This window comes from Flintibacter sp. (assembly GCF_046973065.1).
Map to the genome: position 1 here is coordinate 1 of NZ_JBKVXZ010000020.1, position 48,066 is coordinate 48,066.

The 48,066-nt window shown below is 56.0% G+C and carries 39 protein-coding genes, 1 tRNA gene, 1 pseudogene and 2 riboswitches; of the genes and pseudogenes, 29 read left to right on the top strand and 12 right to left on the bottom strand.

Going from position 1 to position 48,066, the window contains the following annotated elements; all coding sequences use genetic code 11:
• Positions 1–410, bottom strand: a 410-nt coding sequence (locus tag ACLTXB_RS08845) for a helix-turn-helix domain-containing protein (protein WP_428226704.1), incomplete at its 3' end; no start/stop codon positions are given.
• 243 nt (positions 411–653) lie between these two features.
• On the opposite strand from ACLTXB_RS08845, the gene ACLTXB_RS08850 reads away from it, so the two are divergent.
• Genes ACLTXB_RS08850 through ACLTXB_RS08860 form a run of 3 tightly spaced genes read left to right on the top strand, consistent with a single transcriptional unit; the run spans position 654 to position 4,977 of the window.
• Positions 654–1,175: a hypothetical protein gene (locus tag ACLTXB_RS08850; protein ID WP_428226705.1), complete on the top strand. Its 522-nt coding sequence runs from the start codon at positions 654–656 to the stop codon at positions 1,173–1,175.
• A gap of 2 nt (positions 1,176–1,177) precedes the next feature.
• Positions 1,178–4,270 (top strand): type I restriction endonuclease subunit R, encoded by a 3,093-nt coding sequence (locus ACLTXB_RS08855; RefSeq protein WP_428226706.1) that lies wholly within the window; start codon positions 1,178–1,180, stop codon positions 4,268–4,270.
• Positions 4,270–4,977 carry a M48 family metallopeptidase gene (locus tag ACLTXB_RS08860; RefSeq protein ID WP_054338597.1) on the top strand — a complete coding sequence of 236 codons (708 nt, stop codon included), beginning with the start codon at positions 4,270–4,272 and terminating at the stop codon, positions 4,975–4,977. Before ACLTXB_RS08855 ends, ACLTXB_RS08860 begins: the two co-directional genes overlap by 1 nt.
• A gap of 420 nt (positions 4,978–5,397) precedes the next feature.
• Here the strand turns inward: ACLTXB_RS08860 and ACLTXB_RS08865 are convergent, their stop codons facing one another.
• Positions 5,398–6,228, bottom strand: coding sequence for a pyridoxamine kinase (locus tag ACLTXB_RS08865; protein ID WP_428226707.1), 831 nt, complete (start codon positions 6,226–6,228; stop codon positions 5,398–5,400).
• Between the two features lie 206 nt (positions 6,229–6,434).
• On the opposite strand from ACLTXB_RS08865, the gene ACLTXB_RS08870 reads away from it, so the two are divergent.
• From ACLTXB_RS08870 to ACLTXB_RS08880, 3 genes are all read left to right on the top strand, one after another.
• Positions 6,435–7,619, top strand: a complete 1,185-nt coding sequence (locus ACLTXB_RS08870) for a helix-turn-helix domain-containing protein (RefSeq protein WP_428226708.1) — start codon at positions 6,435–6,437, stop codon at positions 7,617–7,619.
• A gap of 97 nt (positions 7,620–7,716) precedes the next feature.
• Positions 7,717–7,968: an IreB family regulatory phosphoprotein gene (locus ACLTXB_RS08875; protein ID WP_008981805.1), complete on the top strand. Its 252-nt coding sequence runs from the start codon at positions 7,717–7,719 to the stop codon at positions 7,966–7,968.
• Positions 7,969–8,014: 46 nt separating this feature from the next.
• Positions 8,015–8,449 (top strand): DUF523 domain-containing protein, encoded by a 435-nt coding sequence (locus ACLTXB_RS08880; protein ID WP_302668702.1) that lies wholly within the window; start codon positions 8,015–8,017, stop codon positions 8,447–8,449.
• 63 nt (positions 8,450–8,512) lie between these two features.
• Here ACLTXB_RS08880 and ACLTXB_RS08885 read toward each other — a convergent pair whose 3' ends face one another.
• Positions 8,513–8,953: an Hsp20/alpha crystallin family protein gene (locus ACLTXB_RS08885; protein WP_008981807.1), complete on the bottom strand. Its 441-nt coding sequence runs from the start codon at positions 8,951–8,953 to the stop codon at positions 8,513–8,515.
• 323 nt (positions 8,954–9,276) lie between these two features.
• Between ACLTXB_RS08885 and ACLTXB_RS08890 the strand changes: the two genes are divergently transcribed.
• The 4 genes from ACLTXB_RS08890 to ACLTXB_RS08905 all read left to right on the top strand — a co-directional run bounded on the left by ACLTXB_RS08890 (position 9,277) and on the right by ACLTXB_RS08905 (position 15,398).
• Positions 9,277–10,692 carry a sigma-54 interaction domain-containing protein gene (locus tag ACLTXB_RS08890; protein WP_428226709.1) on the top strand — a complete coding sequence of 472 codons (1,416 nt, stop codon included), beginning with the start codon at positions 9,277–9,279 and terminating at the stop codon, positions 10,690–10,692.
• A gap of 296 nt (positions 10,693–10,988) precedes the next feature.
• Positions 10,989–12,599, top strand: coding sequence for an amidohydrolase (locus ACLTXB_RS08895; protein WP_428226710.1), 1,611 nt, complete (start codon positions 10,989–10,991; stop codon positions 12,597–12,599).
• Positions 12,600–12,693: 94 nt separating this feature from the next.
• Entirely contained in the window at positions 12,694–13,914 is a 1,221-nt protein-coding gene (locus ACLTXB_RS08900; RefSeq protein WP_428226711.1) for a M20 metallopeptidase family protein, read from the top strand.
• A gap of 92 nt (positions 13,915–14,006) precedes the next feature.
• Positions 14,007–15,398, top strand: a complete 1,392-nt coding sequence (locus tag ACLTXB_RS08905) for a YfcC family protein (protein ID WP_110440091.1) — start codon at positions 14,007–14,009, stop codon at positions 15,396–15,398.
• A gap of 105 nt (positions 15,399–15,503) precedes the next feature.
• Here ACLTXB_RS08905 and ACLTXB_RS08910 read toward each other — a convergent pair whose 3' ends face one another.
• A complete protein-coding gene (locus ACLTXB_RS08910) occupies positions 15,504–16,700 on the bottom strand; it encodes an acetate/propionate family kinase (RefSeq protein WP_428226712.1) in 1,197 nt (398 codons plus the stop codon).
• Between the two features lie 174 nt (positions 16,701–16,874).
• On the opposite strand from ACLTXB_RS08910, the gene ACLTXB_RS08915 reads away from it, so the two are divergent.
• Together ACLTXB_RS08915 and ACLTXB_RS08920 are read left to right on the top strand one after the other, a co-directional pair.
• Positions 16,875–18,083, top strand: coding sequence for a tRNA(Met) cytidine acetate ligase (locus tag ACLTXB_RS08915; protein ID WP_428226713.1), 1,209 nt, complete (start codon positions 16,875–16,877; stop codon positions 18,081–18,083).
• A gap of 11 nt (positions 18,084–18,094) precedes the next feature.
• Positions 18,095–19,180 (top strand): DUF3810 domain-containing protein, encoded by a 1,086-nt coding sequence (locus ACLTXB_RS08920; protein WP_428226714.1) that lies wholly within the window; start codon positions 18,095–18,097, stop codon positions 19,178–19,180.
• Positions 19,181–19,273: 93 nt separating this feature from the next.
• On the opposite strand, the gene ACLTXB_RS08925 is transcribed toward ACLTXB_RS08920, so the two are convergent.
• Entirely contained in the window at positions 19,274–20,134 is an 861-nt protein-coding gene (locus ACLTXB_RS08925; RefSeq protein ID WP_302668695.1) for a rhomboid family intramembrane serine protease, read from the bottom strand.
• Between the two features lie 231 nt (positions 20,135–20,365).
• Between ACLTXB_RS08925 and ACLTXB_RS08930 the strand changes: the two genes are divergently transcribed.
• The 3 genes from ACLTXB_RS08930 to deoC all read left to right on the top strand — a co-directional run bounded on the left by ACLTXB_RS08930 (position 20,366) and on the right by deoC (position 23,885).
• The gene (locus tag ACLTXB_RS08930; protein WP_428226715.1) at positions 20,366–21,610 is read left to right on the top strand and encodes an adenosylhomocysteinase; all 1,245 of its coding nucleotides are present in this window, start codon (positions 20,366–20,368) and stop codon (positions 21,608–21,610) included.
• 51 nt (positions 21,611–21,661) lie between these two features.
• Positions 21,662–21,761: riboswitch (SAM riboswitch) on the top strand.
• A gap of 73 nt (positions 21,762–21,834) precedes the next feature.
• Positions 21,835–23,022: a methionine adenosyltransferase gene (metK, locus tag ACLTXB_RS08935; protein ID WP_008981817.1), complete on the top strand. Its 1,188-nt coding sequence runs from the start codon at positions 21,835–21,837 to the stop codon at positions 23,020–23,022.
• A 209-nt stretch (positions 23,023–23,231) separates the two neighbouring features.
• Positions 23,232–23,885 carry a deoxyribose-phosphate aldolase gene (gene deoC / locus ACLTXB_RS08940; RefSeq protein WP_428226716.1) on the top strand — a complete coding sequence of 218 codons (654 nt, stop codon included), beginning with the start codon at positions 23,232–23,234 and terminating at the stop codon, positions 23,883–23,885.
• 71 nt (positions 23,886–23,956) lie between these two features.
• Here the strand turns inward: deoC and ACLTXB_RS08945 are convergent, their stop codons facing one another.
• A complete protein-coding gene (locus tag ACLTXB_RS08945; RefSeq protein WP_428226717.1) occupies positions 23,957–25,273 on the bottom strand; it encodes a sodium-dependent transporter in 1,317 nt (438 codons plus the stop codon).
• Between the two features lie 135 nt (positions 25,274–25,408).
• Complete coding sequence (locus ACLTXB_RS08950) at positions 25,409–25,942, bottom strand: hypothetical protein (protein ID WP_428226718.1); 534 nt, start codon at positions 25,940–25,942, stop codon at positions 25,409–25,411.
• A gap of 236 nt (positions 25,943–26,178) precedes the next feature.
• On the opposite strand from ACLTXB_RS08950, the gene leuS reads away from it, so the two are divergent.
• The 3 genes from leuS to ACLTXB_RS08965 all read left to right on the top strand — a co-directional run bounded on the left by leuS (position 26,179) and on the right by ACLTXB_RS08965 (position 29,241).
• Positions 26,179–28,602 (top strand): leucine--tRNA ligase, encoded by a 2,424-nt coding sequence (gene leuS, locus ACLTXB_RS08955; RefSeq protein ID WP_428226719.1) that lies wholly within the window; start codon positions 26,179–26,181, stop codon positions 28,600–28,602.
• Between the two features lie 223 nt (positions 28,603–28,825).
• Complete coding sequence (rpsU, locus tag ACLTXB_RS08960; protein WP_008981822.1) at positions 28,826–29,008, top strand: 30S ribosomal protein S21; 183 nt, start codon at positions 28,826–28,828, stop codon at positions 29,006–29,008.
• A gap of 157 nt (positions 29,009–29,165) precedes the next feature.
• Positions 29,166–29,241, top strand: a tRNA-Ala gene (locus tag ACLTXB_RS08965).
• 108 nt (positions 29,242–29,349) lie between these two features.
• On the opposite strand, the gene ACLTXB_RS08970 is transcribed toward ACLTXB_RS08965, so the two are convergent.
• Positions 29,350–30,162 (bottom strand): M15 family metallopeptidase, encoded by an 813-nt coding sequence (locus ACLTXB_RS08970; protein WP_428226720.1) that lies wholly within the window; start codon positions 30,160–30,162, stop codon positions 29,350–29,352.
• A 188-nt stretch (positions 30,163–30,350) separates the two neighbouring features.
• Positions 30,351–30,428: riboswitch (NiCo riboswitch) on the top strand.
• Between the two features lie 89 nt (positions 30,429–30,517).
• Between ACLTXB_RS08970 and ACLTXB_RS08975 the strand changes: the two genes are divergently transcribed.
• From ACLTXB_RS08975 to ACLTXB_RS08990, 4 genes are all read left to right on the top strand, one after another.
• Positions 30,518–31,417 carry a cation diffusion facilitator family transporter gene (locus tag ACLTXB_RS08975; RefSeq protein WP_110440098.1) on the top strand — a complete coding sequence of 300 codons (900 nt, stop codon included), beginning with the start codon at positions 30,518–30,520 and terminating at the stop codon, positions 31,415–31,417.
• 125 nt (positions 31,418–31,542) lie between these two features.
• A complete protein-coding gene (locus tag ACLTXB_RS08980; protein ID WP_428226721.1) occupies positions 31,543–32,214 on the top strand; it encodes a polyphosphate polymerase domain-containing protein in 672 nt (223 codons plus the stop codon).
• A 30-nt stretch (positions 32,215–32,244) separates the two neighbouring features.
• Positions 32,245–32,916, top strand: coding sequence for a DUF4956 domain-containing protein (locus tag ACLTXB_RS08985; protein WP_428226722.1), 672 nt, complete (start codon positions 32,245–32,247; stop codon positions 32,914–32,916).
• A gap of 15 nt (positions 32,917–32,931) precedes the next feature.
• Positions 32,932–34,911, top strand: coding sequence for a CotH kinase family protein (locus ACLTXB_RS08990; RefSeq protein ID WP_428226723.1), 1,980 nt, complete (start codon positions 32,932–32,934; stop codon positions 34,909–34,911).
• A gap of 92 nt (positions 34,912–35,003) precedes the next feature.
• On the opposite strand, the gene ACLTXB_RS08995 is transcribed toward ACLTXB_RS08990, so the two are convergent.
• The 3 genes from ACLTXB_RS08995 to ACLTXB_RS09005 are packed head-to-tail and all read right to left on the bottom strand — an operon-like array spanning position 35,004 to position 38,287.
• Entirely contained in the window at positions 35,004–36,542 is a 1,539-nt protein-coding gene (locus tag ACLTXB_RS08995) for a glycine betaine ABC transporter substrate-binding protein (protein ID WP_428226724.1), read from the bottom strand.
• A complete protein-coding gene (locus tag ACLTXB_RS09000; protein WP_110440101.1) occupies positions 36,539–37,168 on the bottom strand; it encodes an ABC transporter permease in 630 nt (209 codons plus the stop codon). Before ACLTXB_RS09000 ends, ACLTXB_RS08995 begins: the two co-directional genes overlap by 4 nt.
• A gap of 6 nt (positions 37,169–37,174) precedes the next feature.
• Positions 37,175–38,287: a betaine/proline/choline family ABC transporter ATP-binding protein gene (locus ACLTXB_RS09005; RefSeq protein WP_428226725.1), complete on the bottom strand. Its 1,113-nt coding sequence runs from the start codon at positions 38,285–38,287 to the stop codon at positions 37,175–37,177.
• A 304-nt stretch (positions 38,288–38,591) separates the two neighbouring features.
• Between ACLTXB_RS09005 and ACLTXB_RS09010 the strand changes: the two genes are divergently transcribed.
• Positions 38,592–39,851: a glycosyltransferase family 2 protein gene (locus ACLTXB_RS09010; RefSeq protein ID WP_235397652.1), complete on the top strand. Its 1,260-nt coding sequence runs from the start codon at positions 38,592–38,594 to the stop codon at positions 39,849–39,851.
• Between the two features lie 58 nt (positions 39,852–39,909).
• Here ACLTXB_RS09010 and ACLTXB_RS09015 read toward each other — a convergent pair whose 3' ends face one another.
• Positions 39,910–41,262: an MBL fold metallo-hydrolase gene (locus tag ACLTXB_RS09015; RefSeq protein ID WP_428226726.1), complete on the bottom strand. Its 1,353-nt coding sequence runs from the start codon at positions 41,260–41,262 to the stop codon at positions 39,910–39,912.
• Positions 41,263–41,415: 153 nt separating this feature from the next.
• Here ACLTXB_RS09015 and ACLTXB_RS09020 point away from each other — a divergent pair, with 153 nt between their 5' ends.
• The 6 genes and pseudogenes from ACLTXB_RS09020 to ACLTXB_RS09045 all read left to right on the top strand — a co-directional run.
• Positions 41,416–41,553 (top strand): hypothetical protein, encoded by a 138-nt coding sequence (locus tag ACLTXB_RS09020; RefSeq protein ID WP_428226727.1) that lies wholly within the window; start codon positions 41,416–41,418, stop codon positions 41,551–41,553.
• 120 nt (positions 41,554–41,673) lie between these two features.
• Positions 41,674–42,879 carry an AGE family epimerase/isomerase gene (locus ACLTXB_RS09025; RefSeq protein WP_008981833.1) on the top strand — a complete coding sequence of 402 codons (1,206 nt, stop codon included), beginning with the start codon at positions 41,674–41,676 and terminating at the stop codon, positions 42,877–42,879.
• Positions 42,880–42,968: 89 nt separating this feature from the next.
• Positions 42,969–43,895, top strand: a complete 927-nt coding sequence (locus ACLTXB_RS09030) for a dihydrodipicolinate synthase family protein (RefSeq protein WP_428226728.1) — start codon at positions 42,969–42,971, stop codon at positions 43,893–43,895.
• 124 nt (positions 43,896–44,019) lie between these two features.
• Entirely contained in the window at positions 44,020–45,531 is a 1,512-nt protein-coding gene (locus tag ACLTXB_RS09035; RefSeq protein ID WP_428226731.1) for a sodium:solute symporter, read from the top strand.
• Between the two features lie 71 nt (positions 45,532–45,602).
• Positions 45,603–46,055: a YhcH/YjgK/YiaL family protein gene (locus ACLTXB_RS09040; protein WP_008981836.1), complete on the top strand. Its 453-nt coding sequence runs from the start codon at positions 45,603–45,605 to the stop codon at positions 46,053–46,055.
• 397 nt (positions 46,056–46,452) lie between these two features.
• Positions 46,453–48,066: pseudogene (locus ACLTXB_RS09045) on the top strand (DNA-directed RNA polymerase subunit beta); the annotation flags it as partial.

Below are 48,066 nucleotides of genomic sequence, written 5' to 3' on the forward strand. Positions count from 1 at the left end.
TAGTCCTCCTGGGAGATCTCACCGACCTCCAGTTTGGCTGCCTGTTCCCGCCAGGCCCAGAGCATCTCGTGCAGCCGGGCAGCATCCTTGTTTTTGCGGAAATCCACCTGCAAAGCAAGCTCACCGTCCTGCTCCGTAACTTTCAGCCCGTAGTTATCCTCCAGGGTAAACAGGGTGTGCATGAGCCCCACATAGGAGTCTATGTCCGGGACGGAAAGGGCGTGAGGAGAGACATCCAGTACCTGGGCCAGGGCGGCGGTAAGGTCTGCCTTGGGGGTTCTTGATCCTGTTTCGTACTGTGCCAGGCGCACATCGGCAGACTTCTCCGGGAAGCCCAGCGCCATACCAAGATATTTCTGTGTCATCCCCCGCAGGAGACGGAAAAAGTGAATTCGTTCGCCAATCGCCATACATCCAGCTCCCATCTATGCTTGTTCTTATCTGAACATAGCATATTTGTTTAGCCTTGTCAAGATAATCTAAGCAAATTTATTTAACATTATTTCTTCAAAAAGGCTTAAACTAAGCTTATATGTATAGTATTATATGGGTACTAAGCTAATAAGCTTAGATAATATAGCACATCAAATGGCCCGTCAGATTTTTGGTTGCGAAACCGAGAAAAAGTGGCGGACATCAGCAGGGAGGCATTTATGAAACACAACATCCGCAGGCCGCAGTCACCAACAACGAGGAAAGGAAGGTATTTACGATGGCAAACCAGATTTTTATGCGCGTCAATGAAGTGGCCGAGGAGCTGGGGGTGTCCGTGCCCTAAGAATTCTAAACAGCTAGCTAAATACTTGTTGGCTGTACTGATTCCCATTGCTTATCTCCTAGATTTAATAAAGCTGCTCGTGATAGCACTATTTTATGAACTACGTTCGGCTATTGGTTATATCGTGACTTTTTTTCGCGCCGTAAAAAGAGCGATTGTAGCACTAGTCTCGTGGGGATTAAAGCTGTCAGATAAACATATTGTTGCAGTATCTTTTAGATTGGCCCTTATTTTTGCACTTGTCAGCATAGTAGTTTTGAACCGTTATCAGCCTGTTTTTAAAGAATACGAGGAAAGTACGGCTGTTTTTGAATTTCTTGCAAGTTCAATTATTATTCCAATAGTGTTTGAATGGATTTACTCTATCAGAAATACAAGTGGTACTCAGGAGGGATAAATATGGGCATCGGCCAACGGGAAAAAGCCACGCAGAAGCGTGTCATAAAGCTATTTGCCCAGGAACTGGGTTATACCTATCTGGGTGATTTCACCGAACGGAAAAACTCCAATATTGAAACCGAACTGCTGACGAAGTTTCTGATCCGCAAAGGCTATTCGCCGGTACTTATCAGCCGCGCCTTGAAGGAGCTGCAGGATGCTGCCGGAGATCAGTCGGTGAACCTTTACGACCTGAATGAGCAGACCTATAAAAAGCTGCGCTATGGGGTCAAGGTCAGCGAATCTGTCGGCCAACATAAAATCACTGTCCAGTTTGTGGACTGGGAGCATCCTCTGGAAAATGACTTTTACATCGCCGAAGAAGTAACCATCAAGCACAAGCGCCCTGATTTGGTTCTGTACATCAACGGCATTGCTTTTGCTGTCATCGAGCTGAAACGCAGCACAGTTTCCATGTCGGAGGGCATTCGCCAGAACCTGACAAACCAGCGCCCGGATATGATCATGCAGTTCTTTGCCACCATTGGGCTTGTCCTGGCGGGTAATGATTCGGAGGGCGCGCGTTACGGTACTACTGGTACACCAGAAAAGTATTATCTTTCCTGGAAAGAAGATCCCAATGCCAAAGATGAGGTTTCCGTAGCGGTACGCGCTCAAATCGAAAAATACCCCCTGCGTCTGGACAAAAACCTAATTTCTCTGTGCCGGAAAGAGCGGTTTGTAGAGCTGCTGCACAATTTTATCGTATTTGACAGCGGAGTAAAAAAGACCTGTCGGCCTAATCAGTTCTTTGGCAATATGGCAGCGCGGGATTTTGTGCGGCGTCATGATGGCGGGATTATCTGGCACACCCAAGGTTCCGGAAAATCCTTGACCATGGTGTGGCTCAGCAAGTGGATCAAAGAGAATATTTCTGACAGTCGTATCCTGATTATCACAGACCGGGACGAGTTGGATGTGCAGATCGAGCAGGTGTTTGCCGGGGTCAATGAGAGCATTGTACGCATTCGCCGGGGAAGCGAATTGATTCGGAAGATCAACGACACCTCGCCTGTCATGATGTGCTCTCTGATTCACAAGTTTGGCAAGAAAAACAGAGGCAAAAGCGGCGAGTCTGATTATGCCGGATTTATTGAGGAACTGAAACGCTCGCCGCCGGAAAACTTCTCTCCCAAAGGCGATTTCTATGTCTTTGTGGATGAATGTCACCGTACCCAATCCGGCAAGCTCCACAAAGCGATGGAAACCATTTTGCCGAATGCTACCTTTATCGGTTTCACCGGTACTCCATTGATGAAAAAGGATAAGGAGACCAGTCTGGAGGTATTTGGCCCTTACATCCATCGCTATAAGTTTGATGAAGCAGTGCGGGATAAAGTGGTTTTGGATTTGCGCTATGAGGCTCGTGAAGTGGAGCAGAATGTTGTCCAGCAGGATCGGATCGACGCCTGGTTTGAGGCAAAAACGCGCGGTCTAACTGGTGTTGCAAAGGCTAAGCTGAAACAGCGCTGGGGCAATCTGCAAAAGATGTTCAGCTCCAAGGCCCGGTTGGGACAGATTGTAGCGGATATTGTTTTTGATATGGAGACAAAACCGCGCTTGCACGATGGGCGGGGTAATGCCATGCTGGTAGCTGGCAGTATCTATCAGGCGTGCAAATTCTATGAGTTGTTCCAGGAGACCGAGCTGAAGGGAAAGTGTGCCATCGTGACTTCCTATGAACCGTCGGTGGGCGATATTCGCACTGAAACTGTGGGTGATGATGGCGAGACCGAGGCTGTGGAGCAATACGAGATTTACATGAAAATGCTGGGTGGAAAAGACCCGAAGGCATTTGAAAAAGAGGCCAAGGAAAAGTTTATCAAGCAGCCGGAACAGATGAAACTACTGATCGTGGTGGACAAGCTGCTGACAGGCTTTGATGCTCCGCCTGCCACTTATCTGTATATTGATAAGTCTATGCGAGACCATGGCTTGTTCCAAGCAATCTGCCGCGTCAATCGTCTGGATGGTGAAGATAAGGAATTTGGGTATATTATTGACTACAAAGACCTGTTTCGCTCCTTGGAAAATGCGGTTGCAGACTATACCTCCGAAGCATTTGACTGCTACGATAAGGAAGATGTCTCCGGCCTGCTGACAGACCGTTTGGACAAGGCTAAGGAACAGCTGGAGGATTCGCTGGAAGCTCTGCGTGCACTGTGCGAGCCTGTGGCTCCACCCAAAGATATGGTGGACTACTACCATTATTTCTGCGGTGCCAACACCGAAGCCTTTGACTTGGATGAATTGGAAGAGAACATGCCCAAGCGGGAACAGCTTTACAATCTGTCAGCGACAGCTCTTCGCGCTTTTGGTGAAGTATCAGGCGAATTACAGGAAAAGTACCACTATACTGTGGAACAGATTAAGGCGTTGGAGAGAGAAGTTACCTACTACATCAAGGTGCGTGATGATGTGCGTTTGGCCAGCGGTGACTATGTGGATTTGAAGAAATATGATCCGGACATGCGCCATTTAATCGATACCTATTTGTCGGCCGATCCCAGTCGTGTGTTGACTTCCTTTGGAGGAGCAACATTGGTCGAGCTGTTGGTAGACAACGGAATTTCCGCGCTGAAGGATATGCCTTCCTCTACACCCAAAGAGCAGGAAGCAGTTGCAGAGACTATCGAAAACAATATTGGCAAGGAAATTGTTGAGAGAACCCAAAGCAACCCCAAATACTACGAGAAGATGTCTGCACTTCTTCGTGAGTTGATTGAAAAACGCAAAAATGACGTGATCAACTATGAGGAGTATTTGCGTCAGATTGTGGAGCTGGCAAGGAAGGTACATAAACCAGAAAGCGGCACAGAATATCCTCCGGAAATCCGGGAGAGTGCCGCCAAGCGAGCCTTTTATGACCATCTCAACGGGGATACGGTTGTGGCCAATCAGATATATGACGCTGTCATGTCTAGCAAACAGGACAATTTCCGGGGAAGCAAAATCAAAGAGCGTAAAATCTGGCGGGCTATTCGTGCTGTCGTAAAAGATGACCAGGAAGCCGATCAGTTGCTTGCATTGGTAAAGGAGCAGAGTGAATTTTAGTGGATGAACTGCAAATCGGCAACATGAGTATTGCCGTTACAAAAAAGAACATCAAGAATATGTACATCCGCGTTCTGCCGCCCGATGGGAAAGTCCAAATTACTGCACCGCACTCTGCTGGGGATGACGCAATCCGAATGTTTGCGGTATCCAGAATTTCCTGGATTAAAAAGCAGCGTGCAAACTTCGCAGCACAGGCACGACAAACGAAGCGACAGTATGTGACCGGAGAGAGCTACTATGTCTGGGGGCGTCGTTATCGTCTGGATGTGCAATACTCAAATGTTAGGAATGAGGTGTCCCTTACAGGCGGGCATCTGATTTTGCAAGTGAGGCCTGAAAGCACCCCGGAGCAGCGCGAGCGTGTTTTGAATGATTGGTATCGGGAGCAGCTAAAAAGCAAGCTGCCGGAAGTGATTCAAAAATGTGAACAGGTTGTAGGTGTCCATGCATCTGAGTGGAAGGTCAAAAACATGCGTACCAAATGGGGAACCTGCAATATAGACCGAAAAAGGATTTGGATTAACCTCCAGCTTGCAAAGAAAACTCCAGAGTGTCTCGCTTATGTCGTGACCCATGAATTGGTGCACTTGCTGGAGCGAAATCACAATGAGCTATTCCAGAAGTATATGGACGCCTTTTTCCCGGAGTGGCGAGTAGTAAAGGAAACACTGAATCAGCAAATGCTGGATTATATGAGCGAGTAATGTCTGATTAGGCAAAATGAAATTTCTATAGAAAATTCGATAAAACCATGCTATAATACTCCTAAGCCACCCAATCATCCATCTCAAGCAAAACCCCTGATAGGATGGCTCGGATAGATTTTTGATAGCAAAAGTCCGAATAGACCTTAGGATAAGGATAATCTGCATCAAAGAAAACCACGACGAATTAAATCCTCTATACAAAAAAGTTTAGAAATGGATTTAACTCGGCGAGTGGGAATAATTTCAGAGGCCCGAAAAGTCTGTCATGACGGGGGTTCTAAGGTTTAATATCCCTTGTGGCAACGGTTTGGCAACACCTTTTCATTCTTTATAAAAAAGAGCGAACTGATTTTGATTTCATCAGTTCGCTCTTTTTCTTTGCCAAAAAGATGAATTGTAAAGGAGAATAAAATGGGATTACCCCAGGCGGCGGACCAGGTAGGGGATGACCTCCTCAAAGTTAACGCCGTACCAGCTGGGCTTGGGATCAGCCAGAGTGGCGCGGATGCACTCCACAGTGTAGTCGGCAGCCAGAGCCAGAGCGTCGCCCAGGGACTTGCCCCGCATCAGAGCACCCACGCAGGTGGAAGCAAACACATCACCAGTGCCGTGGATGGCTACGGGCAGGCGCTCATTAAAGTAGCTGCCGTACTGGCCGGTCTGCTGGTCGTAGTACATAGCGCCCAGCTTTTCAGGCTCAAAGCTGACACCCGTCAGGGCCACATACCGGGGACCCAGCTTTGCCAGTGCCTGGAGCATCTGGCGGATATATGCTTCGTCGTACTCCGTGCGATAGGGCAGGCCGGTAAGCAGGCTGGCTTCGGTGAGGTTGGGGACGATCACGTCTGCCTTGGCGCATACCTTGGCCATCTCAGCGGGGAAGTCGGGACCAAAGGCGGGGTAGAGCTTACCGTTGTCCGCCATGGCAGGGTCGACCAGAATCAGGTTGTCCGGGGTTTTGAAGGTGTCAAAGAAGGCGCACACATCGCCCACCTGCTCTTTGGAGGCCAGGTAGCCGGTGTAGATGGCGTCGAACTGGAACCCCTCCTGCTGCCAGTGGTGGGCAATGGGGTTGATCTGGTCGGTGAGATCCTTACAAGTGAAATTTTTAAACATGGTGTGGGTAGAGAGTACCGCGGTGGGGAGGATGGAACATTCCACTCCCATGGCGGAGATAATGGGCAGAGCCACTGTCAGAGAGCACTTACCCAGGCAGGAGATGTCCTGTACGCTGACGATCCGTTTCATGGTGTGCACTTCCTTTGTTTGATTTTGAGTGCATTGTATCAGAACAACTGACCTGGAGAAAGGACCAAATATTGATTTTCTAACCATACCAGATGGAGGGGGAGAAGAAAATCCCATCTGGCGAGATAGAATTCCCAGGCTGTGAGGTAGTCAAGAGAGTGAATTTCCGGTAAGATAAAGGCGAAAAGAAGAGGGGAGGGAACCCTATGAACGAACAGGAATTTGCCCAGCGTTTGCGGCAATACCGGAAAAACAAAGGGATGACCCAGCAGGAATTGGCGGATCAATTGGGAGTGTCCAATAAGACGGTGTCCCGGTGGGAGAGCGGTAGCTACCCTGACGTGACTACCCTGGTGGCTTTGGCACGTGTTCTGGGCGTGACAGTGGATGAACTGCTGGACCCTAAGGCTCCGGTGCGGACCCTGGAGAAGAGCGACTGGCAGAACCTGCTGTCCTTTGCCTTTGCCATTGGAGGAGGATTGCTGTTTTACCTGCTGGCCCAGTTTGTGCCGCTTCCCCTGTGCTGGGCATTGTATCTGGGCTGCCTGGCCTACGGAATCTATCTCCAGGCTCACTACACCTACCATACTCATTGGTTTCAACTGGGGGTGTGGGTGATGGTGTTTTTTGTAAGCTGGTCGGTGGTGGGTCAGCTGCTGATCGGGTCAGCGGCTTTGTTTAGCCTTTCTTCCAGCGGAATGTTTCTGACCGATCAAATCAGTAGGTTGCTTCAAGGAAATGTGAATGGACGTTTGGTGGCGGCACTGCTGATGTGGGGGCTGATCTGGCTTATTTTAACCGCGGTGCTGAGTTGGGTGACCATGGCTTTGGCCAGATGGCTGGCCAGAGAGCCTGGCGTGGACAATTCAGCTCTGATCTTCTCGTGGAAAGACTTGTTTCGCCTGCGCCTGAGTCTGAGCCGAGCTTCTTTCCGTTGGACAAAGGCGATCCCTGTTCTTGCACCGCTGGTTCTTATGGGGTATTGGTGCCTGTTCTGGCGGGACGATTTGCCTGGTTGGCTCTATGTCTCACAGAAAGAGCTCTACCTTCCGGTTTGGGCGGGGATTAGTCTGCTGACTATGCTGCCGCTACTGAAAAAAGGACGGCGGGGGATGCTCCTTCCCGCTTTGGCGCTGGCCTTGGTGGATCTAACATTTCCAAGACTCTTAGTATATGAAAGAGGCTATCGCACCATCAAAGAGACGGTGATCGTGATGGGAAACTGGACATCTCCCAATGTACATTCCTTTGGCCAGGCCAATGAGGAGATGATCGTGACCGCCATTGTGTTAGCGCTGCTCTATCTGATCTGCTGCTTTATTGCCATAAAACGTGTGCCGAAGGAGGAGAAAAAAGAGGAGACAGAGCCGGAGGAGAGTGGCACTTTCTAAAAAATTATTAAATTTTTACCTGCTGCCCTTTACACAACGGGGTTTTTGGAGTAAACTAAGCACATCTTTTCCATGCTTAGTTTAGGAGGTGTTTTCGATGGACGAGATGGATTTCACCCGAAAATTCCGTCTGGGCGACCAGCGCGATCTGGAGATCAAGGCGATCCTGGCTACGGTGTATCAGGCGCTGCAGGAAAAGGGATATAACCCGGTAAACCAGATTGTGGGCTACATTCTCTCCGAGGACCCCACCTACATCACAAACCATAACAATGCCCGGGCACTGATCCGGAAGATAGACCGGGATGAGCTCCTCCAGACCCTGGTCAAGTATTATCTCACTCACTAAGCCTTGAAAGCCCGCTGAAAAGCGGGCTTTTTTGTAAGGAGACGCCATGAAAATTTTAGTCAGTGCCTGTCTGTTGGGGTGTCCCTGCCGATATGACGGGCAAGGGAAAAAGCATCCGGAGGTGGAGGCACTGCGGACGCGGGGACATGAATTGATCCCCGTATGCCCGGAGGTGCAGGGTGGCCTGCCAACCCCGCGTCCTCCCGCCGAACGGCAACGTGACGGCCGGGTCGTAAACCGGGAGGGCACGGATGTGACCGAATCATACCAGGCAGGAGCAAAGCTGGCTTTAAAGACGGCTCTGGAACAGGGGTGTGAGCTGGCGGTTCTCAAAGAGCGCTCCCCCTCCTGCGGCAGCGGAGAGATCTACGACGGGACCTTTTCCCGGCGTTTGATACCGGGAGATGGAGTGACAGCCCAGCAGCTGCGTCAGGCGGGAATCAAGGTCCTGGGAGAATCTCAGGCAGAAACAATTCAATAAAAAAGCCCCAGATCTTCGGTCCGGGGCTTGCGGCGCGTCGGAAAACCGGCGCGCTGTTTTGTTTTACTGAATGGCGATGCGGTTCTGATGCTCAATTGCCTTTTGATCGGCCTTGGGCAGTGTCAGCTTCAGAATGCCGTCCTCATACTTGGCGTGGATATCCTCAGGCTGGATGTCGCCCACATAGAAGCTGCGGCTGCAGGAACCGCTGTAACGCTCCTGGCGGATATAGTGGCCCTCGTCGTCCTTCTGGTCCTTATCCAGGCCCTTGGCGGCGCTGATGGTCAGGTAGCCGTTCTCCAGTTCCACATTGACCTCATCCTTCTGGAAACCGGGCAGGTCAACAGCCACTTCATAGTGGTCGTTTACGTCCTTTACATCGGTTTTCATCAGGTTCTTAGCATGCTTACCATACAGGGGATTATGGGTTCCGAAGAACTCCTTTTCCAGAGAATCATCAAAGAAACGATCAAACAAACTTTCACCAAACAGGCTGGGCAACATAAGTCATTCCTCCATTCTTGCACTTTTGTGCCCACCAATTCGGGCCCTCATTGGGCCTTTCCCTTGGTACGAGTATGTTATAGCACCACAAATTAGCACTGTCAACACCAGAGTGCTAATTTAACGAAAAGTTCATTTATTATACGAAGAAAAGTCATAAATAAAGAAAAATGAATTAAATCAGCAATTTGTTGATGTAAAATGGAAGAAAATTTCCAGCCAAGCGGCAGGTAGTGAATTTCATGATTGCACCAGAGTGGGTTTTATTGTAAACTGTTACCAGAACGTATTTTACCAGCGTGGAAGTTCAGGAGGAAGCGGGCATGAATGAGTATCTGCGTCAGATCACCCGGCTGCTGAAAATCAACGGCGATTCCATGGAAGGCATGATGGTGGTAAAACGGGATGGGATTATTGAATATTACAAGGCCAGCAGTGCCCTGGAAAAACTGCCGGATGATTTCGGACGGCAGGTGCGTGGGAAACATTTGCTGGAAGTCTATCCGGACCTGAGTGAAGAAACCAGCACGGTGATTCGGACGCTGCGTACCGGGACCATCACGGTAGGGGAGAAGCAGGTGCTCACCTCGGGAAATTTCAAGCTCACCATGACCACAACAACCTATCCCATCATGGGAGAGGACGGATCGATTCAGGGTGCGGTGGATATTGCTCAGCTGCTGGATATTTCAGAGCGGGGAACCAGCCGCCCGGTGCAGTATGGCCAGTCTGCGCTGGATGATATCGTGACGCAGAATGCAGCTATGGAACAGCTCAAGCGCGTGGTAAAAGAAGTGGCAAAGAACGATTCTGCCACCCTGATCTATGGGGAGACCGGAACGGGAAAGGAACTGTTTGCCCAGGCTCTGCACCTTCTCAGCGCCCGGAAAGACAAACCTTTTATTGCCCAAAACTGCGCGGCAATCCCGGTCAATCTGCTGGAGAGTATGTTTTTCGGCACGGAACGGGGCGGCTTCACCGGTGCGGAATCCAAAAAAGGATTGTTTGAGCTGGCCGATGGCGGAACGCTGTTTCTGGATGAGATCAACTCCATGGATACCGCCATGCAGGCCAAGCTGCTGAAGGTACTGGAAGAACAAAAGGTGCGGCGGATCGGCGGCAAGGAGGATATTCATTTCCATGTGCGGATCGTATGTGCTTCCAATGAGGTTCCCGAGCGTCTGATTGAGGAAGGGCGGCTGCGCTCTGACTTTTATTACCGGGTGGGCGTGGTCCGGCTGTGGCTGCCTCCCCTGCGGGAGCGGCAGGAAGATATCCTTCTGCTTACCCAGCACTACATAGATCAGTTCAATAAGAAGATGGGACGGCACATCCGGGGGCTGAGCCAGATGACGCAGGATCTGTTTTTACGCTGGTCCTGGCCCGGGAACATCCGGGAGCTGAAAAATACCATTGAAGGGGCATTCAATATCGAGACCAGCGATTTGATCACCCTGGACTCGGTACAAAATCTTCTTGCCAAGATGGAGCAGGATCACAGGCCGGTGCCGGAAGAGGTTCCGGTGCGCAGCCGGGTGGAGGAGCCTGGATCGCTGAGCCAGATCCGGGAACAGCTGAGCCGGGGCAAGGTGGACCTGGGACAGCTGCTGTCCCAGTATGAGGCGGCTATCATCTCGGAGGCGCTGCGGCAGACTAACCGTCTGAACGCCGCGGCAGACAAGCTGTCCATCTCGCCCCAGAAGCTGCAGTACCGTATGGAAAAGCTGAAACTGAAGTAAATCAAAAAAACGAGATTTCATAAAAACTTTTTGATAAAATATCAAAAAATTTTTATCACGAATAAAAGCGGACATGATGGATAGACAGAGTGAAAAAGGTTTTTGGCTGTATGAAATAAAAAATTGTTGAAATAGACAAAAAGGCTCTATTATGCCTTGACAGAGAGGAATGTCTGATATTACACTTTGGAAAAGCAAGGACGCTGCCGTCTTTTTTCAGCGGCTGTGTCCTTGCTTGCTTTTTTGGCACATATTTTGCTGTTATGTTTATTATAACAGAAAGGGGGCTGTGCGCTATGCACGCAAATGGGAATTTCGCCTATATCAATGGAAAGATCTATACCTGTGACGACGAGAACCGTTATGCCCAGGCTATGACGGTCCAGGATGGTGTGATCACCTGGGTCGGAGCGCAGGAAGATCTGCCCGCCGGAGATTGGACCGTTGTGGATCTGGGTGGGAAACGTGTGATTCCCGGCTTTGTGGATGCACACATGCATCCGGTGATGCTGGCTGATTTCAGCAAGAAGATCTCCAGCCTGCCCCCCAAGGTACATTCCATTGAGGAACTTAAGGAAGAGATCCGCAAGGTGCGGGAGAGCCAGGAACCGGACAAGTGGATTGAAGGCTGGGGCTATGACGAGGGCAAGCTGGCCGAGGGCCGCTCTCCCATCCGCTGGGATCTGGATGAGGGGTGCAGCGATGCTCCCGTGTCTATCATCCGCACCTGCGGCCACATTCGCTGCGTCAACAGCAAGGCGCTGGAGATGGCGGGCATCACCAAGGACACTCCCGATCCTCAGGGCGGTCAGATCGACCGGGATGAGAACGGAGAGCCCACCGGCGTGCTGCGGGAGAACGCCCGCAACCTGGTGACCCCACTGATTCCTGAAACCACCGACGAGCAGAAGGTGGACCTGGTGGTGGATTTGGGTGAGCTGCTGTTGTCTCAGGGCGTTACCTCCATCTGCGACATGGGCAACCTGGACCCCAGCGATAACTATGATATCTACACCAAGGCGGTGGAAAAAGGATTCCGCCAGAAAGTTGGCATCTATTACATGTGGGACTTCTATGCCGGAGATGACAGCTTCCGGTTCCCAGAAGCGCGGAAGAACCGCGACCAGCAGATTTTCACCGCCGGCCTCAAGCTCATCGGCGACGGCAGTGTCTCGGGCCGCACCGCCTGGATGAATGAGCCCTACCTGGGCTCTGAGGACGAGGTAGGCTTCCCTGTCTGCTCTGACGAGCTGATGGAGAGCGCCATTCAGTTCTGTAAGGAGAACCATTGCCAGCTGTCCATGCATGCCATGGGCGGACACGCCATCGACCGGATCGTGGACCGGGTGTACGGCGAGGAGAAGTGGACCGACGGCGATGTGCCCCACCTGCGTATCGAGCACGTCACCGAGCCTTCTCAGCGGGCCATCAGCCGCTGTGCGGAGAAGAGCATCGGCGTTGCTACCCAGCCTATTTTCCTCTACGCCGAGATCGAAAGCTACCGGGCCAACCTCAGCCAGGAGCGCCTGGAGGCCTCCTACCCGGTAAAGACCATGCTGGAGAAGGGCGTGCCCCTGTGCTTCTCCACTGACGCCCCCGCCACCTCCTGGGCGGTACCCTCCGATCCCTTCCCCTGCTTGAAGGGCGGCGTGACCCGCAAGGCCTGGGACGGCTTTGACTGCGGCCAGGGAGAGAAGGTGGATATCGAGACCGCCATCGCCCTGTACACCCGGGAGGCCGCCCGTGTGGCGGGTATCCCCAAGGTGGGCCAGCTGAAGGTAGGCTTCCATGCCGACTTTGCGGTGCTCAGTGAGGACCTGCTGGAGGTGGACAACGACCGCATCGACCAGGTCTATGTGCTCCAGACCTACTCCAATGGGGAGAAGGTGTACGATAAAGAGGCTTAAAGCTGTACAATACGCCTTGTTAGAATGACGAAAACAAATTTCTCACCGTAATGAGAACTTCAGTTGATACCATAATCAGAAAGGAGAGAGCAAGTTGAAGCAATTACTGGAAGAAGCCAAACTGCTTCAGGAGCAGATCGTGGCTGACCGTCGCTATCTTCACCAGATTCCTGAGGTGGGCATGGACCTGCCCGAATCGGCAGCTTACATTGAAAAGCGGCTGGCCGAGATGGGGATCGAGTCCCACCGCTGCGGTGTGATGGAGGAGAGTGTACGGCAGAAGTACATCAAGATGGGTTTCCCCGATATGAGGGCATCTACCGGCGTGGTAGCTACCATCGGCAGCGGCAGTCCCTGCATCCTGCTGCGGGCTGACTTTGACGCCCTGCCCATGGAGGAGATCAACGACCTGCCCTTCTGTTCCAAGCGCAATGCCAGCCACATGTGCGGCCACGACACTCACGCGGCCATGCTGCTGGGTGCAGCCAAGCTTCTTAAGGACCATGAGAGCGAGCTGAAAGGTACTGTCAAGCTCATGTTCCAGCCCGGTGAGGAGATGGGATACGGCTCCAAGACCATGATCGACGACGGTCTGCTGGAAAATCCCAAGGTGGACGCTGCCATGGCCATCCATATCTTCTCCACCACCCCCGTGGGCCAGGTGACCTATTGCTCCGGCGTGGCCAGCTCCTCTCTGGATACCTTTGCCATCCATATCCAGGGCAAGGGCGGACACAGCTCCACGCCCGACCTGTGTGTGGACCCCATCATGATTGCCAACCAGATCTACACCGCCCTCAACATGCTCATGACCCGGGAGGTATCTCCCCAGGCGGTCGCGACCCTGTCCGGCGGCGTGATGCGCTCGGGTACGGCAGTGAACATTATCCCTGACACCGCTGACCTGCAGGTAGGCCTGCGCACCTACAACGTGGAGGCCCGCAAGCATGTGCTGGAGCGGCTGCCTGAGATCGTGGATGCCTATGCCAAAGCGTGGCACGGCGAGTACGAGATCACCATGTTCAACTGTCCCTGCACCTTTACCGATGAGGCCACCACCAAAGAGCTGCTGGAGTCGGTGGCCGAGATGGTGGGGGAGGAGAACATTCAGGCCATGCCTCCCATGGCCGGGACCGAGGACTTCAGCTACGTGGCTGAGCAGGTGCCCAGTACTTTCCTGGTACTGGGAGCCGGCGGATCCGAGCAGTATCCCCACCATAACCCCAGAATGGTACTGGATGAGAGCGTGTTCTATCAGGGAGCCGCCATCCACGCCAACTGTGCCATCGAGTGGCTGAACAAGCACAGCAAATAATCAGACCGCACCAGCCCCATAGAAAATGAATCAGGCTTTGAAATGACAATCAAACCGAAAGGAGTGCGCGGGTGCCTGCCGCGCAGAGAACTATGGAAAAGAAAAAATTTAAATTCACAGTGCCCCACGTCTTTGTCATCCTGGCCATCATCATGCTCCTTGTTTTTATAGTCTCGTTCTTTGTTCCCAGCGGCAACTTTGAACGTGTACTGGATGAAAACTCCGGCCGTGAGATCGTCAACCCGGATGTGTTTAATTGGGTAGAGAAACAGTATCTGACCTTCTCCGACTACTTCCAGTCCTTCTATAACGGCATTGTGGGCGGTATCTCCATCATGGGCAACCTGCTCATCTGCTCCGGCGTGTTGGGCTTCCTGGAGTCCACCGGTGCTTTCTCCGCCGGTATCCACAAGCTGGTGCGGGCTACCAAGGGCAAGGAAATCAGCCTGGTAGTGATTATGTACGTGCTGTTTACTGTGTTTGGTGTGTTGGGCTACGGCGAAGGCGCCTACCCCTTCTATGGTCTGGCAACGGCAGTGATCATGTCGGCAGGATATGACCGAATGACCGGTGCGGCGGCGGTGCTGCTGGGCTCCTGCGGCAGCTTTGCCTGCGGCATGCTCAATATGTTCACCACCGGCGTCTCCCAGCAGATCGTGGGTCTGCCCATCTTCTCCGGCATGTGGTATCGCTTTATCGTGCTGGTGGTCTTCTTCACCATTGGTCTGATCTTCCTGGTCCGGTATGCCAACCGTTCCCGCAAGGACCCCACCAAGAGCTACTGCTACGAGGAGTATAAGAATCAGGACGCTTCCGCTTCCATCGGCGAGGAGGTCCCCATGACCTGGAAGCGGGTTGTTGCTCTGGTTGGCTTTGTGGCGCTGATCGTAATTCAGGGTTACGGCTGCGTGGCTCTGAAGTGGAGCTTCCCCAATATCACGGCTCTGTACATCATCTTCATGATCCTGTTGGCCATCCTGTTCCAGGTCGGCCCCACTGAGACCTGTAACCGCTTCACCGCCGGCGCTGCCCGCGTGCTTGGCCCTGCGCTGGCCATCGGCTTTGCCAACTCCGTGATGGTCCTGCTGAACAAGGCTAACATCATGGATACTCTGGTGTACTACATGGGCAACGCCCTCCAGGGCAAGAGCCCCATGGTCACCCTGCTCATCATCTACATTTTTGTCACCGCTCTGAATTTCTTCGTGGTCTCCGGTTCCGGCAAGGCAGTCATGATGATGCCCATCCTCAGCCCCCTGGGCCAGATGCTGGGTATCAACCAGCAGGTTATGGTTCTTACCTACCAGCTGGGCGACGGCCTGACCAACACCCTGTGGCCTGCGGGCGCTGTGGTTGCCTGCTCTCTGTGCGGCCTGGACTTCGGCAAGTGGTTCCGCTTCGCCATCAAGTCCATCGGTACCATGATGATCGCGGCTTATATCCTCATCGTCATTGCCAACGCCATCGGCTACGGCCCCTTCTGATTCAGACATACAAAAATCCCGGTTCCTTTGGGAACCGGGATTTTTTATCGGCAAAAAAGAACGGCGCTGGAAGATTTCCAGCGCCGCTCGTAAATAGTTTAGAAATCAGGCCTTGACGATGGCGGCAGTATCCATAGCGATCATCAGTTCCTCGTTGGTGGGGATGACCAGGACACGCACCTTGGAGTCGTCGGTGGCTACGTCCACTTCCTTGCCGCGGGTGTTGTTTTTCTCCGCGTCCAGCTTCACGCCCATGTACTCCAGGCCGGAGACCACGTTGGCGCGGGTGTCGGGGCCGTTCTCGCCCACACCGGCGGTGAAGATGATGGCGTCCACGCCGCCCATAGCAGCGGCATAAGCGCCGATGAGCTTCTTCACGTTGTAGTCGAAGGAGTCCAGAGCTAGCTGAGCACGCTGGTTGCCCTGAGGAGCAGCAGCCTCCAGATCACGGAAGTCGGAGGACACGCCGGAGATACCCAGCACGCCGGACTTCTTGTTGAGGATGCTGAGCATCTCGTCGATGTTGTAGCCATGCTTGTTCATCAGGTACTCCAGGATGCCGGCGTCGATGTCGCCGCAGCGGGTGCCCATGGGCAGACCGGCCAGGGGAGTGAAGCCCATGGAGGTGTCAACGCTCTTGCCGCCGTCGATGGCAGTGACGGAAGAACCGTTGCCCAGGTGGCAGGAGATCAGCTTGAGCTCCTCGATGGGCTTGCCCAGCATAGCGGCAGCGCGCTGGGAGACGTACTTGTGGCTGGTGCCGTGGAAGCCGTAGCGGCGGACCTTGTCCTGCTCATAGTACTCGTAGGGCAGAGCGTAGGTGTAGGCCACGGGGGGCATGGTCTGATGGAACGCGGTGTCGAACACGGCGACCATGGGGGTGTTGGGCATGAGAGCCTGGCAGGCCTTGATGCCGATGATGTTGGCGGGGTTGTGCAGGGGAGCCAGAGGATTGCACTCCTCGATGGCAGCCATGACCTCGTCGGTGATAAGCACGGAGGAGGCGAACTTCTCGCCGCCGTGAACCACACGGTGGCCCACCGCGCCGATCTCATCCATGGAAGTGATCACGCCGTTGGCAGGGTCCACCAGAGCGTTGAGCACGGCCTGGATGGCCTCGGAGTGAGTGGGCATGGCCACATCGGCCTCCTTGACAGCCTCCTTGCCGGTGGGCTTATAGGTGAACTTACCGTCGATACCGATGCGCTCACACAGACCCTTGGCCAGGACCTCCTGAGTCTCGGGGTTGAGCAGCTGATACTTCAGAGAAGAACTGCCGGCGTTGATTACCAGAATATTCATGGGAATCGTCTCCTTCACACGTTAATTTTTAAACACGCCTTGGGTTGCCTTGCTTGGGTTCCTGTAATACAATAGGGGCAAACCCAGTTTGTGTTTTTATTTTAACGCTCTTTCCTGAGAAAGACAACCGTTTTTCTGAAAAAGAGGAAGATAATCCACCAGGAGGTCAATCTCATGCAGGTTATTGGCATCGTTGCCGAATACAATCCCTTTCACACCGGACACGCCTACCAAATTGCCCGTACCCGCCAGGTTCTGGAGAGGGACTGTGCCGTGGTTGCCGTGATGAGCGGCAACTGGGTCCAGGGTGGACGGCCCGCCGTGCTGGACAAGTGGACCCGGGCGCGGCTAGCTCTGCTGGGAGGGGTTGACCTGGTGCTGGAGCTGCCCACCGTGTGGGCGGTGTCCTCCGCGGAGACCTTCGCACGGGGCGCGGTGACCATTCTGGAGCGCAGCGGCGTGGTGGATGTGCTGTCCTTTGGCAGCGAGTACGGAGACGTGGAAAAACTTCGGCGGCTTGCCGCCAGCCTTAACACCCCGGAGTACGAGGAGAGCCTGTGCCGGTTTGTGGGGGAAGGGATGCCCTTTGCCGCGGCCAGACAGGCGGCGGCGGACAGCCTGCTGGGGGAGGAGCTGTCCCTTTTGCTCTCCCAGCCAAACAACAATCTGGGGGTGGAGTACCTGCGGACACTGGACAGCCTAAACAGCAGGATTCGGCCCATGACTGTCCGCAGGGAGGGAGCCCCCCACGATAGCCTGCTGGAGGGCGCGGACCGGCCCCAGCATCTTTCCGCTACCCAACTGAGGGTTTACTTGGAGCATGGGGACTGGCCGGCATTGGAGCCCTATCTCCCAAAGGGCGGGCTGGAGATTTTGAAAGAGGGCTGGAATGGGGTTCCCAGTCTCCAGCGCATGGAGCGGGGAATTTTGGCCAAGCTTCGCACCATAACGGCGGAGGATTGGGCGAAACTCCCGGACAGCGGAGCCGGGGAAGGCCTGCCGCCCCGGCTGGAGCGGGCCGGAAAGCAGTGCCGCTCTCTGGAGGAATTTGTTGCTCTGGCCAAGCCGAAGCACTGGACCCAGGCCCGGATGCGTCGGCTGCTGGTGTGGGCTTATTTGGGCCTGACCCAAACGGACCGGCCGGGACAGCCTGCCTATCTTCGCGTGCTGGGGTTCAACACCCGGGGACAGGAGGTCCTGCGGCAGATGAAGGAGCGTTCCAGTCTGCCTATTCTGACTAAACCTGCCCATGCCCGGCAGCTTCCGGAAAAGGGAAAGCAGCTGTTTGAACTGGAGGCCCGGTGTACCGACCTGTACGACCTATGCCTTGAAACCGTCCCGGGGCCGGGACGAGAGTGGACCACCGGCCCGGTGCGGATGTGAGAGGAGAAGCGATGAAAAACAAGATAACTTGGATCAAGTGGGGGGCAGGGTTGGCTCTGCCTCTGGTGCTGGTGGGGCTGTTTGAGCTGCTCAAAGGCGATCAGGCCCGAATGGGCTGGTGGGTAGACCATGTCATGGCCCCGGTGGAGCAGTTTTTGGCCCGGATTTGGTCCGTGTTTCCCGCTTTCTCCGTGGCCGAAGTGCTCACCGCTCTGGTCTTGATGGTTGGTGTGGTGTGGCTGATCCGGGCGGTGGTGTTGCTGATCCGGAAACGGGAGGGACGCATCTTTACAAAACGGCTGCTGGCTATGCTGGGGGCGGTGCTTTGGATTTGGTGTGCCATGGATTGGATGTGGAACGCTGCCTACTATGCCCCTTCCTTTGCACAGCGCAGCGGATTGGAGACACAGCCCTATTCTGTGGAGACGCTGGAACAGGTTACCGCCCTGTTTGCCGAAAAGGCGGCGGAGTATTCCACCCAGGTGCAGCGGGATGAAAATGGCCTGTTTGCCGAGGATACCGCCGCCATTTTTGAGAAGGGGCCCGAGATCTATGAGAATCTGATGCAGGAGTTCCAATGCCTGGAATTGGAGCATCCCACCCGGGCCAAACCCATCTTTTTCTCCCGCCTGCAGAGCTGGCTGGGGTTTACCGGGGTATATTTCCCTTTCACCGGGGAGGCCAACGTGAATGTAGATGCCCCGTCCTGTCTGCTGCCCGCCACCATTGCCCATGAGATGGCCCACCAGCGCATGGTGGCTGCCGAGCAGGAGGCGAATTTTGTGGGCATTGCCGCCTCGGTCACCAGCGGAGATCCGGTATATGTTTACTCAGGATATTTGATGGGTCTCATCCAACTGTGCAACGCCCTGTATCCAGTGGACCCGGAGGGGTGGAGCGCCATCGTGGAGCAGTATTTCACGCCGGAGCTGGCCGTGGACTGGAACGATAACAACGCCTACTGGGCAGAGCTGTCCTCTCCCGTGGAGGATGCTGCCGAGCAGGTGTATGACTCGTTTTTGAAAGGTAACGATCAGGAACTGGGCATGCGTTCTTACGGAGCCTGTGTGGACCTGTTAGTCACCTACTTTTCTTAGAAGAAAAGTAGGCAAAAGAATTTTGTGCGAAACTTCGTTTCGCCTCGCGCGCATAAAAATAGCCGGCCGCCAATGGCGGCCGGCTTACCTGTTTTATTGTACGTGTACGTGGTCGTTGATGTGTTTCATGCAGTAGCAGTAGTAGCCGTTGCACTTGGAGCAGTAGCGGAACTCCATGTTGGGGTCGTCTGCGTCGGTAATGCCGCACACAGCGCACTTGTGGAGGTAACCCTTCCGCTGCTGAACTTCCTTCTGGGCCTTTTTGAAGTTGATGGTCTGGGGCCGGGCCTGATAGGTCATGCGGCCGGTTTTCCGGCGCACGATGTTCATCAGATCGTCCCAGAAGAAGAGAAAGTAGTTCAGAATGGCCACCACAGGAATGAGGGCATAGCCCCAGGCCCCCAGCATCAGGTAGCGGATGATATCAAACAGGAACAGGGCTGCGTCCAGCCAGGCCAGCCACTTGACTTTCAGAGGCAGAATGCCGTAGAGCAGCACCTGCATCTCCGGGTACAGAGTGGCGAAGGAGAAGAACATGGACATGTTCACATAGTACATGGTGACGCTGGTCTGGAAGGCAAAGCCGATGATGAGGTTGAGGATGGCTCCCAGGAAATAAAATACGGTGAACCGGGTGGAGCCCCACTGGCGTTCCAGGGCGTTGCCAATGTAGTAATAGAACAGAGTGGTCATGGCAAACCACAAAATGGAGAACATATCGCTGGAGCTGTAACCGCTCACCGGCACAAACAGGAAGGTGATGATCCGCCACACCTCGCCATGAAGGACTGCGCTTGGATAGAACATGCACAGCAATGTGGCGTAGCCGCGGGAGAACATATCCAGCAGGTAGATGAGTACATTGCCGATGACAATAAACTTCATCAGATTGGGAATGCCAAAGCGGGGATGTTTGTAACAGAAGCGGTCCAGCCAGCGGGAAATGGCCTTCATGGACAGCCCTCCTTTTTATCATCAATAAAATTGCCGCAGAGACGGCAGAAATGTCCAGAGAGCATTGTACCCGTTTTCTATGGAAAAGTCCATGACGAAAGTGTAAACATTTTCCCGGGGAAGTGGGGAATAAAAAGTTGTGCTTTTCCTGAAAAGGGGAATATGATAGAATAAGTAAGAATGTGGGCGGCTTTGGCCGCTTTTGAATTTATAGAAAAGAGCGAGGAAGCTATGAGTATTGTAAAAGATATGTCCCTGGCCCCCTCGGGCCTGCAGAAGATCCAGTGGGTGCGTGATTTTATGCCCGCCCTCAGCGGCATTGAGGAGCGTTTCCGCAAGGAAAAGCCCTTTGCCGGATTGACTATCGCCGTGTCGGTCCATCTGGAGGCCAAGACCGCCAACCTGGGGCTGGTGCTCCGGGAGGGCGGAGCCGATGTGCATCTCACCGGCTGTAATCCCCTGTCTACCCAGGACGATGTGGCCGCCGCTATGACCCACCTGGGCGTGGATACCTACGGCGTTCACGGCGTCACCCCCCAGGAGTATGAGGACCTGCTGGTAGAGACCCTGAAGTGCCGTCCCCACCTCATCGTGGACGACGGCGGTGACCTCATCTCTCTGCTGGGCGGGCGCTGCGCCGATTTGGGTGAGCGGCTCATCGGCGGCTGCGAGGAGACCACCACCGGTATCCACCGCCTCATTGCCCGGGAGAAAGCGGGCATCCTGCCCTGCCCCATGATGGCGGTGAACGACGCCAAGGCCAAGCACTACTACGATAACAAATACGGTACCGGCCAGTCTACCTGGGACGCCATCATGCACACCACTAACCTGATGGTGGCGGGCAAGACGGTGGTGGTGGCTGGCTACGGCTGGTGCGGAAAGGGCATCGCCATGCGGGCCAAGGGCATGGGTGCCCACGTCATTGTCTGCGAGGTGGATCCCTTCAAGGCGCTGGAGGCCACCATGGAGAACTTCCAGGTCATGCCCATGGACGAGGCGGCCAAGGTGGGCGACCTGTTCGTCACCGCTACCGGTTGTAAGGACGTGATCGTGGACCGGCACTTTGCCGTCATGAAGCACAACGCCATCCTGTGCAACTCCGGCCACTTTGACTGTGAGGTGGACGTGGCCGCTCTGGCTGCTGAAGCGGTGGAGCGCTTCCCCCGCCGGGAGGGCATCGAGGGCTTCCGCCTGAAGGACGGCCGCATCCTCAATGTACTGGCTCAGGGCCGGCTGGTGAACCTGGCCGCGGGCAACGGCCACCCCGCCGAGATCATGGACATGTCCTTTGCGGTGCAGGCCCTCTCTCTAGAGTGGCTGGCCAAGCACCGGGACGGCCTGGAGAAGAGGGTCTACCAGGTGCCCGACGAGATCGACGACCAGATCGGCCGGGTGAAGCTGGCCGCCATGGGCCTCTCCATCGATACCCTTACCCAGGAGCAGAAGGACTATCTGGCCGGCTGGGAGGCATAAACCTATTGACAAAGGCGGAAAAACTGATATAATCCATCTGTACAACTGAAAACCTTATCAAGAGCGGTGGAGGGAACGGCCCTATGAAACCCGGCAACCTGCGTAAGACGCAAGGTGCTAAATCCGGCGGCAGTGTATCGAAAGATGAGGGTGCTTAGACGATAAAACGCTCCGCCAATGCGGAGCGTTTTTTTCACCCCCCAGAAAAAGAAAGGAAAAAGATTATGGCAAAGAAACTGTTTACCTCTGAATCTGTAACCGAGGGGCATCCCGATAAGATCTGCGACCAGATCTCCGACGCGGTGCTGGACGCGATGCTCGCTCAGGATCCTCAGGCTCGTGTGGCCTGCGAGACCACGGTGACCACTGGTCTGGTCCATGTGATGGGCGAGATCACCACCAGCTGCTATGTGGACATCCCCAAGATCGCCCGGGACGTGGTGCGGGACATCGGCTATGACCGCGCCAAGTTCGGCTTTGACTGTGACACCTGCGCGGTGCTCACCTCCATTGACGAGCAGTCCCCCGACATCGCCATGGGCGTGGACAAGTGCCTGGAGGCCAAGGAGGGCGAGCAGGACGACGGCCTGGACAACGGCGCCGGCGACCAGGGCATGATGTTCGGCTACGCCTGCGACGAGACCGAAGAGCTTATGCCTCTGCCCATCACCCTGGCCCAGAAGCTGGCCATGCGCCTGACCCAGGTGCGCAAGGAGGGCAAGGTGGACTACCTGCGCCCCGACGGTAAGACCCAGGTTACCGTGGAGTACGACGAGAACGACAAGCCTCTGCGTGTGGACGCGGTGGTCGTCTCCACTCAGCACAGCCCCGAGGTGGAGCTGAGCCAGATCCGCCAGGATATGATCGACCTGGTCATCCGGCCCATCATCCCCGCCAGCCTCATGGACAATGACACCAAGATCTACGTTAACCCCACCGGCCGCTTCGTGGTGGGCGGTCCTCAGGGTGACTCCGGCCTCACCGGACGGAAGATCATCGTGGATACTTACGGCGGCAGCGCCCCCCACGGCGGCGGCGCCTTCTCCGGCAAGGATCCCACTAAGGTGGACCGTTCCGCCGCTTACGCCGCCCGCTGGGTGGCCAAGAACGTGGTGGCCGCCGGTCTGGCCTCCCGCTGCCAGGTGCAGCTGGCCTACGCCATCGGCGTGGCTCAGCCTGTCTCCGTGCGGGTGGACACCTTCGGCACCGGCCGCGTCTCTGACGAGGATCTGTCCGACGCGGTGCAGCAGGTGTTTGACCTGCGTCCCGCCGCCATCATCCGGGATCTGGATCTGCGCCGTCCCATCTATCGCCAGACCGCGGCCTACGGCCACTTCGGCCGCAGCGACCTGGATCTGCCCTGGGAGCGCACCGACCGCACCGACGCCCTGCTGGCCAAGGTGCAGGCATAAACGAACTGGAAAAACAAGGAATAATCTGTGCTGGTTTCGGCTATCCTTTCAGGGTGGAAGTGACCGGCCGTGCGGGCCGGAGGGGTTCTTCGGCCCGCTTTTTGTCAGTTTTTGGGCTGGACAGACGAGGGCGGCGGGAGTAGAATAAACCTGCATCAGCGCTTCTGTGTGGGACCCGGTCCCACTTCTGTGTAAGGAGGAAACGACTTATGGATCGGAAAGAAATTCTCAGCCGGGTAGACCATACCCTGCTTGCGCAAGACGCCACCTGGGAGCAGGTGAAGGTTATCTGCGATCAGGGTTTGGCCTGTCAGACCGCCTCGGTGTGTATCCCGCCCCGGTATGTTAAGCGGGCGGCAGACTATGTGGGCAACCGCCTGAAGATCTGCACTGTTATCGGCTTCCCCAACGGCTATTCCACCCCCGAGGTGAAGGTCTTTGAGACCGAGGACGCCATCCGCAACGGTGCCGACGAGATCGACATGGTCATGGACATCGGTCTGGCCAAGTCCGGTGACTGGGAAGGCGTGCTGGAGGAGATCAAGGCGGTCAAGGCATCCTGCAAGGGCCGTATTTTGAAGGTCATTGTGGAGGCCTGTCAGCTGACCCAGGAGGAGAAGATCGCCGCCTGCCGGATTGTCTCCATGTCCGGAGCCGACTTTATCAAGACCTCCACCGGCTTTGCCCAGGGCGGAGCTACCGTGGAGGATGTGAAGCTGTTCCGGGAGCACATCAGCCCCGACATGCGCATCAAAGCCGCCGGCGGCATCCGTACCTTTGAGCAGGCCCAGGCCATGCTGGATGCCGGCGCCGACCGTATTGGTGCCAGCTCTCTGGTGGCCCTGTACCAGAAAAACAGCTGAATCAATTTAAACACAAAAAAATCCCCGCTGGGAAGATTCCCAGCGGGGATTTTGTATCTTTGAGTATTTGATCAGCCGATGCCGCCGTAGTAGATGCCAAGCACCAGCACTGCCGCCGCTACGATCACGTAGAAGTAAGCGATGACGTCGAAGCTGCGGCCCAGGGGCTTCTTGCGGCCCAGGTTCAGTTCGGCCTTGATGTCCTTCATGCCCAGGATGAAGTAGATAAACACCGCACACAGCAGAGCGCCGAAGGGGGCGATATAGATGGTCACGGTGTCCAGCCAGGCGCCCATCTTGGGCAGGGCCTCCAGGAAGATGGACACGCCGAAGACCACCACGGCGATGACACACACCGCCAGGCGGCGGGAGAACTTCAGCTGACTGGAGAGAGCCTCGCTGCAGGCCTCCATCATGTTGATGAGGGAGGTGATGCCCGCAAAGAAGACGGACACAAAGAAGAATACCGCAAACAGCCGGCCCATAGGCATGCTCTGGAACACCTGAGGCAGGGTGACGAACATCAGCGGGGGGCCGGAGCTGGGGGAGATGCCGAAGGCGAACACCGCCGGGATGATGGCAAAGCCGGCCAGCAGGGCGGCGATGGTGTCCAGAATGGCGGTCATCACCGAGTGGTGGATGATGTCCTCCGACTTCTTCATATAGCTGCCGTAGATCAGCATGCCTGCGCCGTTGATGGACAGGGAGAAGAAGGCCTGTCCCATGGCCATGACCCAGGTCTCAAACTTGCCCAGGTAGCTCCAGTCGGGGGTGAGCAGGTAGAGGTAGCCCTCCCAGGAGCCGGGGAGGAAGGCCACGCGGATGGCGATGATGAAGAAGAGAATAAAGAAGGCGGGCATCATGAACTTGCTGATCTTCTCGATACCGTCCTTCACGCCCATCAGCAGTACCGCAGCGGTGAGAACCACGGCGATAAGATGCCAGGGAATGGAGCCGAAGTCCACGGCCATGGCGTCAAAATAGGCCTGGGGCTCGTTGGTGAGCACTGCACCGGTGAGAGAACCCACCGTGTATTTCAGCACCCAGCCTACCACCACCGAGTAGCCGATGGCGATACCCAGTACGCCCAGCAGGGGCAGAATGCCGATGATGGAGCCGCCCTTTTTTCCCCGCTTTTTCAGCACGTAATCAAAGGAGCCCGACGTGCCCGTTCCGGTGAGACGGCCCAGGCCAAACTCGCCCGACAGGCCTACATAGCTGAACAGGGCCACAAAGATAAAGTAGGGCACCAAGAAAGCGCCGCCGCCATATTGTCCAATTCGATAGGGGAACAGCCAGATATTTCCCATGCCTACCGCGGAGCCCACGGCGGCCAGAATAAAACCGGCTGAGCTGGCGAACTGCCCGGCAGTTCGTTTATGTTCCATTTCTGATCCTCCTTCTTTCGTCGCGTTGATGCTTTACAGCGTCAAAGCGGCGAAGTACAGTGTCCTTCTATTATAGCGTAGGAATCGGTTCTGTCAAGTCCGGAGGAGAGAGAAAGAGGCAAACAGAGGAAAAGATCAGGCTGGGGAAGGGACAAACACGCCCTGGCGCACGGAGCGCAGGCCCCGCAGAGAGCAGAAATCCACCGGGCGGACCAGATCGGGACATTTGCCCAGCTCCGCCGCGCCGCTTTCCTCTAGCAGACTGGCCACAAACTGAGAACAGAAATAGTGGTGCTCCCGGCGCAGAGGCTGATGGAAGTAGCAGCTCAGTGCACCCAGCAGATTATAGTGGTATTGCTCCCAACGGGCGTACATGGAAGAAAGCTGTTGTTTCAGATGGTTATAGGCCTGGGAGGAGACCTCCAGCTCACATAGACACCAGGGCGTCTCCCGGCCGCCCATGGGACTGCCGTCCAGCCGCTCCTGGACCAGTCCGGCCGGCAGGGCAAAGCGGGGGTCCAGACGGCCAAAGCTGTAAAAGGGGCCGGCGGGACCGTCCAAACCGATGGAGGCATGGGTGTAGCAGTCGTCGGTGGCCAGGTGAATGAGCCGGGAAAACCAGGTCCCGGAACGGGTGAGGAGAATATATACCGTTTTGGTCTGCGTCATATGGACCCCGTCCTTTCTGGATTCAGAATAGCGGACAGGATATAAATTCCATGGAAGAGGAAATTAAGATTTTTATAAAATTGGATTTGAGAATCCTGAATTTTCCCTCGAAAGTCCAGGAACCGGGCGAGCTGTATGGAAGCCCTTGCAATCTGGACAAATTGCGGGTATAATGTTACGGTCTCAATATATAAGTGCCGACTGGCGCGGTAAAAATACAGGAGAGCGTGATTGATTTGAAGTACGATTTCGCGGCCATTGAAAAGAAATGGCAGAAAAAGTGGCTGGAAGAGAAGACCTTCGCCTGCCACACCGGTGACACCGACAAGAAGAAGTTCTATGCTCTGGTGGAGTTCCCCTACCCCTCCGGCCAGGGTCTGCACGTGGGCCATGCCCGGCCTTACACCGCCATGGACGTGGTGGCCCGTAAGCGCCGCATGGATGGCTACAATGTGCTGTTCCCCATGGGCTACGACGCCTTCGGTCTGCCCACCGAGAACTACGCCATCAAAAACCATATCCACCCTGCCAAGGTGACCCACGATAACATCCTGAATTTCCGCAAGCAGCTGCAGATGCTGGGCTACTCCTTTGACTGGGACCGGGAGGTCAACACCACCGACCCCAGCTACTACAAGTGGACCCAGTGGATCTTCCTGCAGCTGTATAAGCACGGCCTGGCCTATAAGACCACCATGCCTGTGAACTGGTGCACCTCCTGTAAGTGCGTGCTGGCCAACGAGGAAGTGGTAGAGGGCGTGTGTGAGCGCTGCGGCGCCCCCGTCATCCGCAAGGAGAAGAGCCAGTGGATGCTGAAGATCACCGAGTACGCCCAGCGCCTCATCGACGACCTGGACGATCTGGACTTCATCGAGCGTGTCAAGATCCAGCAGAAGAACTGGATCGGCCGCTCCACCGGCGCCGAGGTTACCTTCAAGGCCACCACCGGCGACGACATTGTGGTCTACACCACCCGTCCCGACACCCTGTTCGGCGCCACCTATATGGTCCTGTCTCCCGAGCACAAGTTTCTGGACAAGTGGATGCCTCTGCTGAAGAACGCCGACGAAGTGAAGGCCTACCAGAAGCTGGCCGCCTCCAAGTCCGACCTGGAGCGTACCGAGCTCAACAAGGAGAAGACCGGCGTGTGCCTGGACGGCGTGAAGGGCATCAACCCCGTCAACGGCAAGGAGATCCCCATCTTCATCTCCGACTACGTCCTGGCTACCTACGGCACCGGCGCCATCATGGCCGTGCCTGCCCACGACGACCGTGACTGGGAGTTTGCCAAGAAGTTCGGCTGTGAGATCATCGAGGTGGTCTCCGGCGGCGAGGATGTGCAGAAGGCCGCCTTTACCGCCAAGGACGAGACCGGTATCCTGGTCAACTCCGACTTCCTCAACGGCCTGACCGTCAAGGACGCCATCCCCGTTATCACCAAGTGGCTGGAGGAGAAGGGCATCGGCCACTCCAAGGTCAACTACAAGCTGCGTGACTGGGTGTTCTCCCGTCAGCGCTACTGGGGCGAGCCCATCCCCATGGTCTATTGTGAGAAGTGCGGCTGGCAGCCCATCAGCGAGGACCAGCTGCCCCTGCTGCTGCCCGACGTGGAGAGCTATGAGCCCACCGACGACGGCGAGTCTCCCCTGTCCAAGATGACCGACTGGGTGAACACCACCTGCCCCTGCTGCGGCGGCCCTGCCAAGCGGGAGACCGACACCATGCCCCAGTGGGCCGGTTCCAGCTGGTATTTCCTGCGGTATATGGACCCCCACAATGACAAGGCCCTGGCCTCCAAGGAGGCTCTGGACTACTGGAGCCCCGTGGACTGGTACAACGGCGGCATGGAGCACACCACTCTGCACCTGCTGTACAGCCGGTTCTGGCACAAGTTCCTCTATGACATCGGCGTAGTACCTACCAAGGAGCCCTATCAGAAGCGCACCTCCCACGGTATGATCCTGGGTGAGGGCGGCGAGAAGATGTCCAAGTCCCGCGGCAACGTGGTCAACCCCAACGACGTCATCGAGCAGTACGGCGCCGACACCATGCGCACCTATATCATGTTCATCGGCGACTTTGAGAAGGCTGCCGCTTGGTCGGACAACGGTGTGAAGGGCTGTAAGCGCTTCCTGGACCGTGTGTGGAACCTGGCCACCGAGCAGGAGCACACCGGCGATGAGTACTCTCAGGTCAACGAGGTGGCTGTCCACCGTGCCATCAAGAAGGTGTCTGAGGACATCGAGGCCATGAAGTTCAACACTGCCATCGCTACCCTGATGGCCCTGGTCAACGACTTCTACGCCAACGGCGCCAGCCGGGGCGATATGAAGGCTCTGCTGCTGATGCTCTCTCCCTTTGCCCCCCACATGTGCGAGGAGCTGTGGGAGATGGCGGGCTACGGCGGCCAGGTGTGTCTGCAGTCCTGGCCCACTTATGATGCGGCCAAGACCGTTACCGCCACCACCCAGATGGCAGTTCAGGTGGGCGGCAAGGTCCGCGCCAACATCATCGTGCCCACCGACAGCAGCGACGAGGAGGTCGTGGCTGCCGCTCTGGCCAACGAGAAGATCGCCCGCATGGCCGAGGGCATGCAGCTGGTGAAGTCCATCGTGGTCAAGGGCCGTCTGGTCAACCTGATTTTTAAGCCGAAGGCGTAATTGCGGCCCGCAGGCCACCCGCGCGCCATCAAGGGTGCTTGGTCAATCTGATTTTCAAGCCCCAGGCCTGATGGTGCATCGTGCCGTTACAAAAAATTCAAATTTGCAGAGCAAAGAAGAACTTGACATTTGACAGAAAGTCAAATATAATGGTTCTGTTAAAGCCATACAAATGGCCCTTTCGTGGCAGAAAATCTGCCACGCCGGAGGGAGGGAAATATAAATGTCGGAAGTCCGTGTAAGAGAAAACGAGTCTTTGGAGAGCGCTCTGAAGCGCTTTAAGCGCAGCTGCGCCAAGTCTGGCGTGCTGGCCGAGGTTCGTAAGCGCGAGCATTATGAGAGCCCCAGCGTGAAGCGCCGCAAGAAGTCTGAGGCTGCTCGTAAGAACCGCAAAAAGTATTACTAATCAGCACATCGAAACGCCGCAGCGCTGCACAGCGCTGCGGCGTTCTTTGGTTTTTGAAAAAAACGAAAAAACTTTCTTTTTATGCTTGACAAGTGAGCGGGTATCTGGTATTATAAGCCCTGAGCTGAGGCCAAGAGCCAAAGCGACAAGAAAATATGGGGGTATAGCTCAGCTGGGAGAGCGCTTGAATGGCATTCAAGAGGTCAGCGGTTCGATCCCGCTTATCTCCACCAAACGTCCTGAAATCAAACGATTTCAGGACGTTTTCTTTTTTAAAAATTGAAAGTGATCTGAGAATAAACAGCCGCCCTTCTCCTGCATAGAGAAGGGCGGCTGAAGTTTTAAGAGAAAGAGTCAGGAACGGCTTTTGCAGTGGCTCCCACATATTCCTCCAGACAGATCCCGGCCTGGGTAATCACTTTTGCGGCTTCCACACCCACATAGCGGTAGTGCCAGGGTTCGTAGATAATGCCAGTTAAATCGCTTTTCTCTTCCGGATAGCGGAGAATAAAACCATACTCCCAGCAGTGCTCCATCAGCCATCGTTGGACCGGTGTGTCCTCCTGGGAGCTCTCCAGGATCTGATAGTTTTGATCCACAATGTCTACCGCCAGCCCTAGCTGGTGCTCGCTGGTGCCGGGCAGGGCCACTATGGTGGCGGCCATGGACTCAGCCTCTTTTCTGGAGTAGCCCTGAGCAAGAAAATCGTTGACCTGGGCGTCATACAGTCCCTGCTGGGTCTCCTGGGTACGGTAGGAGGAGCAGATGAGAGGGGATAGGCCGGCAGCCCGGCAGTCATCCATCATCGCCTGCAGGGCCTCCGCGCACCGCTGATCTACTGCCTGGCCGGATTCTACCTGCTTCAGAGAGATGGAATAATCCTCCGGAAGAGGGTTCCAGGGATTGACCAGAGTCAGATTCCAAACATGGGTATCATCGGGAGCCTTCCAGTGAGAGGTGGTTCGAGAGATGGAGACGGACAGGGAGGATTTTGGCAGCCAACCTGTTAGAGGAAGGATACGGGGATGGGCGCAGCTGCCCAGCAGAAGAGATGCCGCACAGCCAAAGCCGAGCAGCAGCACCAGCGAGCGCAGCGCCAGACTGCGGGGGTGGCGGTGCTTGGAATCGATAGAAGAGGCAAAATTGTTGTCCATAGAGTTGCCTTCCTGTTCTTTGGTAAGGAAAAATAGATGCAGAGAATCTCCTTTGGGGACAATTTTATTTTAACACAAATGGATAAGCCTGTACCATACGAAAAGTGTGAACTTTTTTTGACAAGGGATGCAGTGACCAAAGGGAAGAGGAGGGCATAGACTGAGGGTGAGAACATGGTTGGGGCGGCGCGCCCCATACGGAACAGGCCGTAAAGGAGCCGGGCCGCTGCGGCGGCAGCAGATGGTGAGGCATCTGTGGGACAAAAATATGTTCCATGGGTGTCTTTGTGTACCCCCTGGAACAGGCTAAACAGATGAATGCCACAGCAATATGTTCCAAATGGGAGGTAACAGTATGGATCAAAAAAGCGGAGAAGCCAGAGCAATACGAGTTTCAGTTGTCACGATCCTGGGCAATGTGGTGCTGACCATTCTGAAACTGGCTGCGGGATTGGTGGCCCATTCCGGGGCAATGGTGTCTGACGCTGTCCATTCCGCATCCGATGTGCTGAGCACTTTTGTGGTGATTGCCGGTGTCAAGCTGGCGGGAAAGGAGGCGGACCGGGAGCACCCCTTTGGCCACGAGCGGTTTGAATGTATGGCTGCCATCCTGCTTGCCTCTATGCTGGCCGTGACAGGGCTTGGAATCGGCTGGACCGGAGTGGGAAACATCCTGGGAGGCGCGGACGCCTTGCCCATTCCCGGGCGGGTGGCACTGGCGGCTGCGGTTCTCTCCATCGTGTCCAAGGAGGCTATGTACTGGTACACCAGAGCGGCGGCCAAGAAGCTGAACTCTCCGTCTCTCATGGCGGATGCGTGGCACCACCGCTCCGACGCGCTGTCCTCTGTGGGCAGTTTTGTGGGGATCTGCGGAGCGAGGCTGGGCATCCCGGAGCTGGATCCGGCAGCCAGTGTGGTGATCTGTCTGTTTATTTTGAAGGCGGCCTGGGACATCTTCCGGGATGCCGCGGCAAAAATGCTGGATACCGCCTGTCCGGAGGAGATGGAGGAGGAGATGCGGCAGACTGCGCTGGCCCAGCCGGGGGTATTGGGTGTGGACCGGCTGCAGACCCGGCTGTTTGGCAACCGAATCTATGTGGAAGTAGAGATTGCTGCGGATGGGGAAGTCCCGCTGGCTGAGGCCCATGAGACGTCGGCGCAGGTACATCATGCCATGGAACGCCGGTTCCCTATGGTAAAGCACTGTATGGTCCATGTGAATCCACGCATCGTTGCCTCCAAGCGGCTACCATAGGAAAGCGTGCAAAAAAAGAGGCTGAGAGCGGAGCAGGTATATCTTGCTCCGCTGATTTTATATTCTCTAAGCTTGAACTAAGGTTGACAGAGTATACTAGCCACCTATGGAAAGGAGGCCGCGAAATGGAGTTTCGTCACGAGTGGAAGCACGAAATCAGCTACTCTGACCTGTTGGCCCTCCGTGCCCGCCTGGGAGCGGTGCTGGAAGGGGACCAGCATGCGGTAAACGGGAGCTACCAGATCCGAAGCTTGTATTTTGACAATCTGGCGGACAAAGCTTTGAGGGAAAAGCTGGATGGAGTAAACAGCCGGGAAAAATTTCGGATCCGGTACTACAACGGAGATCTGTCCCAAGTTTTTTTGGAAAAAAAGAGTAAGTACAGCGGTCTGTGCAGCAAAGAGCAGGCCAGGATGAGCTGGGAAGAGGTCCAAGCCGTAGCTGGCGGAGATGTTACCAGGCTGGCAGACAGCAAAGAGCCCTTGGTCCGGGAATTGTGCTTCAAAATGACCACCCAGGGTCTGCGGCCCCGGACGATTGTGGACTATACCCGGGAGCCCTTTGTCTACGACCCGGGGAATGTGCGGGTGACCTTGGATTACAACATCCGTACTGCCATGGGAAACACGGATTTTTTAAATCCGGACTGCGTAACCATTCCAGCGGGGGACGCTCCCGCCATCCTGGAGGTAAAGTGGGACGGCTTTTTGCCTTCTCTGATCCGAGACCTGGCCCAGGTACCCAGAACTCACACCTCGGCCTTTTCCAAATACGCCGCCTGCCGGATTTACGGGTGAGCGCGAACAATCAAGAAGGAGCAGAACACAATGACTTTTCAAGACATCTTCAAATCCAGCTTCCTGGAGAACATGACCAGCGTTACCCTGTTGGATATGGCCCTGGCACTGGTGCTGGCCTTTGCCCTGGGTATGTTTATTTTCCTTATCTACAAAAAGACCTTTGCCGGGGTGATGTACTCCTCCAGCTTCGGCGTGACTCTGGTGGCCCTGACTATGATCACCACGCTGGTTATCCTGGCGGTCACCTCCAATGTGGTGCTGTCCCTGGGCATGGTGGGTGCCCTGTCCATCGTCCGTTTCCGCACCGCCATCAAAGAGCCACTGGACATTGCCTTCCTGTTCTGGTCCATTGCCGCAGGTATCGTGCTGGCGGCGGGACTCATCCCTCTGGCTGTATTCGGCAGCGTATTTATTGGTGTGTTCCTGCTGATTTTTGCCAACAAAAAGTCCCATGTGAATCCCTATATTGTAGTGCTCCGCTGTGACGGACATGAGAGCGAAGCGGCAGCTACGGAATTTCTGAAGGAAAAGGTCCAGCGCCTGACCGTCAAGAGTAAGACAGTCCAGAAGGGAGCCGTGGAGCTGAACCTGGAGGTGCGGATGAAAGACGAGAATACTGATTTTATCAATGACCTCTCCGAGATGCAGGGAGTCGCCAGCGCCGTGCTGGTCAGCTACAACGGAGACTATATGGGATAAAGAAAGGAGCAGACCATGTCGACCCATAAATACATGGACAAGATCTGCTGCCTGGCTCTGCTTTTAGCCTTGGTGGTGACCGGAGTCTTTCTAAACGCTCCCTCCTTAGGTATCCAGGCGGCCTCCACAACCCAGGGATATGAGAGCCGTCTGTTTGACACGTCAAGGGTCCACACCATCGACATCGTTATGGATGATTGGGAGGGGTTCCTGGAGGGCTGTACCGACGAGGAGTACGAACTGTGCTCGGTGGTCATCGACAACGAGAGCTATAACAACGTAGCCATCCGGGCCAAGGGCAATACCTCTCTGACCCAGGTGGCCAGCTATGGAAACGACCGATACAGCTTTAAAATTGAGTTTGACCACTATGACAGTACGATCAGCTACCACGGCTTGGATAAGCTCAGTCTCAACAACATCATTCAGGACAATACCTATATGAAGGACTACCTCACCTATCAGATGATGGGTTATTTCGGCGTGGACGCCCATTTGTGCAGCTACGTGTATATTACCGTCAACGGGGAGGACTGGGGCCTCTATCTGGCGGTGGAGGGGGTGGAGGAGTCTTTCCTGGAGCGCAACTACGGCAGCGACTATGGAGAGCTCTATAAGCCTGACAGCATGAGCATGGGCGGCGGCCGGGGCAACGGCGGAGAATTTGATCTGGAGGACTGGATGGACGATCAAAGCGGCGAAGAGAGTCAGAATACCCTTCCGGACCGACAGGCCATGAAGGGCCAACGGCCAGACGGTATGACGCCGCCGGATACTGGGGAAGAAGTGCAGTCTGACACAGAAACTATGCCCCAAGATATGCCGGGCGCAGTCCCGTCTCAGGATGATGCCTCGGACAGTCAGACCACAGACCCGGCTCAGACGGATAAACAGTTCGGTGGCCGGGGAGGCGGTATGGGCGGTTCCATGGGCAGCAGCGATGTATCCCTTATCTACACCGATGACGACTACGACAGCTATTCCAATATCTTTGACAACGCCAAAACCGACATCACCGACGCCGACAAGGACCGGCTCATCGCCTCTCTCAAGCAGCTGAATGAGGGTGAGAATATTGAGAGTGTGGTAGATGTGGACGAGGTGATCCGCTACTTTGTAGTGCACAACTTTGTGTGTAACTTTGACAGCTACACCGGCTCCATGATCCACAACTACTACCTCTACGAAGAGGACGGTCAGCTGTCCATGATTCCCTGGGACTATAACCTGGCCTTTGGCGGCTTCCAGGGCGGACAGGATGCCACCTCCATGGTAAACTACCCCATTGACACCCCGGTATCCGGCGGGACCGTGGACTCCCGGCCCATGTTGGCCTGGATTTTTGAGAGTGAAGAGTACACCCAGCTGTACCACCAGTACTTTGCGGACTTTATTTCCTCCTACTTTGACAGCGGTTATTTTACCCAGATGATGGCCCAGACAAAGCAGCTCATTGCCACCTACGTGGAAAAAGACCCCACCAAATTCTGTACCTATGAGGAGTTTGAGACGGGGGTGGAGACGCTGGAGCAGTTCTGCCTGCTGCGGGCTGAGAGCGTCCAGGGCCAGCTGGACGGGACCATCCCCTCCACCTCTGACGGCCAGGCGGAGGACAGCAGCGCTCTGGTGGATGCCTCGGAACTGAGCATTTCGGACATGGGTACCATGAACAATGCCATGGGCGGCGGGATGGGCGGACCTATGGAGCGGGAAGATATAAGTGCTCAGCCCCAGGGGGAGGAAGTGCCTTCCGGCGGCCAGCCATTCGATCTGCCTGTAGGGGAAGACTCAGCTTCCCTGCCGATGGACGGCAATGTTCCTGAGCGTCCCCAGGCCAACACCGCAGCAGAAAGCGGACAAGATCCTATGAAACTGGAGATGAAAGGGGAAAATCAGAGCGCTTTAAACCGCGAATATGGAGTCCTGCTGGCAGCCAGCGCCGCAGTGCTCCTGGCAGGCCTGATTCTTGCGTGGAGATATCGAAAGCGGGCCTGATTTCCCCGGCAGCAGAATAAACGCGCCTCGTGCCAGTTTAAACACTGACACGGGGCGCGTTTTGCACATTTTGATTGCAGGGTGTGGAAGAGTTACTGCTCCAGCAGACCAGCTTCCACCAAAAAGTCCCGGGCTACCTGGTCTACCGGCTCCTGCTCCACGTCCACCCGGTAGGTGAGCTGGCTCATAAGCTGGTCGGTAAACTTACCGTTGAGCAGGGACAGGGTTTCCTCCAGATCAGGGGCCTGTTCCTCAAAGCGCTCAAATACATCGTTGCGCACCAGAATGGTGCCGTAGTAGTCGGGGAAGAAGTGCAGGTCATCCTCCAATACAGTAAGGCCCGCCCGGATGTTCAGACCGTCGGTGGCGTAGACGACTATCACATCATAGGCTCCCTGCTCAATGGCAGTGTACTTGAGCATGATGTCCACCGGGGTGGCCTTGGCAAAGTTCAGGCCATAGAACTGAACGAAGGGATCATACTTCATACTGCCCGCACTGGTGAAGAAGTCAGACTCGGCGCCGAAGCGCAGCTCGCCGGCAACAGGAATCAGATCGCTGATTTTTGTGGGATGATAGGTGTCCATCACATCCTGGGTCACACCGATGGCGTAGGTGTTGTTTACACCGATTTTTCCCATGAGGCGGGCGTCATACTCCGTATTCATCTTCTCGTTGACAAAGTTATAGAGTGTCTGCCCATCGGGGATATCGGTGGTGTCCAGACCCATGATGGTGGTCAGCAGGGTGCCGTCCCAGGTGTACATCAGGTCACAGCTGTGGTCCTGGCCTGTCATAGCATTGAAGTTGTTGACAGCCGTCATCTGATCCTTGATGGTGACGGTGAGGTCGTAGCGGTCCTCCACCAGCTGCTTGATCATGCTATTGACCAGCTGGACCTCGGAGAACTGCCCCTCGTAGAGAACCAGGCCGTCCTCCTGCTGAGGCAGGAAGGTCCACACGGTAAGAGCCACACAGGCCACCGCGGTCACCGCGGCCACGGCCCGGGTGAGCAGCTTACCGGCAGGGGAGGGGGCGCGGTCGGAGCGGCGGTTCATGCGATGCTCCACCAGGGCCATAATGAGATCCAAAATGAGGGCCATGGCCATGAGCACGCCGGTGCCGCTGAGAATGGCCTTCATATCATTTTGCCGGATGCCGGTGTTGATGATGTTGCCCAGGCCTCCGCCGCCCACCATGGCGGCAAAGACCGCCGTGCCGATGGCGTTGACGGCGGCGATGCGCACGCCGGTAAAGATGATGGGGGCGGCCAGGGGAATCTCCACCCGCCGCAGCTGGTACATGCGGGTCATGCCCATGCCGGTGGCCGCCTCTTTCAGGGCGGAAGGCACCTGGTTGAGGCCCAACACCGTGTTGCGCACGATGGGGAGCAGGGAGTAGAGGGCCAGGCCCACAATGACGGTGGGCTTTCCGGCGCCCATAAATACCATGATGATACCCAGCAGAGCCAGGGCGGGGGTAGTTTGAATGAGGTCTACCACCCGGAGAATGATCTTGCCCGTCCGGGGATAGAAGTAGGAGAGTACACCCAGGGGGACGCCGGCGATGAGGGCAAAGAGCAGGGCCACAATGACCATGGACAGGTGCTCAAAGATCACTTGGAAGGTCACAGGTCCCCACCCCCTTTCCGCATGCCACGGGGCACGGCCCGGCGCTGAAGGGCGTCCACCAAAGAGCCCAACACAAAGGCCAGGATGGCGGCGGGAACGGCGCCCAGAAGGATGAGGCCGTTGTCATTGGCGCTGACGCCTGCGTAGATAAAGGTGCCAAGGCCTCCTTGTCCGATCATGGCGGCCAGCACCGCCCAGCTGACGGTGTAGACGGTGGACATACGCAGTCCGCCGATGATGGTGGGCAGAGCCAGAGGCAGTTCCACCCGGACGAGACATTGGATGGGGCTCATACCGCAGCCCTTGGCTGCCTCAATATACTGCCCCTCCACCGAGGAGAGACCGGCGTACGTATTTTTGAGGATGGGAAAGGTTGCGTAGATGGACAGGGCGATGAGAACGGTGATAGGCTGCATGCCCAGAACCAGAAACAGCAGGCCCACAAATACGACGCCGGGGATGGTGTTGAAGATAGAGAGAATGGGTAAAATCAGCTTGGACAGGTTTTTCGGCAGGCGAGAGAGCAGAATGCCAAGCAGCACGCCCAGCACAAAGCCTACCGCTACCGAGACAAAGGTAAAACCCAGATGTTCCAGCAGAGCCTTTGGTAAGTCGTGGAATGTCACTCTGCCTCACCCCCAAAGCTGCTCTGCCATGGCGGAGGCCATGCTGGTTTTGGTGATGATGCCGGCCACTTGTTCTCCGTCTCCCAGCACCACGAGGTAAGGGGCGCCGCTGGAGATGAGCTGGTCAAAGCAGTCCTTGGCGTTATCCTGGGCGTGGACGGTGGGAGTGTTGCAGCGGATGAGGGGCTGAATGGTCTTGACCACGTGGCCGGTGAGACGGATGTCGGCGATGGAGACTGTGCCCTGATACTTGCCCTGATCGTCTACCACCAGCAGGGTGTCTACATTGTGGCGCTGCATTTTGCTGACGCACTCATTGATGCCGCGGTTGGCGGAGACGGAGTAAACGCCGGTGCGCATAAAGTCGGCGGCAGTGAGGTCGTTGGGGGAGTTGGTTTGAATGAACTTGCCCAAAAAGTCCTGGATCTGCCCGGTAGCCGGGTGGGCCAGCATTTCCTCCGGGGGAGCCATCTGTACGATCTTGCCGTGGTCCATAAAGACGATCACGTCGGCCAGATCCAGGGCCTCCTCCATGTCATGGGTGACAAAGACGATGGTCTTGTGCAGCTTCTGCTGAAGGTTGCGCACCTCCTGCTGCAGGGAGCGGCGGGTCATGGGGTCCAGGGCGGAGAAGGGCTCATCCATCAGGACGATGGGGGGCGAGGCAGCCAGTGCCCGGAGGATGCCGATGCGCTGCTGCTGACCGCCGGACATCTCGCTGGGGTATTTATGGGCGTACTGCTCATAGGGGAGATTGACCATCTCCAACAGATGTCGGGCGATGCGGTCGCACTCCTCTTTACTGTATTTCAGCAGAGTGGGAACCACGCAGATGTTTTGGGCCACCGTCATATTGGGGAACAGGCCGATCTGCTGGATGACATAGCCGATATGCCGGCGCAGATCCACCTTGTTCTTGGTGGCGATGTCTTCGCCGTCCAGATAGATCTTTCCGCTGGTGGGCTCGATGAGACGGTTGATCATTTTCAGCGTGGTGGTTTTGCCGCAGCCGGACGGGCCGATGAGCACGGTCATTTGACCGTCCGGGATCTGAAAGCACAGATCGTGCAGAATCTGCTGGGAACCGTAGGCCAGGGAGACATGTTCAAACTGAAGCAAATAGGTACCTCCTTTGCGCTAGCGCGGCAGAACCGGAACACGCAAAGGTGGTCATGCTGCGCTACAATGGGTGAAAAGGAACAACAAAAAGCGGATAAAAAGTATTATGTAAATATTATAAAGGGAGCGGGGGAAAAAGGCAAACAAACATTCTGTTAATTTTTCCCCACCCTGGAATAGAGGGGAGAAAGTAAGGGGAAAAGGGGCTTTTAAAGAGATCTTTTAAAAATCTTAATGATTTATATGGTGTGGGCTTAACATTTCACTGTTACACTGGGACCATCAAGCAAAGGAGGATTGGACCATGGAGTTTACCGCACGATTGATGCTGGCTTTTGCCAGTGTATTGGGTCTGGCAATGACCGTTTGGGGCGGTTATTATTTTGTGACAGCTCTGATGTCCTGGCGGCGCCCCATGGATTACGGCAGGCACCCGGCCCGGACCCGGTTTGCTGTTTTGATCGCTGCCCGCAATGAGGAGCTGGTCATTGGCTCTCTGGTCAACAGCCTGCTGACCCAGAACTATCCCCCGGAACTGTATGATGTATACGTGATCCCCAATAACTGCACCGATAACACCGCTCAGGCGGCCGCCAATTTCGGCGCCAAGGTACTGGAGTGCACCGTTCCCGTCAAGAGCAAGGGCGAGGTCATGCGCTTTGCCTACAACCAGCTGGCTGGTCGTGGCTACGACGCCTTCTGCGTGTTCGACGCGGACAATGTGGCCCATCCCGATTTCTTGAAGGAAATGAACAACGCCTACTGCGCCGGCGCCCGGGCGGCTCAGGGCTACCGGGACAGCAAGAATCCCTACGACACCGCTTTTTCCGGCTGCTACTCCATTTACTACTGGATGATGAGCCGCTTCCACAACAACGGCAAGGCTGGACTGGGACTGTCCGCCATGCTGGGCGGCACCGGCTTTATGGTGTCCGCCGCTGCGCTGGAGAAGATGGGCGGCTGGCGTACCCAGACCATCAGTGAGGATCTGGAGATGTCCGTTCAGCTGGCCATGGCCGAGGTAAAGATCTGGTGGGTCCCTCTAGCGATCACCTATGACGAGCAGCCTTTGAGCTATGAGATCTCGGTGAAGCAGCGCCGCCGCTGGACCAGCGGCACCATTCAGATCGCCCATCAGTATCTGCCTGTGATCATGGAGCGCATGATGCGCAAGCCGGACAGCGTGGTGTTTGATATGGGTGCTACCATGCTGGTGCCTGCCTACCAGGTGGCCGCTCTGGGCAGCTCGGTGCTCTCCGCTCTGGCGGTTGGCTGTTCCCGGCCCTACTTCTCTTTGTCCCTGGCTCTGGGAGCCTTCGCCCTGAATCTGGTGATCAGCGCGCTGGGCGCTACGGCGGCGGCTGTGCTGGTGGTGACGGTGGAGAATAAGTGGGACCGCCGCCTGTGGAAGGGCGTTGCCTGCTACTGGCTGTTCCTGCTGAGCTGGCTGCCTATTACCGTGGGCTGCTACTTTAAAAAGACCACAGTCTGGGAGGAGATTCGCCACACCCGCAATGTGGCTCCTCAGCCCGGTGGAAAAAGCCGACAGGCGCTGATGCCCTGATTTCAGATAAAGAAAATACCCCCGTTTCGCTTCAGGCGAAACGGGGGTATTTTGATATTCAGGCTAAGGGTTCAAAATCACTGGCGGGACGGCGGCAGATGGGGCAGATGAAGTCGTCAGGCAGGGTGTCCGACTCGTAAACGAAGCCGCAGATCTTGCAGACAAAGCCCTTGGGCTTGTCCTGGGGAGCGGGAGATTCCTCGACCACTTCTTCGCCCTTCACGCTGGCGGCGAGGACCTTGGCCAGGGCCTCCAGCTCGGCGTCCTGGCCGGGAGCCAGGGTAGACTTCAGGGTGACAGGGGCCTCCAGAATCTCCATGCCCTTCATGCCGGAGAGAATTTCAGTCATCAGCTTGCCGCTGGCGGGAGCCCAGGAACCGTTCTGAATCAGGGCAACCTTGCGGCCCCGCAGGGCGTGGTGGGCGATGTCGTGGAGGAGATTCTCCATGGAGACAAAGATGCCGTTGTTATAGGTGGTAGAGGCAAAGACGATGTGGCTGTACTTGAAGGCGTCGGAGAGAACGTAGGAGTAGTGGGTCACCGACACGTCGTACATCTCCACAGGGATGCCCATCTCGGCCAGACGGCAGGCCAAGATGTTGGCAGCCGTCTCGGTGCCGCCGTACACGGAGGCAAAGGCGATGAGCACGCCCTGGACCTCGGGCTCATAGGCGGCCCACTTGGCGTACTTGTCCACGATGTAGCCCAGATCCTTGCGCCACACGGGACCGTGGAGGGGGCAGATCATCTGGATATCCAGGCCGGCGGCCTTTTTCAGCAGGGCCTGAACCTGGGGGCCGTACTTGCCCACGATGTTGGTGTAATACCGGCGGGCGTCGTCCAGCCAGTCCCGGTCAAAGTTCACTTCATCAGCAAAGAGCACGCCGTTGAGGGCGCCGAAGGTGCCGAAGGCATCGGCGGAGAAGAGAATCTTATCGGTGGAGTCGTAGCTCACCATAACCTCGGGCCAGTGAACCATGGGGGCATTGACAAAGGTGAAGGTGTGCCGGCCGGTGGTGATGGAGTCGCCCTCGTTGACCAGATGGACCTCCTTGGGATCGGTGCAGTGGAACTGGCGGATCATGTTCAGGATCTTGCCGTTGCAGACGATGGTGGCCTCCGGATGGCGGAGCATCACATCGCCCAGAGTAGCGGCATGGTCGGGCTCCATGTGGTGGACAAAGACATAGTCCAGCTTACGACCGCCCAGAGCATACTCCAGATTTTCAAAGAACTGGGTCTGGATGGCCCGGTCCACCGTGTCAAACAGCACGGTCTTCTCATCCAGCAGCAAGTAGGAGTTGAAGGACATCCCACGGGGAACCGGATGGGTGCTCTCGAACAGGGGATGCTGGCGGTCGTTTCCGCCGATCCAAATCAGATCTTCGGTGACATGACGGATACAGTGCATATTGAAAACCCTTCTTTCTGGTAAAGTATCTTGAAACCGCCCTTTATCATATCACACACCTTAGAAAATTGGTAGCGGGTTTTTACCGCCGGAAACTGTGAGAGATGACGGAAGAAAGAGAAGAGGAGAGACACTTCGGAGAAGGGAAGTGGAATGAAAATTATTTTCAAAGCGGGGAGGAGCGGGAGTGAGTCAGAAAAGAATGGAATAAATACAGGTAAAAAACCACATGCTTCAAGAAAATTTCACATTCATTTGTCATTATACACAGAAATTGTGAAAAAATTTTAAACACTAATACGAATTGAAAATTATTTTCACGAGTGCTATGATGGTTACAACAAAAGGAAAACAAGTAAACGGAGCGGACAGATATCAAAGATATCTGACAAAGGAAAGGTTGGTCTTAACATGGATGTAAAGAAACTGGAACAGGCCAAACAGTGGGTGGAAAAGGAGCTGGCCAGCAGCGCGGAGTTCTGGCTGAAGTACGGTATGGACAAGGAGCACGGCGGCGTGTACACCTGCATCGACCGCACCGGCCGGCTGTTCTCCACCGACAAGAGCGTGTGGATGCAGGGCCGCTGCGGCTGGACCTACGCCTACCTGTGCCACGTGTACGGCAAGCGGGATGAGTGGATGCAGGCCAGCAAGAGCTGCCTGGACTTCATGGAGAAGTACTGCATCAACCGCGAGGCCGGTGACCGGATGTACTTCACCGTCACTGCCGACGGCAAGCCTCTGCGTCAGCGCCGCTACTGCTTCTCCGAGGGCTTCTACGCCCTGGCCAACGCCGAGTATTACGGCCTGACCGGCGAGAAGGAGTACATTGAGCGTGCCCGCCGCGCCTACGAGCTGATCTGGAACCTGAACAACGGTCTCATCAAGGACCCCACCGGCATGGGCCCCAAGACCATTCCCGAGACCCGTACCGGCCGGGCTCTGGCCGACCCCATGATCTACCTGAACATCACCTCGGTCCTGCGCCGCTGCGACCCTGAGCAGCGCGAGCTGTACGATGCGCGGGCCAAGGAGTGCGTGGAGACCATCTTTAAGTATCACCACAAGCCCGAACTCAAGTGCACCCTGGAGACCGTGGGTCCCAACGGCGAGTTCATGGGCGACATCTCTGCCGGCCGCTTTGTGAACCCCGGCCACGACATCGAGTGCTCCTGGTTCCTGATGGAGCAGGCCAAGTACACCAACGACGACGAGCTGCGCCGCAAGGCCATGGAGGTCTTTGACATGGCCATCGCCAACGGCTGGGACAATGAGTACGGAGGAATTCTGTACTTCATCGACTGCAAGGGCTTCCCCCCCGAGGCTTATGAGCACGACATGAAGCTGTGGTGGCCCCACAACGAGGCCCTGATCGCCAGCCTGATGATGTATCGGGACAGCGGCGATGAGAAGTACCTGGATTGGTTCTTCAAGGTGCTGGATTACTGCAAGACCTACTTTGCTGACGACGAGTACGGTGAGTGGTACGGCTATCTCCGCCGGGATGGCAAGCCCACCATGCCTGCCTGCAAGGGCTGCACCTTCAAGGGTCCCTTCCATGTGCCCCGCTGCCTGATCATGGTGGATACCATGCTGGGTGAGATCCTGGCCCGCTGAACATGTTCCCTAACCGCGCGGTGTGCGCGGAGAAACCTCTCCGGGCCTGAAGCGAGGCCGGAGACATATATATAGAGGAGGAAAAAATCATGAGCAATCTGGACAAGTATAAGGGCATTATTCCTGCATTCTACGCCTGCTATGACGAGCAGGGCAACGTCAGCCCCGAGCGGGTGCGCGCTCTGACCCAGTACTATATGGACAAGGGCGTCAAGGGCGTGTACGTCAACGGCTCCTCCGGCGAGTGCATCTACCAGGGCGTCGCTGAGCGTAAGATCATCATCGAGAACGTGATGGCCGTGGCCAAGGGCAAGATGACCGTCATCAACCACGTGGCCTGCAACAACACCCGGGACAGCGTGGAGCTGGCCAAGCACTCTGAGGAAGTGGGCGTGGACGCCATTGCTTCTATCCCTCCCATCTACTTCCGCCTGCCTGAGTATTCCATCGCTGCTTACTGGAATGCCATCAGCGCTGCCGCTCCCAACACCGACTTTGTCATCTACAACATCCCCCAGCTGGCCGGTACCGCTCTGACCATGAGCCTGTTTGCTGAGATGATGAAGAACCCCAAGGTTGTGGCTGTGAAGAACTCCTCCATGCCCACCCAGGACATCCAGATGTTCAAGGCCGCCGGCAAGGCTGCCAAGGGCGAGTTCGTGGTGTTCAACGGTCCCGACGAGCAGTTTGTGGCCGGCCGCGCCATCGGCGCTGACGGCGGCATCGGCGGCACCTACGGCGTCATGCCCGAGCTGTTCCAGAAGCTCAACGAGCTGATCGTTGCCGGCGAGCGGGACAAGGCCACCGAGCTGCAGTATGACATCAACGAGATCATCTACAAGATGTGCTCCAGCCACGCCAACATGTACGCCGTGGCCAAGGAGATGCTCCGCATCAACGAGAACCTGGATCTGGGCGGCGTGCGTGAGCCTCTGGAGAACCTGCAGGAGGCCGACAAGGCTGTGGCCAAGGAGGCCGCCGCTATGGTCATGGCTGCCAAGGCTAAGTACTGCTGATCTATTGTATAACCGATCCCCCGCATAACAATCCTCCGCAAAGCCAATCGCGCTGGACAGGCGGAGTGTGGTGCCGCCTGTCCGGGAGAATTTAAGATAAGGGAGATAACAACACATGCCTAACATGCAAGGTTTTACTGACATTGACCTGGCAGTACTGATCGTCTATCTGCTGGCGGTTCTGTTTGCTGGTCTGCACTTTGCCAAGAAAGAGATGAAGGGCAAAGAGTACTTCAAGGGCGACGGAACTGTGCCTTGGTGGGTCACCTCCGTGTCCATCTTCGCTACCCTCCTCAGCCCCATTTCCTTCCTGTCCCTGGCCGGCAACTCCTACGCCGGCACCTGGATCATGTGGTTTGCCCAGCTGGGTATGCTGCTGGCCATTCCTCTGACCATCAAGTTCTTCCTGCCTATTTACAGCAAGCTGGACATTGATACCGCTTACCACTACCTGGAGCTGCGCTTCAACAGCAAGTTCCTGCGCGTGCTGGGCGCTGTTATGTTCATCATCTATCAGGTGGGCCGTATGTCCATCATCATGTACCTGCCCTGCATGGTGCTGTCCTCTCTGATGGGCATCAACGTGAACATCCTGATCATCATCATGGGCATCATCGCCATCATCTACTCCTACACCGGCGGCCTGAAGAGCGTGCTGTGGACCGACTTCATCCAGGGTTCCGTGCTGCTCATCGGCGTTACCTTCGGTCTCATCTTCCTGATTGCTCACCTGGATGGCGGTTTCGGTGCCATCATCAACGAGTTTACCAACAACCACAAGTTCCTGGCTGTGGATCAGCCCATCTTTGACGCCAACATCCTGAAGGACAGCGTGTTCCTGCTGATCGTGGGCGCCGGCTTCAACACCATGGGCTCCTACGTCTCCTCTCAGGACATCGTGCAGCGCTTCACCACCACCACCGACACCAAGAAGCTCAACAAGATGATGCTGGCCAACGGCTGCCTGTCCATCTTCATTGCCACCGTCTTCTACCTCATCGGCACCGGCCTGTATGCCTTCTATCAGACCCAGGGCAACCCCCTGCCCCCTGCTGCTCAGCAGGATCAGATCTTCGCTTCCTGGATTGCCTTTGAGCTGCCTGTTGGCGTCACCGGCCTGCTGCTGGCCGCCATCTATGCCGCTGCTCAGTCCACCCTGTCCACCGGCCTGAACTCCGTGGCTTCCAGCTGGACCCTGGACATTCAGGAGCGTCTGTCCAAGAAGAAGCTGAGCTTTGAGACCCAGACCAAGATCGGTCAGTACGTCTCTCTGCTGGTTGGTATCTTCTCCATCGTGGTGGCCATGGTTCTGGCCAACGGCGGCGTCAAGTCCGCTTACGAGTGGTTCAACGGCTTCATGGGCCTGGTTCTGGGCATCCTGATCGGCAGCTTCATCCTGGGCGCCTTCACCAAGGTGGCCAACACCTTCGGTACCACCCTGGCTTTCATCGCTGCTTCCGCTGTGATGGTCTTCATCAAGTACGGCCCCTATGCTGCTGATGTGTCCATCTGGTCCTACTCCATCATCTCCATCGCCGTGTCCCTGGTTGTGGGTATCCCCGCTTCCATGATCTGGCGTGCGGTGAAGGGTGACAAGAGCGTTCCCGCTCCCAACACTACCATCTACAAGAACTAACCTCTGTTTCCACAGAGCTCTGAGGCTCCCGGCCAGGCCGGGAGCCTTCAAAAAACAAGGAGGCCATATCCATGGTATTCGGCAACATCCGTGATCGCAAAGATTATGCCTGGCTGGAGGACGTGGTGGGCAAGTGCTTTGACTACGCCAACACCCACGATCTGCTCAGCTTTGAGAAGGGCAGCCACACCATCGACGGGGACGACCTGTTCGTCAACATCGTGGAGTACGAGACCACCAACGCCGCCGACCGCTTCTGGGAGGCCCACCGGCAGTATCTGGACCTGCACTTCATGCTCCGCGGCCCCGAGCAGATCGATGTGAACTTCATCGACAACATGGAGCAGAAGGAGTTTGTGGAGAAGGACGACTTCCTGCCTCTGGAGGGCGAGCCCAACAGCCACGTGGTGCTCAACGCAGGTGACTTCCTGCTGTGCTATCCTGCCGATGCTCACCGCACTGCGGTGAAGGTAGGGGAGCCCACCACCATTAAAAAGGCGATCTTTAAGATCAAAATTAAATAAGTCAGCAAGGACCATTCCTTTCTAAAAACAACCGCCGCAGGGCCGCAGATTTTTACATCTGCGGCCCTGCGGCGTTATACAGGACAAGAAAAAATAAAAAAGCGGTTGACAAAAATCTGCCAACCATGGTACAATAAAATGCTTTTATATCCATGTCAAAAAGAACAAGGTCCCCCATGTTCTTGAGACAGTGTAGCATAGCCAATATAAAAAGGCAAGAGAAACCGATAGAAAACGAACAACGCACCCGGGTGTGCGGCACCAAGTGAAATCCGGGAAATTGTGGATTCTCCACAAAGAAACGGATGGGATTCGCCGCAAACCCACCGGAAAACAGTAGATCTGCCCGTTTAGTGACGAAGAAAGCGAGTTGATTTTTAGAATGGTAAAGGAAAGCATGGAAGACGTGCGCGCCCGCGTGGAAGCCAGAGCCAAGGACGTGTACTACGGCCGGACCCTGCGCAAGAGCTTTGCCCGCTACCAGGAGATCCTGGAGATGCCCAACCTGCTGGAGGTGCAGAAGAAGTCCTACCAGTGGTTTTTGGACACCGGCCTGCGTGAGGTCTTCAAGGACGTAGCCGCCATCACCGACTACGCCGGCAACCTGGAGCTGAGCTTCATCGACTACTCCATGGACGAGAAGCCCAAGTACGACGTGGAGGAGTGTAAGGCCCGGGACGCCACCTACGCCGCTCCCATCAAGGTGAAGGTGCGTCTGCGCAACAAGGAGACCGAGGAGATCAAGGAGCAGGAGATCTTCATGGGAGATTTCCCCATCATGACCAACTCCGGCACCTTTGTGATCAATGGTGCCGAGCGTGTCATCGTCTCCCAGATCGTCCGTTCTCCCGGCATGTACTACACCCGTACCGCGGATAAGGCGGATAACCTGACCTTCGCCACCACCGTGATCCCCTACCGGGGTGCCTGGCTGGAGTATGAGACCGATCTCAGCGACATCTTCTATGTCCGCATCGATAAGAACCGCAAGCTCCCCATCACCTGCCTGATCCGTGCGGTTGGTCCCAAGACCGACGCCGAGATCCTGGAGATGTTCGGTGAGGACGAGCGGATCGTGGCCACCATGGAGAAGGATTCCTGCAAGACCTACGAGGAGGCCCTGCTGGAGATCTACCGCAAGCTGCGTCCCGGCGAGCCCCCCACGCTGGACTCCGCTGAGAGCCTGCTCAACGCCACCTTCTACGATCCCCGGCGCTATGACCTGTCCGCCGTGGGCCGTTACAAGTTCAACAAGAAGATGAACCTGGCCACCCGTATCTCCGGCCACACCCTGGCCATGCCCGTGGCCGACCCCCGCACCGGCGAGATCATCGCCGAGGCCGGTGAGTCCCTGTCCCGTGAGCGCGCCCGTGAGCTGGCCGCCAAGGGCGTCAACGAGGTGGTGCTGGACGACGACGGCAAGCAGGTGAAGGTCTTCTCCAACAACATGGTGGACATGAAGAACTTCGTGGACTTCGATCCCGAGGAGTGCGGCATCTCTGAGATGGTCTTCTTCCCCGTGCTGTGCCAGCTGATGGACCAGTTCAGCGGTGAGGAGCTCAAGGAGCAGATCGCCGCCCATGTGGACGACCTGGTGCCCAAGCACATCATCAAAGAGGACATCATGGCCTCCATCAACTACCTCAACGGCCTGGCCCACAACATCGGCACCCCCGATGACATCGACCACCTGGGCAACCGCCGTCTGCGCTGCGTGGGCGAGCTGATCCAGAACCAGTTCCGCATCGGCTTCAGCCGCATGGAGCGCGTCATCCGCGAGCGTATGACCACTCAGGATCTGGATGTGGTCACCCCCCAGAGCCTCATCAACATTCGTCCTGTCACCGCCGCCATCAAGGAGTTCTTCGGCAGCAGCCCCCTGAGCCAGTTCATGGACCAGACCAACCCTCTGGCCGAGCTGACCCATAAGCGCCGTCTGTCCGCCCTGGGCCCCGGCGGTCTGAGCCGTGACCGCGCCTCCTTCGACGTGCGTGACGTTCACTACAGCCAC

Bases quoted from the DNA above. Each gene is read 5' to 3' on its own strand.
- ACLTXB_RS08950 (WP_428226718.1), bottom strand. From the start codon at position 25,942: ATGACGCAGACCAAAACGGTATATATTCTCCTCACCCGTTCCGGGACC.
- ACLTXB_RS08970 (WP_428226720.1), bottom strand. From the start codon at position 30,162: ATGGACAACAATTTTGCCTCTTCTATCGATTCCAAGCACCGCCACCCC.
- ACLTXB_RS08870 (WP_428226708.1), top strand. From the start codon at position 6,435: ATGAACGAACAGGAATTTGCCCAGCGTTTGCGGCAATACCGGAAAAAC.
- ACLTXB_RS08985 (WP_428226722.1), top strand. From the start codon at position 32,245: ATGACTTTTCAAGACATCTTCAAATCCAGCTTCCTGGAGAACATGACC.
- ACLTXB_RS09025 (WP_008981833.1), top strand. From the start codon at position 41,674: ATGGATGTAAAGAAACTGGAACAGGCCAAACAGTGGGTGGAAAAGGAG.
- ACLTXB_RS09040 (WP_008981836.1), top strand. From the start codon at position 45,603: ATGGTATTCGGCAACATCCGTGATCGCAAAGATTATGCCTGGCTGGAG.
- ACLTXB_RS08865 (WP_428226707.1), bottom strand. From the start codon at position 6,228: ATGAAACGGATCGTCAGCGTACAGGACATCTCCTGCCTGGGTAAGTGC.
- ACLTXB_RS08910 (WP_428226712.1), bottom strand. From the start codon at position 16,700: ATGAATATTCTGGTAATCAACGCCGGCAGTTCTTCTCTGAAGTATCAG.
- ACLTXB_RS08915 (WP_428226713.1), top strand. From the start codon at position 16,875: ATGCAGGTTATTGGCATCGTTGCCGAATACAATCCCTTTCACACCGGA.
- ACLTXB_RS08930 (WP_428226715.1), top strand. From the start codon at position 20,366: ATGAGTATTGTAAAAGATATGTCCCTGGCCCCCTCGGGCCTGCAGAAG.
- ACLTXB_RS08850 (WP_428226705.1), top strand. From the start codon at position 654: ATGAAACACAACATCCGCAGGCCGCAGTCACCAACAACGAGGAAAGGA.
- ACLTXB_RS09015 (WP_428226726.1), bottom strand. From the start codon at position 41,262: ATGCACTGTATCCGTCATGTCACCGAAGATCTGATTTGGATCGGCGGA.
- ACLTXB_RS08925 (WP_302668695.1), bottom strand. From the start codon at position 20,134: ATGAAGGCCATTTCCCGCTGGCTGGACCGCTTCTGTTACAAACATCCC.
- ACLTXB_RS08945 (WP_428226717.1), bottom strand. From the start codon at position 25,273: ATGGAACATAAACGAACTGCCGGGCAGTTCGCCAGCTCAGCCGGTTTT.
- ACLTXB_RS09035 (WP_428226731.1), top strand. From the start codon at position 44,020: ATGCAAGGTTTTACTGACATTGACCTGGCAGTACTGATCGTCTATCTG.
- ACLTXB_RS09030 (WP_428226728.1), top strand. From the start codon at position 42,969: ATGAGCAATCTGGACAAGTATAAGGGCATTATTCCTGCATTCTACGCC.
- ACLTXB_RS08875 (WP_008981805.1), top strand. From the start codon at position 7,717: ATGGACGAGATGGATTTCACCCGAAAATTCCGTCTGGGCGACCAGCGC.
- ACLTXB_RS08990 (WP_428226723.1), top strand. From the start codon at position 32,932: ATGTCGACCCATAAATACATGGACAAGATCTGCTGCCTGGCTCTGCTT.
- ACLTXB_RS08980 (WP_428226721.1), top strand. From the start codon at position 31,543: ATGGAGTTTCGTCACGAGTGGAAGCACGAAATCAGCTACTCTGACCTG.
- metK (WP_008981817.1), top strand. From the start codon at position 21,835: ATGGCAAAGAAACTGTTTACCTCTGAATCTGTAACCGAGGGGCATCCC.
- ACLTXB_RS08920 (WP_428226714.1), top strand. From the start codon at position 18,095: ATGAAAAACAAGATAACTTGGATCAAGTGGGGGGCAGGGTTGGCTCTG.
- ACLTXB_RS08885 (WP_008981807.1), bottom strand. From the start codon at position 8,953: ATGTTGCCCAGCCTGTTTGGTGAAAGTTTGTTTGATCGTTTCTTTGAT.
- ACLTXB_RS08905 (WP_110440091.1), top strand. From the start codon at position 14,007: ATGGAAAAGAAAAAATTTAAATTCACAGTGCCCCACGTCTTTGTCATC.
- ACLTXB_RS08855 (WP_428226706.1), top strand. From the start codon at position 1,178: ATGGGCATCGGCCAACGGGAAAAAGCCACGCAGAAGCGTGTCATAAAG.
- rpsU (WP_008981822.1), top strand. From the start codon at position 28,826: ATGTCGGAAGTCCGTGTAAGAGAAAACGAGTCTTTGGAGAGCGCTCTG.
- ACLTXB_RS08880 (WP_302668702.1), top strand. From the start codon at position 8,015: ATGAAAATTTTAGTCAGTGCCTGTCTGTTGGGGTGTCCCTGCCGATAT.
- ACLTXB_RS09020 (WP_428226727.1), top strand. From the start codon at position 41,416: ATGAAAATTATTTTCAAAGCGGGGAGGAGCGGGAGTGAGTCAGAAAAG.
- ACLTXB_RS09010 (WP_235397652.1), top strand. From the start codon at position 38,592: ATGGAGTTTACCGCACGATTGATGCTGGCTTTTGCCAGTGTATTGGGT.
- deoC (WP_428226716.1), top strand. From the start codon at position 23,232: ATGGATCGGAAAGAAATTCTCAGCCGGGTAGACCATACCCTGCTTGCG.
- ACLTXB_RS08975 (WP_110440098.1), top strand. From the start codon at position 30,518: ATGGATCAAAAAAGCGGAGAAGCCAGAGCAATACGAGTTTCAGTTGTC.
- ACLTXB_RS08890 (WP_428226709.1), top strand. From the start codon at position 9,277: ATGAATGAGTATCTGCGTCAGATCACCCGGCTGCTGAAAATCAACGGC.
- ACLTXB_RS08895 (WP_428226710.1), top strand. From the start codon at position 10,989: ATGCACGCAAATGGGAATTTCGCCTATATCAATGGAAAGATCTATACC.